Source organism: Duganella sp. Leaf126, from assembly GCF_001423125.1.
Lineage (GTDB): Bacteria > Pseudomonadota > Gammaproteobacteria > Burkholderiales > Burkholderiaceae_D > Rugamonas.
Genome location: NZ_LMNW01000005.1, coordinates 55,968 through 113,638, shown reverse-complemented (window position 1 = coordinate 113,638; position 57,671 = coordinate 55,968). Strand labels below are relative to the sequence as shown.

Genomic DNA, 57,671 nt, shown 5'->3' with positions numbered 1-57,671 from the left:
GGTCCGCAAACGGCCAGCGCCAGTGGCACAGCACCAGCGTGCCATGGTCGTCCAGCGACGCCATGCAGCGCTGGCGCAGTGTGCCCACTTCGTGCTCGGGCAGGTAGTACGCCATCTCGCTGATCACGATCAGGTCGAAGGTATGCTCGGGCCACTCCTGCGGCACCACCTGCTGGCGCACCGTCACGCGGGCGGCGGCAGCCGCCTCCTCCTGGCGCACGCGCTGCTGCGTCAGGCGTACCGCCTCGGGCGAGAGGTCGGTGGCCAGCACGGCGTCGGCCCGCTGCGCCAGCGCTGCCGTCAGCTCGCCGTTGCCGCAGGCCGGTTCGAAGGCGTGGCGGTAGTGCTGCAGCGGCAGGCACGCGAGCAGCAGGCTGCGTTTGCGCTGTTCATACCAGCGCTGGCGCACCTTCCACGGATCGGCATCGTCGGTGTAGAGCTGCTGGAAGTGGCTGTGCCGGTTGCTGATGGTCATAGGAAGCAGATCTCGTAAGGATGCGTGAGGCGCGCCAGCACATGCGGCGGCAGGATGGCCGGCTGGCCGGTGGTCGGATCGGGTTCGAGCTGGGTGGTGTAGCAGGCAATGGCGTCGTGCTTGCGCTGCAAGGTCGCGGCATCGAGCGCCAGGCGCCGCGCGCGGTGCCACGGCACGCGCCGGTCGCCCGGTTCGGCCCAGTGCCAGGTCCATACCGGCAGTTCCACCAGGCGCGCGCCGCACAGCCGTGCGGCCATGGCGGCAGCGTGGCCGCACGCTTCGTGGTCGGGATGGCCATCCTGGCGCCAGGTAGTAAACAGCACGTCATCGGGGCGCAGCAGCTGGCCGAGCAGGGTGTGCAGTACACTCGCCTGACCGGTGACGTCGCCATCGGGCAGGCGGGCGCGGATAATCTGCGGAAGCGGGGACGGCGACTGCCGCGGCAACGGTGGTGCGGCATGCGTCGCAGCGAGCGGGTCTTGCCCGAGCAGTGCCCGCAAGGCGGCTTCGGTCTCGCGGGCGCGCAGGCGGGCCAGCTGCGCCGGCGTGTAGCGCTGCGAGCCCGGGTGGCTGGCGTCGCCGTCGGTGGCGGCAATGATGACGGTGCGCGTGCCTTGCGCCGCCAGCAGCTGCAGCAAGCCGCCGCAGGCCAGTACTTCGTCGTCGGGGTGCGGCGCCACGATGATGGCGCGCTGGCCCGGCGCCACCAGTTCGTGCGCAGCGATGGACGGCATCAGGCGCAAGCCTTCCCACGCCTGCCATGCGGCGTCCGGCGTGCCCTGGCCGGCGATCTGGCGCGGATGCTGTGGTTCATGCAGCAGACCGCCCGGGGCGGGGCCGGCAGCGGCATGCGCCGCAATTAATGCAGTGTTCATAAAGCCCATGGAGCGTCTCCGGTGGCAGCCAGCGTCGATCCCAGCGTGGCCAGGTCGCGTTCCGCGTGGCTCTGGCGCAGGAACACGGGCAGGTCGGCTGCCATGCGCGCGAAGCGGGCGTCCCGGCACAGCGGACCGGCGCCGAGCGCCCGGGTCGCGTGTTCGAGCACGGTGCTCGCTGCCGCCTCCACGGTCAGGCGCACGCGCAGCGCCAGCGCCTGGGCGCCGGTGTCCGGTGCCGCGTCGATCGCTGCCGCACTCCCGATCAGCACCGCCGCAGCGCCGGACAGCGCGAGATCGACGTGGCCGAGGTGCGCGAGGCGATGCGGATCGGCCTGCGCAGAGGCTTCGCCATCTGCAGTACGTGGCGCAAGCTGCGCATGGGTAGATGTCAACAGCCGTTCGCCGATGGCGCGGGCGGCGCCGTACCAGCAGGCTGCCACGCCGGCGCCGCCGTGCCAGAAGCCGGCGCGGGTCAGGTAGGATTCGTGTTCGCCGACCGGTACCGCCTGCGCCTCGCTGAATTCCACGTCCACGCTGGCGCTGCCGGCCATGCCGACGGCGTGCCAGCCCTGGTCTGTCACGTGCACGCCGGGCTGGCGCAGATCGACCGCAGCGAGCATGCGCCGGCCGGCCGCATCGCGGCAGCTGACCAGGGCATGGCTCAACGCCGCCGCGCCCGAGCACCACAGCTTGCGGCCGGACAGCGTGTACCGGCCATCGCCTTGCATGCGCAACGCTACGGCGGGCCCGGGCGGCTCGGCGCACCACACGCCCCAGCTGGCGCCGGCGATCTGCGGTCCGCCGAGTTCCGCCAGAATGGCCAGGGCGTCGGTGTGGCCCTCGTACAGCTTGGCGAACGACAGGTCATGATGGCCTGCGATGGACAGCGCCTGCCAGCGCGTCAGGGTGGCGCCGCTGCCGGGCAGCGGCAGCCTATCGAGTCCGGCAGCGATGGCGCCAGCGAGGGTGGCGGCGGCGTCATCGTGCGCGCCGGACAGGAACTGCGCCAGCAAGGCCGGCACCCTGGTGGGCGCCGGCGCCAGATCGTGGCGTAAGCGGGCAAGTGGAGACATGATGTGAACGGAAAAATATCGTTCTTGCATCATGGGGTTGAAGAGGACGCCTGTATGTTCGCTTGCACACGCAGGCGGCCAGCTGGTCAGCCGCGACCGGGCGCATAAGGGAAATGAATGGCCTTGTAGGCATCGAGTGATTGCGGTGGCGGTGCCACCCCGGGCGGCAGCGGCAGGCCCGAGACGGACTGGAAATACGCGATGCAGGCATTGCGCCACAATTCGGCATTGATCACCTGGCGCCGCAGGCGCTGCGCGACTTCCGCGTGCCGGCGCGCATCGACCGCGCCGCGCAGCGCTTCCCATCGTGCTTGCAAGTCGCGCGCGCCAGCCACGCCGCGATCGTAATGCCACAGCAGCTCGGCCCACAGCGTACGGCCCGACGCCATGGTGTAAGTCCACGGCAGGTGGTGGAACCACAGCAGGTATCTGTCGGGCGTGGTGCGCGGGTCGGCGTACAGGCGGGCCAGCGCCGGTGCATACTGGTCGAGCGCATTGGTGCCGCTGGCGGTGCGATCGAAGCCGATGCCGTCGCGGGCGGCGCGGTGGTAGTACACGGGGTTCCAGTCCGGGCGTTCCAGGTCATTCACCCACGGTGCCGGACCGTGATGGTGGGCAGTGCCCATCAGGTGGTGCAAGCCCAGGGGCGTCATGTAATCGACCACCGTTTCGCGCGACATCATCAGCATCTGCACCACCTGCTGCTGGACGCGGTCATCGTTGCCGAAGGTTTGCGCGGCCCATTCCTTGGCGATGTGCTGGGCCGATGCCTGCGGATTCCAGGCCAGGCGGCCGAACGCATACCAGTTGGCCTGATCGAAATGGTGGCCGGTCCAGTTGCGGTCCACGCCGATGTTGGCCACGCCGGCCATCCCGGTCAGCTGGCGCGGCGCGTCGCCGCCCTCGAGCACCTGCGCCACCGTCGGCCCCTTGCCTTGGCCGCGTTGCATGGTGTCGCTGTCGAGCACTTCGGAGAACAAGGTGCCGAGGTAGGCGATATCGGTGGAAAAGCCCAGGTACTCCTTGGTGATCTGGAATTCCATCATCAGCGGCGTGTGCGGCATCGCGCCGAACAGCGGGTGGAATGGCTCGCGCGGCTGGAAGTCGATGGCGCCGTTTTTTACCTGCACGATCACGTTGGAGGCAAACTTGCCGTCGAGCGGCTTGAACTCTTCGTAGGCCTGGCGGGCGCGGTCGGTTTTCGGATCGGGGTGCGGCGCATACACGAACGCGCGCCACATCACGATGCCATGGTGTGGCGCCAGCGCCGCAGCCAGCATGTTGGCGCCATCGGCATGGCTGCGGTGATAATCCTGGGGACCGGGCTGGCCTTCGGAATTGGCCTTGACCAGGAAGCCGCCGAAGTCGGGGATGGCGCGGTAAATCTCGTCGGCCTTGTTCTTCCACCAGGCCTGCACGGCAGGCGCCAGCGGATCTGCCGTATCGGTTTCCTTCAGCTCCAGCGGCGTGGAAAACCGCGCCGACAGGAATACCCTGATGCCATAGGGACGCAGCACGTCGGCCACAGCGGCCGCCTTGGCGATGTAGGCCGCAGTGAGCACCTCGGGCTTGGCGTTGACGTTATTGAGCACCGTGCCGTTGATGCCCAGCGAGGCATTGGCTCGCGCGTAATCGGTGTAGCGGCTGTCGACGATCTCCGGCAGCGCCCACCAGTCCCAGATCGACGCGCCCGCGTAGCCGCGTTCCACGTGGCGGTCGAGATTGTCCCAGTGGTTGAGCAGGCGCAGTTGCAGCCCGGGAGCGGAGCGCGCTTCCGGCGCCACGCCGGTGGCGGCGGCGCGCAACCAGGCAAAAGCGCCGTACAGCAGGCCGGTGTCGGCGTTGGCGGCGATCAGTGTCACCGCACGACCCTGCAGGCGCGTCGCGCGCAGCAGATAGCCTTCCTGGCCCAGTTGCGCCAGTTCGGCTTTCAAGGCGGCATCGAGTGACGGCATGGAAGCCGGTGTCGCCAGCACCAGTGCACCGTCGGCGAGCGCACTGGCCTGCGGCGGCGCCGTGCCGGTCATGCCGGCCAGGCCGCGCTGCAGCTCGGCGATGGCGGCGCTGGTGGTCGGCGTCGCTGCAGCGGCAAGGACGATGCTGCGTGCCTGGGCTTGCAGCCGTTCCTGCGCAGCGGGGGCCAGCGCCTGATAGCGCAGCCACAGCTTGTAGCCATCTTCGTCGGGGGCCGTATGCTGTGTCCGGGCGGCGGTTGCAGGCGCGCCAGCCGGCGCTGCCGACGCTGCCGGTGCTGCAGCAGCCAGACCGATGGCGCCGGCCAGCAGCAGTGCCGCCAGTGCATTGGCAAATGATGTATGCATGGTGTCTCCGTGATTTTTTTTGTTTACCGGGCGCGCGGGCTTTCCGGCGGACCGAGATAGCTGTCCTTCATGCCGCCCGTATCGACCACGATTTTTTGCAGCACCACGCCCGCGTCGATCGCCCAGAACTTCAGCGTGTGGTGGCCGGGCCTGGCGATGGTGTGACGCGACGACATGACGGTGGCGCCGTCCGAGACGCTCTTTTCCCAGGCCCGCTCGGACTGGTCGGCATGCATATTCACCAGCTGCGGCGCTTCGTCATCGAACGAGACGGCGTAGCGCAGGCCGGCGCCGGGCTGGAACTTCTGGGTAGGCGCCAGCGTGGCGTGGACCACGACCGGGCCGGCCGTCTGCAGGTGCACCGCGTATTCAAGCCGCATCGACGGCGACTGCTCTGGTGTGGCCACCACCGGCAGCGCGGTGACGCCGGACTGCGTGCGGCCGTGGCCCGGTATGGTCAGCCACTGGCGCCCGGCCGGCGCCACCGCGCGGCTGTAGTCGGCCGCTTCGACCGACACCACGCCGCCGGTTTCGACGTAATCGCCGGCGGTAACGCCGGGCAGCAGGCGGCGCAGCGGCGCCTGGATAGCGACCTTGGCGCGGTTGGGACCCTGCACGGTCAGCACTGCGCGATCGGCGCCCCGCGGCACCTGGTCCCAGCGCACCTTGATGTAGACACGGCGGTCGCGTTCCACCCGGCCATCCGGCTGGTCGATCTCTATCCAAGGCGCGCTGGCCGTGATGCGGTAGTCGAACGGCTGCTGGCCGCGATTGAATACTTCCAGGTACGCGGGCGCCCCGGTGTATTCGTCGAGCGGGGGCAGGGCGAGCTTGTCGCTGTCGGGTCCGGGCCATGCCTGCGCACTGCCTTGCACGGCCACGCCCATGTCGGCCGCCACTGGCGCCTGCACCTCGCTCACGGCCGGCATCACGTTGCGCGGCGGCTGGTTCCAGTAGGTATAACCGAGGTGGGTCTGCGACATCATGTGGTTCCACTTGCCGCCGCTGATCTCCTGGTGGTAGCGGCGCATAAGCTCCGCATCCTGCGCGAACAGGCTGCGCGCGCGCAGCGCCAGGTCGTTGGTCGAGGTGCGGCCCTGCACCGCGTGCAGCCGGTTGCGGCCCGCTGTCGCATACAGCTCGGTGACCACGGCGCTGGCCTGCGCCGGGTACTGCACCAGCTGGAAGAAGGCATCGCGCTGCGCGGCCGGCAGCTGCGCCGCGATTTTTTCGGCGCGGTCGGCGATGGCACGGAATTCGGCCACCACGCGCTCGGACTCGTCGTAATTGACCAGGTTGTAGGTGTCCGGCGCCAGCTGTTCCGGTTTGCGGCGGCCGTTGTAACGCGCGTAGCTGGCAACGATGTCGGCGATGGCGTCGGCGTGCTCCGGTCCGAATTCGCGCGTGGCCCACAGTTTCAGATAGTCGGGCAGGCGCGCGGCCGGCCACGCGGCCGGGTTCCAGGCATAGGTGAGGAAGAATTCGATCGGCACTTCCATCGGCTTCAGGTCGCCCACGTTGACGATCCAGATGCGGTCGGCCTGGTACTGCCACGCCAGGTGCATCTGCTCCCAGATCTTCGGCAGCGGCGTGACGTTGAGCCATTTGTACGAGCGCGGGCCGCCCACGTAATCGAAGTGGTAATACACGCCGGCGCCGCCGCTGCGCTTGCGTTCTTCGGCGGTGGGCAGGCGGCGGATATTGCCCCAGTTATCGTCGGCCCACAGCAGCGTCACATCGTCCGGCACGCGCATGCCCTGTTCGTAGTAGTCCTGCACTTCCTTGTACAGCGCCCACATCTGCGGCACGGTGGCGGCGTCGCGCCCCATCTGCTGGCCGATGATGGTGCGCTGGTCGGCCACGATGCGCTCGAGCAGCGCCACGTTCGACGCTTCCGACATCGGCTCGTCGCCGTCGCCGCGCATGCCGATGGTGATCATCTTCTCGTAGTCGCGCGTGTTGCGGATGCCGCCGGTCCAGAAATTGCGCAGCACCCCGGGGTTGCGCTGATAGTCCCACGGGCCCTTGCCCTGGCGTGCCCACTCCTTTTGCGCGCGCATCATCGGCTCGTGGTGCGAGGTGCCCATGACGATGCCGTAATCGTCGGCCAGCTTGCCGTTGAGCGGATCGTCATCGAAAAACGCCGCGTTCCACATGGCGGGCCACAGGTAGTTGGCGCGCAAACGCAGCAGCAGCTCGAACACCTTTTCATAGAAGCGGTGGTTGTAGCCGCCGTAGGTCTGCTGCACCCAGCCGGTCAGCGCCGGCTGCTCGTCGTTGAGGAAGATGCCGCGGTACCTGACCACGGGCGCATCGTGCACCGCTGCCGGTGCCGCTGCATACAGGGCGGCGCGCTTGGGCGGCGGCACATCGGCCCACCAGTACCACGGCGACACGCCGATCTGCTCGGACATTTCATAGATGCCGTAGATGGTGCCGCGCTTGTCGCTGCCGGCAATCACCAGGGCCCGTTCCACGCCCGGCATCGGCTGCAGCACGGTCTGCACCTGCCAGCCTTCCCACTTGCCGCGGATCGCCGCCACATCGAGCTTGCCCGTCGCCACCAGCTTGTCGATCAGCGGACTGTGGCCGACCGTGCCGATAAGGATGACGTCGGCGCCGGCCGGCGCACCTTGTTGCAGCGCCGGCGTGACGCCGGTCACGCGCGCGATATCGGCCTGCAGGTCGTGCGCGGCGCGCAGCACGCCCGCATGGTCGGCCGCATCCACGTACAGCGGCGCGGCCTTGCCGTTGTCCGCCATGGTCACGGCGCCGGCGGGCGGCGCCGCGAACAGCACCAGCGGCTTCTGGCCCAGTGCCTGCGCGGGCGCGGCAATCAGCAGACCGAGGGACAGGCTGCAGAGCGCGATACGGTGCAGGACAGGGGGAAGTGGAAGGTGGCGGGCGAGGGCGCGCAGTGCCCGTGCCCCCGCCGCAGCGGTCAGCATTTGTCTCATTGTTGTGGTTATCCGTTTTTATAGTGTGTAATGCGGGAACTGCATGCAGAAGCTGGTCAGGGGCTGCTGCGGCACGACTGCCGCAGCAGCGCCAGCGGCACCGCGTCGGCCAGTGCGCGGTAGCCGGCCAGCGACGGGTGCAGGTGGTCGCCCGAATCGTATTGCGGCAAGATCCGCTGCGGCTGCGCCGGATCGCGCAGCGCGGCGTCGAAGTCGACCACGGCATCGAAGACGCCTGAGTCGCGGATCCAGGCATTGAGTGCCTGCCGGTCTGCTTCGTTGGCCGGCTCCGGGTGATAATAGTCGCTGCCGACGTACGGCGTGACGGTGGCCCCGATCAGGCACACGCCGCGTTCGCGCGCGCGGGCCGCCAGCTGGCGGTGCGCCAGTTTCAGGTCGGCCAGCAGTTGCTGGCGGTCGGCCGGCAGGTCCGGCGTGTTGCGGTGCTGGCCGCCAAGATCGTTGACGCCGATGAACACCAGCGCATGGGTGACGCCCGCGCGCGAAAAGACGTCGCGGTCGAAGCGCGCCATCAGGTTCGGGCCCAGGCCATCCCTGAGCATGCGGCCGCCGCCGATGCCCGCATTGACCACGCCCATCGGCAGGCCGTCCTGGCGCAGGCGGGCCGCCAGCACATCGGTCCAGCGGTTGTTGCCGTCGGTGGTCACGCCGTAGCCATCGGTGATCGAATCGCCGGCCGCCACCAGCGCACCGGCAGCGCGCGGCGCCATCACGTCCACATCGGCGATCGTGTACCAGCGCGTGATCTTGCCGGCATCGGGCCAGCTGGCGTCCGCCGTGCGGTTGCCGGGGGTGACAAAGCTGGTGGTCCGCGCGCCGCTATGGCTGGTCTGGCGCGCCGGTTCGGCATTGAAGTGCAGCGAGATGGCGAGGTCGGCGCCGGGCGGCGCATCGAGCTTCACCGGGTCGCTATAGTATTCTGCGCCAGCCGGGATGGTGACGGTGCGGCGACCGTCGAAGGTCAGCGCCTGCACGGTCGCAGCGTCGATATCGGCGCGACCGGGAGCGACGGCGCGCGCCACGCTGGCCGCGTCGACCAGCAGCGGGGCGGTGCCGAACGCGTTGCTGAGCCGTATCCGCAGCTGGCTGCCGCCAAGCGAGAGGTGGACGATCTGGCGCAGGCTGGCGTCGCGCCAGCTGGCCGCAGGCAGCTCGTTGGCCGGCTCCGGCACCAGCTGCGCCGTTCCCCAGGACGCCACCCAGTGCTGGCTATCCGGACCGCCACGGTCAGCAGCCGTGGCGCAGCCGCCCAGGGTGCCGACGGCGAGCAGGGTGGCGACAGCGATGGCGCCAACTTCGAGTCGGGCAGCGACAGCGATACCGCCTGCCGTCATGTTTTGAACAGGTCTGACGGGTTGACGTGACCGCATAAATCCTTCACCAAGCGAGGCCACCGCGAGTCGGGCAGCGGCAGCGATACCGCCTGCCGTCATGTTTTGAAAAGGTCTGACAGGTTGACGTGATCGCATAAATCCTTCACACTGAGTAAATGGTAGCGCTAATCATTTTAGGATAAAGGCATGGTACAGGCAACACATTTACCGCAGTCCCCCTTACCTTCCACGCCTTCGTCCCCACCGGTCTCCGCGACGCCCGTCATCACGGCCATGCGCGTGATCCCGGTGGCCGGTCACGACAGCATGCTGCTCAACCTGTGCGGTGCGCACGCGCCGTATTTCACCCGCAACCTGGTCCTGCTGCAGGACAGCGCCGGCCACACCGGCATCGGCGAGGTGCCGGGCGGCGCCGGCATCCTGCGCGCGCTGGAAAACGCCGTGCCGCTGGTGGTGGGAACGGCGATCGGCCGCTACAACCACACGCTCAACGGCATCCGCGCCGCCATCGCCCGGCGCGACGTCAGCGGCCAGCAATACCAGGTCACGTCGGCGGCCGAAGCGGAAGTGCTCAAGCAGCCGCACGAAATCAATCTGCGCCTGGAAAACGTGATCACTGCGGTGGAAGCGGCGCTGCTCGATCTGCTTGGCCAGCACCTCGGCGTGCCCGTGTGCGAACTGCTCGGCGCCGGCCAGCAGCGCGACAGCGTGCCGATGCTGGCCTACCTGTTCTACATCGGCGACCGTGGCCGCACCGATCTGCCATACCTGGCCGCTTCGTCCGGCGGTGGCGACGACTGGTACCGCCTGCGTCACCAGCAAGCCCTCACGCCTGCCGCGATTGCCGACCAGGCCGCGGCCACGGTGGCGCGCTATGGCTTCCGCGACTTCAAGCTCAAGGGCGGGGTGATGCACGGCGCCGAGGAACTCGAAGCGGTGGCCGCGATCAAGGCGCGCTTTCCCGACGCGCGCGCAACGCTCGACCCCAACGGCGCCTGGTCGCTGCGCGAGGCCATCGACCTGTGTCGCGGCCAGGGACATTTGCTGGCCTACGCCGAAGACCCGTGCGGTCCCGAGAACGGTTATTCGGGGCGCGAGACGATGGCGGAATTCCGCCGCGCCACCGGCATCCCCACCGCCACCAACATGATCGCCACCGACTGGCGCCAAATGGCGCATGCGCACCTGCTGGGCGCGGTCGATATTCCGCTGGCCGATCCGCATTTCTGGACCATGCAGGGCTCGGTGCGCCTGGCGCAGCTGTGCGCCGAATGGGGCATGACCTGGGGCTCGCACTCGAACAACCATTTCGATGTCTCGCTGGCCATGTTCACCCATGCCGCAGCGGCGGCGCCGGGCCGTATCACGGCCATCGACACCCACTGGATCTGGCAGGAGGGGCAGGAACGCCTGACCCGCGAGCCGCTGCAGATCGTCGGCGGCGAGGTGATGGTGCCGCAACGTCCGGGCCTGGGCATCGAACCCGACATGGACCGCATCGAAGCGGCCCACGCGCTTTACAATAAGGTCGCCACCACCGCGCGCGACGATGCCATGGCGATGCGCTACCTGGTGCCCGGCTGGACCTATTCCCCGAATAGGCCCAGTCTGGGGCGCTGAACATTTTCGTCGTAACCACCATAAAAATACGGAGACAAATATGAAAACCAACCGCAGGACCTTCCTGTCCTCGATGACCGGCGTGGCCGGGCTGTCCATGGTGTCGGCGCCGATGGCGCTGGCCGCCGCTGCCACCAGCGCACCGTATAAAAATCCGGCCTTGCCCGTGGACCGCCGCGTGAACGACCTGCTGGGCCGCATGACGCTGGAAGAGAAGATCGCCCAAATGCTGTGCGTGTGGCAGAAGAAGACCGCGATCCAGGACGCCAGCGGCGAGTTCAATGCGGAAAAGGCCAAGGCTGCCTACCCGCACGGTATCGGCATGATCGGCCGCCCGTCCGACCGCCAGCTGGGCCAGGCCGCCGGCGCCGGCGATACCGGCGGCGTCAAGAACCGCAACGCGCTGGAAACGGCCACCTACACCAACGCTGCCCAGAAGTGGGCGGTCGAGCAGACCCGCCTCGGCATCCCGCTGTTCATGCACGAGGAGGCACTGCACGGCTACGTGGCGCGCGACGCCACCAGCTTCCCGCAGGCGATCGGCCTGGCGTCGTCGTTCGATCCGCCGCTGGTGCAGCAGGCCTTCAGCGTGGCGGCGCGCGAAATGCGCGCGCGCGGCGCCAACCTGGCGCTGGCGCCGGTGGTGGACGTGGCGCGCGAGCCGCGCTGGGGCCGTATCGAGGAAACCTACGGCGAGGACGCCCACCTGAGCGCGGAAATCGGCAAGGCCGCAGTGATCGGTTTCGCCGGCACCAACCCGGTGCTGGCCAAGGACAAGGTCTTCGTCACGCTCAAGCACATGACCGGCCATGGTCAGCCCGAGAGCGGCACCAACATCGGTCCTGCCGAAGTGAGCGAGCGCACGCTGCGCGAAGACTTCTTCCCGCCGTTCGAGCGCCTGATCCGCGAAACCAACGTGGCGGCGGTAATGCCGTCGTATAACGAGATCGGCGGCATTCCGTCGCACGCCAACCACTGGCTGCTGCACAAGGTGCTGCGCGAGGAATGGGGTTTCGAGGGCGTCACGGTATCGGACTACTTCGGCATCAACGAAATGGCTTCGCGTCACAAGCTGGCGGCCGATCCGAAAGAGGCGGGCTACTATGCGATCAAGGCCGGCGTCGATATCGAAACGCCGGACCCGCTGTCCTACCTGTCGCTGGCCGAACTGGTCAAGGAAAAGCGGGTGTCGGTCAAGGAGATCGACACCGTGGTGCGCCGCATCCTGAAACTCAAGTTTCAGGCCGGCCTGTTCGAACAGCCGTACGTCGATGCCAGCCGCGCCGACAGCCTGACCGCGGCCAGCGACGCCGTGGCGCTGGCGCGCCTGGTCGCCACCCGCACGCCGGTACTGCTGAAGAACGACAAGGGCCTGCTGCCGCTGGACGGTAAAAAGGTGGGCAAGGTACTGCTGCTGGGCGCGCACGCCAAGGACACGCCGATCGGCGGCTATTCCGACATTCCGCGCCACGTGGTATCGGTGTACGAAGGCCTGCAGGCCGAAAGCCGCGCCCAGGGTTTCGAGCTGGCGTACGCCGAGGGCGTGCGGCTGACCGAGAGCCGCATCTGGGGCCAGGACGAGATCAAGTTCGTGGCGCCGGAAGTGAACGCCAGGCTGATCGCCGAGGCGGTGGCTGCGGCAAAGAACGCCGACACCATCATCATGGTCCTCGGCGACAACGAGCAGACCAGCCGCGAAGCGTGGGCCGACAATCACCTGGGGGACCGCGAGTCACTGGACCTGATCGGCCAGCAGAACGACCTGGCGCGCGCCATTTTCGCGCTCGGCAAACCGACCGTGGTATTCCTGCTCAACGGCCGTCCGCTGTCGGTCAACCTGCTGGCCGAAAAAGCGGATGCGCTGGTGGAAGGCTGGTACATGGGCCAGGAAACCGGCAACGCCGTGGCCGACCTCCTGTTCGGCCGCGCCAACCCCGGCGGCAAGCTGCCGGTATCGATCGCGCGCAGCGTGGGTCAGCTGCCGATCTTCTACAACTACAAGCCATCGGCGCGGCGCGGCTACATCGACGGCAGCACCAAGCCGCTGTACCCGTTCGGCTTCGGTCTCAGTTACACCACGTTCGACATTTCCGCGCCACGCCTGACCAAGGCCCGCATCGCGGTGGGCGAGAGCACCAGGGTCGAAGTGGACGTGGCCAACACCGGCAAGCGCGCCGGCGACGAAGTGGTGCAGATCTACATCCGCGACGACGTCAGCTCGGCCACGCGGCCGGTGCTGGAACTGAAAGCGTTCCAGCGCGTGACGCTGCAACCGGGCGAGCGCCGCACGCTGTCGTTCGACATCAAGCCTGCGGACCTGCAGTTCTACAATATGCGCATGGAGCGCGTGGTGGAACCGGGCAGCTTCACCATCCACGCCGGCCCGGACTCGGTGCAGCTCAAATCCGTCAAGCTGATGGTGGGCTAAACAACAGCGTCGCCGCGTCCACCGGACGCGGCGCCTGCGGCGGCAGGTAGCGCGCCGGTGGACGTACGCGCGGGGCGGCGTCGGACTGGCGCCGCACCAGCGAGAAGTTCATCAGCACGTGTTCGGGATGCAGCGGTGCGCCGTCGCGCCGGCTGCGGATCTGCCGCTGCAGCAGGCGCACCGCTTCGCCGGCCATGTCGGTGATCGGCTGGTGCACGGTCGTGAGGGCAGGCCAGATGGTGGTGGCCAGCGCCGTGTCGTCGAAGCCCACCACCGTCAGATCTCCGGGCACGTCCATGCCCAGCCGGTGCGCCACCGCCACGGTGGCTGCCGCCATGTCGTCATTGCTGGCGAAGATGGCGCTGGGCCGCTCGGCCAGCGCCAGCAGGGTTTCCGCCGCTTCCAGACCCGACCGGTAAGTGTACAGACCGGGCACCACCAGTTCCTGGGCGATCTGGGCGCCCGCTTCCTGCAGCGCCGCCTGGTAGCCGGCCAGCCGCCGTGCGCTGGCGATCTGGTTGCCGTCGCCGGCGATGAAGCCGATGCGCTGGTGGCCCAGGCCAATCAGCTGGCGCGTCATCTGGAAGGCGGCCAGGTAATCGTCGATGCTGACCGAGCTGACATCGGCCTCGGGCTGGCCGCAGGCCACCGTCACCACGGGCGCACCGGCGCTGTTCAGGCGCGCCAGGATGGCCGGATCGTCGCCGAGCGGCGGCGGCAGCACGATGCCATCGAGGTTGTTGTCGATCAGCCGCTCGATCTGCTCGAGCTGGTGGGCCTGGTCGTCGCCTTTTTCCACGAACAGCTGCATGTTGTGGATGCTCGACTGGTTGAGCAGGCCGACCAGCAGTGCGCTCAGGTAGCCGGCGCTGGGGTTGCTGTACAAGAAACCGATACGGATCGGCCGCGCGCCGGCCAGCTTGCGCGCCTCCTGGTTCGGCATGTAGTTGAGGGCGGCGGCCGCGTCGGCGACCTTCTTGCGGGTCCTGGCGTGGACCGTATCCTTGCCGTTCATGACGCGCGACACCGTCATCGGCGACACGCCAGCGAGCCGAGCCACATCATGCATGGTCGGCTGGCTGCGCTCATCTGGCGCCATTTTATTCATGGGGAGGACTACCTTCGGTGGAGTGATGTAAAACGCTACCATCATGCGATGGTGTAACAACACTGTAGCATAGTTCATCCTTTTAACGCAGCCGGGGGCTGGCTGCCTGCTGCCGGCTGCCGACCATCGGCAGGGCAGCATGGCGGCGCGGCCGTCAGCGGTAGCGATAGAGCTTCACCCGCTGCATGGTGAAGCCGCCCGTACCCAGCATGACCTGGCGGCCCTGGTGGGTTTCATCGCCGTTCAGCCAGCGGCCCGGTATCCACTGGCCATCGTCGTAGGTGCCTTCCGTAACCCGTTCCAGGCCGACGCTGTCGCCAGCGCCGGTGGCGTCCTTGAACGATACGGTCAGGCCCTTGCCGGCGATGAGGAACTCGTCGTCCGCCAGCTGTATCACCAGGCCACCGCATGCCTCGAGTTCGCGGCTGCTGGACTTGGCCCAGGGATTGCTGAAGCCGACATTGAGCAGATAGCCGCCCAGCGTCGCCTGCTGCGCCGTGGCGTCCACCACGCCGTCGTACGACACCTTGACCTTGAAGCCGCGCATGGCGCCGGCGCCCTGGTATCGGCTGATCACGGGGGCGAGCTGGCGCAGCAGGCGGTAGGCTGCCGGCAGGGTGTCGTCGCCGGTGCCGGTGCTGTCTTCGATGCCGAACGGCGAAAAGCCGAAGGCGTCGTATTGGCCAATGGCGTAGAAGGCCTTGGCGGCGGCATCGTGGCGGCCGGCGTTGTCGGCTTCCGGTACGAACAGGGGGTTGTCGTGGCGCTTGAATTGCGGCGCCCAGTCGCCAAAATTGGGGAAATAGGTGTCGATCGCCAGCACGTCGATCGATGGCGCCGCCGCCTTCCACACGTCGAACAGGTGCGGCAAAGGGCCGGCACTCGGGTATTCGCCCGGCTTCTTGCCCGGACGGTTGAGGGCCGCGTTGACATACAGCGGAATCGGATAGGCCGACTTGCCGGCGGTGGCCATGGTTTCGACGAATGCCGCATAGGCCCAGGCCTGGAACACCTCTTCGGCAGCGGCGGAGGTGCCGAACACCTCGGCCCAGGTGCCGTGCGTGCGCTGGCCATGCGTGGTCCACAGCGCCAGCAGCGCAGGATGCAGCGTCGCGCGGTGCGTTTGAAGATAGGCCAGCAGACGCGCTGGCACCGCGCCAGCCAACGCCGTGTTGGCCAGCGGACCGTAATCGCGCGCATCGGGCAGCATGCCGATCTCGTTTTCCACCTGTACCATGATCACGGTGCGCCGGGTATCGACTTGCGCCAGGTGCGCCAGCAGTGCACGGAAGGCTGCGCTGTCGCGCTGCAAGGTCTGGCCACCAAACGGCGTGAGGATTTCCTGCACTGCGCCGGCGCGGTTGAGGGCGCGCGGAAAGCGGACGGTGTCGCGCCGGACGTACGGTGGCGCATAGGTGGACATCGAATTTTTCCAGGCGCCGAACCACAGCAAAATCAACCGCATATGGTTGGCGCGTGCCTGCGTCAGCATGCCATCGAGCGTGGCGAAGTCGTAGCGGCCTTCTTCCGGCTCTATCTGGTCCCACTGGACCGGGACCAGCACGGTATTGAGTTCGGCTTTTTTCAGTGCAGGCCACAGCCGTTCCAGGTAAGGCAGGTGCGACGCCGAGGAATTATGCAGTTCGCCGCCGAGCACCAGGTATGGCTGGTTGTCGACGATAAGCTGGGTGGCGGTGCCCTGCTGGCGCAGCTGCGGCACGGGGGCGGTGGCAGCCGCATGCGCGACCGCGCCCGCGCAAAGCCAGTACAGGGCAAACAGCAGCGCTGCTGCAGCGCCATTCGAAGCACGTGATGTCATCGCGAGGCTCCATCGAGATTGTCAAAAAAAGAAGCACCGCCGCCACCCGGCGACAGTGCCCATAAACTGCTCCGTGGGAGCAGGGAGCGACACACTCAGAACTTCTTGCGTAAGCCGAACGAATACGTGCGGCCCGGCGCGTACTCGGTAAAGCGGGCGTTCGAGAACTGGAAGTAGGTGCGCTTGGCGTCGCGGTTCAGGTTGACGATGTCGAAGGTGAGCGTGGGCCAGCCCTCGCGGTCCAGCACCTGTTCCAGGTCGATGCTCGACGAGAAGTCGAGCTGCTTGTAGTCGTTGACGTACAGATTGGCCAGCGGGATGCCGCTCTGGTTGCCGGTGGAGACCTGGCTGCCCTTGGAGAACGTGTGCGACAGCCGCGCCGAGTAGCCGTAATTCTCGTAGAACACCGAGAGGTTGTTGGTGCGCTTGGGGACGCCCAGCGCGACGAAGCCCTCGCTGCCTTCGCCGTTGGCGCGCTGGGTGATGAAGGTGACGGTTTCGTTGAAGCCGAGGCCGCGGAAGGGCAGCAGCTTGTCGAGCGGTTGCACCCAGCCGAGCTCCAGGCCGCGGATGCGCAGCATGCCGCTGGCGTTGCGGGTGCGCGTCATGACCACGGTGGCGGCGTTGGGTCCGCCCCGGTCGTTGATCGCGCTTTGCTGGTTGGCCGTCAGGTTGTTATAGGTGATGCCGAAGGCCGCCAGGTCGCTGAACGGCAGCGTGAGGTTTTCGTTGGCGGTAAAGCCGGCCACTTTTTTCTGGAATACCGTGGCGCTCAGATAGCCTTCGCGCCCCGTGTACCAGTCCAGCCCCAGGTCGATATTGTCGGACAAATAGGGCTTCAGCGTCGGGTTGCCGATGGTGCCGATGTCGGCCGACGGCGACGAGAAGTTGATGCCGGGTCGCAGCGCGTTCGGATCGGCGCGCGTCATGCTGCGCGAGACGGCGGCGCGGGCCACCACGTCGCTGCGCAGGTTGAGCGCGGCGGTGGCCGACGGCAGCGTGTTGTTGTAGGTCGTGTCCTGGTACACCCACTGGCTCACGTTCGGATACTTGCTGCCGTTGAGCGGCAGGCTGGCATTGCGCGGATCGCTGAACGAGTTGAACGACCCCACCTGCTGACGGGTGCGCACGTAGCGCACGCCGGCGTTGTAGCGCAGCTCCATGCCCCAGGGTTTGGCTTCGCCATTGAGCTCGGTGTAGATGCCGGTGGTCTTCTCGGCGATGAAGCCGGCGCTGGCGCCGGTGGACGACGACGTGGCAAACGGCGCGTTGTTGTTGTACGTGTCGTAGTTGGAATCCTTGCGGAAGCGGTCCCAGTCGATGATCGGCCGGCCGTACGGTCCGGGCACGATGTAGCTGCCCAGGGCACTTTGCGGGATCAGCGAGCCGCCGTAGGTGAGGGCGTCGGTGCGGCCGGCCGTGTAGCCGGTGCCGAAGCCCGGGTACAGGGCGGCGGCGCTGGCGCCGGGCGTGTTGGCACCGTCGCAGTTGGGTGCGCCGTTCGGGCCGTCCAGCACCACGCTCGGGTTGTTGCCGCACACGGCGGCCTGCCACGCGGCCGAATTTTCCTGGGCGCGGATGCGGCGGTTGATATCGTCGTAGGCCAGGCCGGCCTTGATGTTGAATGCGCGGTCGCCCCAGGTCAGGTCGGTGTGGGCGCCCTTGGTGCGGGTTTCGCGCAGTTCGTTGGCGATATTCACGCGCCCGCCGGCCCACGCGTAGTTGGCCGGGTTGTTCAGATCGAGGCTGGACGTGATGTTGGGAATGCCGCCGCCGGTGTTATCGAAGGTGACGGTGTTGCCGCTGTTGGCCGGCGTGATCGGCATCACGGTCGGGGCCTCGTGACTGAAGCGGCTGCGCGTGTAATTGACCTGGGCGTCGAGTTTGAGCTTGGGGGCGATGGTCCATTCCATGCCAGGATTGATGCCCAGCAGGTCCACCTTGTCGCGGCGCGGGCCGTACTCGATGAAGTTGAGCGAATTGGCGAAGGTGCCGCTGGTGACGGTGCAGCCGGCGCTGCAATCGGTACGGTCCACCGTCATGTTGAGCGGGATCGCGGCGTTGTTGCGCACGGCCCAGTTGTAGGCAACGCGCTGGGCCTTGTCGTCACGCTTGCTGTACATGGTGTCGACGTAGAAGTGCAGGTCGTCGGTAGGGCGATACTCGGTGCTGAAAATGGCCGAGAGCTTGTCCTTGGTGCCGAAGTAATCCATGGTGCGGCCCAGGCGCGGCACAATGGCGTTGTCGATCTGCTCGATGGTCAAGCCCGGATTGTGCGCCAGCAGGAAGGCCTGGTCGATCACGGTGCCCGGCACGAGGCCGTTGCCGGCATTGGCCGGCACCACCGCGGGAATGTTCCAGTTGCCGCCGCCGGTGTTGTTGCGGGTGGCGGACGTGTTCTGCGCGGCGCTCAGGTTCGGATTGGTCCAGCCCACCGTTTCGAAACCGGTGGTACGAATTTCCTGGCGCGACAGCGATATGCCGCCTAGGATGCCGAAGGTCTTGCCCCAGGTCTGGCTGGCCAGCAGCGAACCGCGGCCGCCGGTCTTGTCGGCGATCTGGTTGCGGGTACCGGTCACGCTCATGGCAACGGTGCTGCCTTCCTTGTCGAACGGTCGCGCGCTGCGCAGGTTCACCACGCCGGCAGCGCCGCCTTCGAGCATGCTGGCGGTCGGGCTCTTGCTGACCGTGAGCTTGGTGAACAGGTCGGTCGGCAGCAGGTCGAGATCGACCTCGCGGTTGCTGTTCTGGCCATCGACCGGACCGGACGACGCCACCGCGATCTGCGCGTTGTTCAGCAGGATCTTGGTGAAGCTCGAACCGAGGCCGCGAATCTGGATGTTCATGCCTTCGCCGGTGACGTCGCGCGAGACGCCCACGCCGGGAATGCGGCTGAGCGACTCGGCGATATTCTTGTCCGGGAATTTGCCGAAGTCTTCGGCGTTGATCGAATCCTGGAAGCCGACTGCTTCCTTCTTGTCCTTGGCCGACGAGATCAGGCTGTTGCGGTAGCCGCTCACTTCCACCTTCTGGATGGTCGCTTCGTCGATGGGGGCGGCGGGCGGCGTGGGGGCCGGTGCCTGCTGGGCGTAGGCCTGGGCGACCAGGCCGGCCATGATGGTCAGGCCGCAGGCCAGGCGCGCAGGCGCACGGCGGCCACCGCCGGTTGGGGTAAGGGGGCTGGGCATTGCTGTCTCCTAATGATTTTATGCTTTTGTAATTTGCCGCAGCGATGATTGTGATTATGGTACCGCGACCATTTGAGTCTAGGACGGTTGCAAAGGCGTTGTCAACAGAAAGATCCGGCAAAATGTCATGCGCTACCATTTTTCGCTGGACGTGGCGAATCGACAACGCCGAGCGCGTCTCGGCTACAATGCCGACACCCCCACTCGCGGAGTTCTCCATGTTGCGTACCAGTGTAGCCAGCGTCACCATCCTGCTGGCGTTCTGCACCACCGCCGCCCAGGCCAGCGAAGCTGCCAGCGGAACGTTCACCGCCGCGCAAAGCTGCGAAGCCTATGCCTCGTTTGCCAAGCGCACCAACCCCGGCGGCGCCCGCATCGCAGCGGGCCAGCGCTACACGGTCCGCGAAATCAACCAGGCCGATTACCAGTGGCTGCGGGTGGAAGTGCCGGGCGCGGAACCCGGGCTGCGCTGGGTGCAGCGCGACTGCGGCGCCGCCATTCTGGAACCGATCGAGCAGCGTTCGAAGCGGCCGCCGCGCGGCAGCGATCCGCAGGGCGACGGTGGTTCCTGCAACATCGCCAACCGCCAGGACAGCTATGTGCTGGCCGTCACCTGGCAGCCCGGGTTCTGCGAGCACTTCCCGTACAAGGGCAAGAAGCCCGAATGCGACGCCATGAACGGCGGCAAACTGGAAGCCAGGACCCTGAGCCTGCACGGCCTGTGGCCCAACAAGAAGGAGTGCGGTACCCGCTACGGCAGCTGCGAGGGGCCGCCATTCGCGCTGTCCCAGGACACGATCGCCAAGATCGCGCCGTGGATGCCCAACTTTTATTACGAACGCACCTTCGGCGCCTACGAGTGGAACAAGCATGGCAAATGCCAGTCGCTGGCGCCGGACGACTATTTCATCAAGGCCGTATCCGCCGTGCGGGTGGTCAACGATTCGGAAGTGGGCAAGATCATCCTGTCGAGCACCGGCAAGAGCGTACGCGTGTCCGACTTCTTCGCCCGCGTCAAAGCCCGCGAAGGCGAAAAGGCCGCCAACAGCCTGACGCTGGTATGCAGCCAGCGCAAATACCTGCAAGAGATCCGCGTCTCGCTGCCGCTGGACTTCCCCACCGACCGCGACCTGGCGACCATGGTGGGTAACGCCCAGCCGGCACCGGCGCGGGTGCAGGGGTGCGGCGACGAGATTTATGTGGAGGCGGCGGGCAGGTGATGCGGACCACGGATAGCCATGGCCCATGCATTTCTACAGGAGACGCGGTGATGCTCACTAGCGACGCCTTAGCAGCAAGCCAGTTTTTACGCTAGTGATAAGATGGCGTGCTCCGCGACGCGGATGGGCGTACAGGCCGCTAGCCACGCTGGAACCCTTCATGAAAGTTCGCTCCCGACTCAAGCATAGTGCTGCCGGCCTGCTCTCCAGGTTTGTCGGCCGGAATAACGACTACCAGGGTTTTTGGGCTCTGGGCTTGTTATACAGAGGTGTGCAGGTGCCACCCTGGCACATCGAACTCGATCTGCTTTCCGGAACTGCCTCTCCCATCAATGCGATCGCTGCCTGTATCGCTGCCAGGGAATCGGCATACTTACGCGCTGCACTGTCGAAGCAGATGCTTGACTGGCAGTGCCTGCAGCGCGCTTCCCTTACCTTACAGTTCAACGCCGACGTCTCCGTCCGTTACACCGGTGCCAATCCTGCTGGCGAGCCTTTCTTGTGTACCGTCGAACTCGTGCTGGCTACAGGACAAAGCGCAAGCTCCAGTGTGACCGGCCGCTGCGCCGCCTGGGCGCCCGGGCATTTCACGGGAAGGGTAGGCGCGGTCGTCCCTCAGCTTTGAAGGGATTCGGCTGCCGCCCGCTTGCGCTGCGCCTTGCGCCGGTACATGGCGTCGTCCGCGTCGGCTACCAGGTCGGCGGCGCTGGGCACGGCGCCGGGGTGGCCGCTTGCGGCAGGCATGATGGCGACACCGATGCTGGCGCCGGCCGCCAGTTCGCGGCCCTCGATGCAATGGGGCCGGCCCAGGCTCGCTTCCAGCTTTCCCACCACGATGTCGGTGTTGGCGGCGTCGCTACCGACCAGCACCACGGCAAATTCGTCGCCGCCCAGTCGTGCCGCCAGATCGGACTTGCGCAGCTCCGCGCGCAGCCGCGCTGCGGCGCCGGTCAGCAGCTGGTCGCCGGCGGCGTGGCCATAGGTGTCGTTGATATGCTTGAAGCCATCGAGATCGAGGTATAACAGCGACAGGGGCGCGCCGAAGCGTGCGCACAACTCTACCTGCCGCCCCAGAAACTCTGTAAACATGGTGCGGTTGGCCAGTCCCGTCAGCGGATCGTGCGTGGCCTGGTGGCGCGCCAGCGCGTGCATGCGTGCCGCGTCCACCAGGGCGTTACCCACTTCATCGGCTTCGCGCAGGCCGTAGCTGGCGGGTGCCACCGGTTCGCCGCGACCGAGCGCCATGGCCGGCGTGACCAGTGCGCCGATGGCGCGCGACACCTGGTTGCCGATGCGCCAGGCCACCAGCAGGCCGGCCGCCATCAGCGTGGCAGTGACCAGCACCAGCAGCCACAGCTTGCGATTGAGCTCGGCGTTCAGCACTTCGAGCGGGATGCCGATGCCGACCGTCCAGCCGGACGTGCCGGCGCGGGTCATCACGGCCAGGATAGGCTTGCCGTCCAGGGTGGCGGTTTCGAAACCGCCTTCGAAACCTTCGCGCATGCGCCTGATCACCTCGGGCAGCGCCTTGTGGCCGACGTAGCGCTGCATGTCCTCGCTGCGGGCGACCACGTTGCCGTCGCGGTCGAGGATGCTGGCAATCCAGTGTTCCGGGTAGCTTTGCTGAGAGAGCAGGGCGCCGAAACGCTCCACGGTGACAGCGGCGCTGAGGGCACCGACTTCGCCACCCTGATTCGGCCAGTCGCCGGCGCTGTAACGCACCGGCACACCGACCGATGCCACCTGGCGATGCGAGACCTCGCCGACAAAGATACCGGAAATGGCCGTGGCTTCGTGCTCGCTGATGACGCGCAGCGCCGACCCCACCGAGGCCGGCGGCAGTGCAGCGCCGCGCGGCAGGAAGGTGTTGATCAGCTGCTTGCCGCTGGCGTCTTCGAGCACGATGTTGAGCATGTTCTGGGAGGCGGCCAGCCCGCGCGCCTGCTCGTAAAACCCCCGCAAGTCCTGGCGCATCAGGTCCGGCGATGCGGCCAGCGCGCGCAGCGCCGCTTCGACGGCGGCGAATTCCTTGTCGATGTCGGTGGCGTTGGCGCGCGCCGTTGCCATGGCGCCGGTGATGAACGCAGCCCGTGCCTGCGTGTAGTCGTAGCCGATCAGCAGAATCGCCATCAACGACGCCGGCACGATGCATGCGACTACCAGATACAGCAAGCGGGATCGGATCGAGGGGGCGCGCATGATACCTGTAATGGTCGGGATGGCACATATGTTACATGAATTTGCTGTGTCTTAAAAGCAAGAAAATAAGCGGCGGGACAACAAACGCCACCTGCCAGCGCGGCGCCCGACATTGGCATACCGGTGCTTTGCCCCTATCATGTCGGGTGTCTTACCCCTCGCCACCCGGACGGAGCCACCATGCACCTCGTCAGCTGTACCGAAGAACGCCACGCACAAGCGATACTCGATATCTTCAACGACGCCATCGCCAATTCGACCGCGCTGTACGAATACCATCCGCGCACGCACGAGACCATGACGAACTGGTTTGCAGCCAAGCGCGCCGGCGGCTACCCGGTGCTCGGATACGAGGATGGCGCCGGCACGCTGCTCGGCTTTGCCAGCTATGGCGCGTTTCGCGGCTATCCCGCCAACAAGTACGCGGTGGAGCATTCGGTCTATGTCCGGGCCGACCAGCGCGGCAAGGGACTGGGACGCGCGCTGCTCGAACAAGTTGTCGTTGCAGCGGGCCAGGCCGGGCTGCACACCATCGTCGGCGGCATCGACGCCGACAACCGCGCCAGCATTGCGCTGCACGAGCAGCTGGGTTTCGTCCACGCCGGCACCGTGCGCCACGCCGCCTTTAAGTTCGGCCGCTGGCTGGATCTGGCGTTCTATCAGCTGATACTGCCGACGCCAGCCGCGCCCGTGGATGGCTGAACCCTGCTGGCTGAACGCCTTGCAATTCCATCCTGCGGCCCCTATACTTCGCCGGTAGTCAAGCTTCTGGTATGTGCCAGGCCCCGGTCGATCGCGGTCTGCACATTTAAATGGGAAGCCGGTGCGCCCGCAGGGCCATGCCGGCGCTGCCCCCGCAACGGTAGTCGAGGTCAAGGTAGTGCAAGCAGCCACTGTGCACACGCATGGGAAGGCGCACCGCCAGGAGCAATCCACTCGTCAGCCCGGAAACCAGCCAGCAGCGGTCAACACGTTTGTATTGCGGAGGGCGATACGGGTGAGTGCTGCGCCGTGCTGTCTGTCCTGTTGCAACGCATTCCGGCCGCTTCCCCGCTGTTCCTCCTGCGCGTACCCCGACGTATTCACGCACCCTGGAAGGAAGATCATGCCCGTCACCCCAGTCATCTCCGGTCACACCGAAAGTTCCAGCCGTCTGGCGAGCCTGCGCGAAAAGCTGGTGCCTGCACTGTGCGCAGCCGGCCTTGGCGCCGTGCTGCTGTTCGGCGCCGGCTTCGCGTCGATGGAGGCGCTGCATAACGCGGCCCATGACAGCCGTCATTCGGCAGGCTTCCCGTGCCACTGAACCGCGCCGGCGCAGCCGGCGTTTCCGCAGCAGGCACCGGCGTTTTCAATGGCATCGTCCGCACGGCCGCTGCCGCCGGCATCGTGGCGGGGCTGCTGCTGACCGCGATCCAGCACCTGCAGGTCATACCGATCATTCAGCAGGCGGAAGTCTACGAAAAGGCGCAGGAGGCCAGCCCACCCGCCGTTCACGTGCATCAGGATGCCGCGCCAGCCCAGCACGCACACGAGCACGCGCATGCCCATGATGCGCATGGCGTCGGCGAAGCAGCCCACAGCCATGGCGGCTGGGAACCCGACGACGGTCTCGAACGCACGGCCTACACCGCACTGGCCGATGTGAGCATGGGCGTCGGTTACGCGCTGCTGCTGGTGGCCGCAATCTGCCTGCGCGGCGGCGCTGTCACGTGGCGCCGCGGCCTGCTGTGGGGCGCGGCCGCCTACGCAGTATTCTTCATCGCCCCCTCGCTCGGCCTGCCGCCCGAGTTGCCGGGCACCCTGGCTGCGCCGGTGGCTGCCCGCCAGGCCTGGTGGATCTGCACCGCTTTTTCCACCGCCGTGGCACTGGGCATGCTGGTCTGGAGCCGCAACCTCTGGCTCAAGGTCGGCGCCGTGGCGCTGCTGTTCGTGCCGCACCTGGTCGGCGCACCGCAACCGTCCGTGCATGCGATGGCGGCGCCAGCCGAACTGGCAGGCGCCTTCGTAGTCGCCACCGCGCTGGCCAATGCCGTGTTCTGGCTGGCCCTGGGCGCGCTGGTTGGCTGGTTCTACAAAAAACCTGCCTGAAGACCGCCAGATAAGGTTGTCCGAATCATGAGAACTCACCACCGTCACATCTTCATGTGCGTCGGTCCGCGCTGCGAGCCGAAAGAAGGCCGCGCGCAAGCCGTCTTCGAGCACATGGGCAAGATCATCGACGCGCACCCGGAACTGGCCGTCAAGCGCACGCGCACCCACTGCATGGTCGCGTGCCGCTTCGAAGGGCCGGTGGTGGTGGTCTATCCAGAAGGCGTGTGGTACCAGCGCGTCAACGAAGCCAATGCCGAGCGCATCGTCCACGACCACCTGCTGGGCGGGCGCGAAGTCGCCGACCTGGTATTCCACTGCCTTGGCGTGGGGGATACCTGCGAACCTGGACCGAAATGACCGATATCCCGACCTCTGTAACCACCGCGCAACTGGCGCTGCTGACCCACGCCTCGAACGACCTCACCGTGCTGCACCAGGCGCAGGCCCAGCTGCCGGACGGCTTCGGTCCGGTCGCGGGCGTGAACCTGCAGGCGCTGGACGAGGACTGCACCCTGGCGCAGTTGCTCGATGATGAACTGCGCGCAGCGCGCGTGATCGTGGTACGGGTACTGGGCCGCCTGGGGAGCATCCCCGGCTTCGCGGAGCTGGTCGAGCATGCGCGGCGCCACGGCCGGCACCTGGTCGTCGTCAGCGGCACCGGCGAACCCGATCCCGAACTGGCGGCCGTGTCCACCGTGCGTCCCGACGTGCTGGACATGACGCTCACCTATTTCCAGGCCGGAGGCAGCGCCAACCTGGCGCAGTTGCTGCGCTTCCTGTCCGACCACCTGCTGTGGACCGGCTTCGGTTTCGAGCCGGCGCTGGCATTGCTGGACCACGGCATCTACCATCCGGACCTGGCGCCTGGCGCCGACCTGGCCGCGTGGCTGGCACTGGCCGATCCACAGCGCCCCAGCGTGGGCATCGTGTTCTATCGCGCGCACTGGATGAGCGGTAACACACGTTTCATCGATGCGCTGCTCAACGCACTCGAAGCGCGCGGCATGAACGTGCTGCCCGTGTTTACTGCCTCGCTGCGGGCAGGCGCCGGCGACGGCCAGCTGCCTGCTGCATTGCGCTATTTCGGCACCGTCGAAGACGGCGCCACCCGTGCCCATGTCGATGTCCTGATCAACACCACGTCGTTCGCGATGGGCGAGATCACGCCGGGCGGTCCCACGCCCGCCGGCTGGTCGGTCGGTGTACTCGAACAGCTCGACGTGCCGGTGCTGCAGGCAATCACCAGCGGCATGACGCTGGCCCAGTGGGACCAGTCGGCGCGGGGACTCAATCCGCTCGACGCAGCGATGAACGTGGTGCTGCCGGAATTCGATGGCCGCATCATCACCGTGCCGCTGTCGTTCAAGGCCCGTGCTGCCGGCATGCCCGGCGACGCGGTCGAATACGACCCGCTGCCCGACCGGGTGGCGCGCATCGCCGGCATTGCCTGGCGCGCAGCGCGCCTCAAGCGCGTGCCGAATGCGGACAAGCGCGTGGCGTTCATGTTCACCAATTCGAGCAGCAAGGCTTCGCAGATCGGCAATGCCGTGGGCCTCGATGCGCCGGCGTCGCTGATGCGCATCCTGGAAGCGATGAAGCTGGCAGGCTATACGATCGACGACCTGCCGGAAAGCGGGACGGCGCTGATTCACGACCTGGTGGCACGCTGCTCGTACGACAATATCTACCTGACGGCCGAACAGATGCACGGCGCCGCCGGCCGCGTGCCGGCGGCGCAGTACCGGCAATGGTTCGACCAGCTGCCGCAGTCCATGCAGGACAGGATGACTGCGCAATGGGGCGCCGCTCCCGGCGCAGCCTATGTGCACGAGGACTACGTGGCGCTGGCCGGCATCGAGCTCGGTAACGCCTTTGTCGCGCTGCAGCCGCCGCGCGGCTACGGCATGGATCCGGACGCCATCTACCACCAGCCGGACCTGCCGCCGACGCACCATTACTATGCGCTGTACCGCTGGCTGCGCGATGTCTGGCAGGCCGACGCCATCGTCCACGTCGGCAAGCACGGCACGATGGAATGGTTGCCGGGCAAAGGTGTCGGCTTGTCGGAACAATGCTTTCCGGACGCGCTGCTCGGCGACCTGCCGCTGTTTTATCCGTTCATCATCAACGACCCGGGCGAGGGCTCGCAAGCCAAGCGCCGGGGCCACGCCGTGGTGGTCGATCACCTGACGCCGCCGATGACGACGGCCGACACCTACGGCGCGCTGGCGCAGCTGACGCAGCTGGTGGGGGAATACTACCAGGTCGAAGTGCTCGACCCGGCCAAGCTGCCCTTGCTGCAGCAGCAGATCTGGGAACTGGTCAAACAGACCAACCTCGATGCCGATCTGCAGATGCGGCTGCTGCACCATGATCATGATCATGATCACGGTCACGGTCATGGGCACCACGACCACGAGCACGATCACCACCATGGTCACGGCCATGGCCATCACGATCATCACGGTCATGGGCACGATCACGACCATGGGCACGATCACGATAACGATCACGCGCACGACGGCGCGCTGCCGGCCGCGCTGGCGGCGATGGGCGGCTCCGATGTCGCCCACCTGATCGAGGATCTCGACGGCTACCTGTGCGAACTCGGCTCGGCCCAGATCCGCGATGGCCTGCACATCCTCGGACGCCGACCGGACGATGCGCAGATGCCGGATATGCTGGTGGCGCTCACGCGGCTGCCCAACCTGGGCATCCCCGGCCTGCAGGCGGAAATCGCCGGCCTGTTCGGCCTGACCATGGAAATGCTGCTCGACCAGCAGGGCCGGCGGCTCAATGTCGATCCGGCCCTCGCCCGCCTGTCCGGGCGTGCCGTGGTTTCGCGCGCAAATGCGCTGGAAGCGGTGGACGTGCTGTGCGTACGCCTGTTCGCGGCGCTCGGCGACGCCGGTTACGACGCAGCGCGCATCGATGCCGTGCTGGCATCGGTGTTTGCCGACCTCGATGCATCCGCACCGGCAGCGCCACTGCTGCAGCCGGCCGTGAAATCGGCGGCCAACGTGCTGTCGCAAATGGGCAAGCCGCGTGCGAAGCCGGTCCCGCTGAAACCTGCGAAACAGGCCATTGCGACGGCCAAACCGGCTGGCGCCGCGCGCTTCGACGGCCTGCGCACGGTCCTGGCGTTTGCCTGTACCGACCTGGTACCGAACCTGACCCGCGCCACCGACGAAATCGACAACCTGCTGCGCGGCCTGGCCGGCGGCTACGTGCCGGCCGGACCCAGCGGTTCGCCCACGCGCGGCATGGCCCACATCCTGCCGACCGGACGCAATTTCTATTCGGTCGATCCGCGCAGCGTGCCGTCGCAATCGGCGTGGCGCGTGGGCCAGCAGCTGGCGCGCGAAGTGCTGGAGCGCTATCAGCGCGAGACCGGAGCCTACCCGGAGAGCGTGGCGATCAGCATCTGGGGCACCAGCGCCATGCGCACCCACGGCGACGACGTGGCGCAAATCCTGGCGCTGCTGGGCGTGCGCCCCGTGTGGCGCGCAGAAAGCCGGCAGGTGAGCGGCGTGGAAGTGATCCCGCTGGACGAACTGAAACGGCCACGGATCGACGTCACCACCCGTATCAGCGGCTTCTTCCGCGACGCCTTCCCGCAACTGATCGACCTGGTGGACGACGCTGTACACCAGGTGATCGCGCTCGACGAGCCGCCCACGCACAACTTCGTGCGCAAGCACTACCTCGAGGAGCTGGCCGGTCTGATGGCTGATGGCGTGGCGCAGGGCGAAGCGCATGCGCGTGCTGCCTACCGCATCTTCGGCGCCAAGCCGGGTGCTTACGGCGCCGGCGTGCTGCCGCTGATCCAGCACCGCAACTGGGAAGCCGACGCCGACTTTGCCGAGGCCTATGTCAACTGGGGCGGTTATGCGTATGCGCGCGGCACCCAGGGTTCGGATCAGCGCGACGCCTTCCGCACCCGCCTGAACGGCGTGCAGATCGCGCTGCACAACCAGGACAACCGCGAACACGATATCTTCGACAGCGACGATTACCTGCAGTTCCACGGCGGCATGATCGCCACCATCCGCGCGCTGAGCGGCCAGCAGCCGCGCCATTATTTTGGCGACAGCCACGATCCATCGCGCGCCCAGGTGCGCGATCTGAAGGAGGAGACGCTGCGCGTGTTCCGGTCGCGCGTGGTCAATCCCAAGTGGCTGGCCAGCATCCAGCGCCATGGCTACAAGGGCGGCCTGGAACTGACCGCCACCGTCGATTACCTGTTCGGCTACGACGCCACGGCGCAGGTGATGGACGACTGGATGTACGAAGACGTGGCGCAATGCTATGGCTTCGATCCCGCCATGCAGCAGTTCCTGCAGACGGCCAATCCATGGGCGCAAAATGCGATCGCCGAGCGCCTGCTGGAAGCGGCCGCGCGCGGCATGTGGGCGGCGCCCAGGCCGGAGACGATCGAGCAGCTGCGTGAACTGTATCTGCGCAGCGAGACGCTGCTGGAAGAACGCGGCGAAACCCCGCGCAATGGATAAGACAGGCACACGATGAATTTTCCGTTTACCGCCATCGTCGGCCAGGAGCAGCTGCGGCTTGCCCTGATGTTGTGCGCAGTCGATCCAGGCATCGGTGGCGTGCTGATACGCGGCGACAAGGGCACGGCCAAGAGCACGGCCGCGCGCGCTCTGGCCGAAGTGCTACCGCCGGTCGAACTGGTCGCGGCCTGCGCCTTCAACTGCGCCGTGCAGGCTCCGTGCGCACACTGCGAAACCTGCAATCAGGCCGATCGCGTGGTCCGATTGTCGCCGGTGCCCTTTGTCACGCTGCCGCTTGGCGCGACCGAAGACCGGGTGCTGGGCAGCCTCGATCTGTCGCGTGCGCTGAGCGGCGGCCAGCAGGCATTCCAGCCCGGATTGCTGGCAGCGGCCCATCGCGGGTTGCTGTATATCGATGAAGTCAACCTGCTGGCGGATCACCTGGTCGATGTGCTGCTCGACGTTGCCGCCATGGGCGTGAACCGCGTCCAGCGCGAGGGCCTCGCGGTCAGTCATCCGGCGCGCTTCACGCTGGTCGGGACCATGAACCAGGAGGAGGGCGACCTGCGCCCGCAGCTGCTCGACCGCTTTGGCCTGATGGTGGAAGTGACGGCGCCGCGCGACAAGGCGGTGCGCGCCGAGGTCGTGCGCCGCCGGATCGGCTTCGAGGCCGATCCGGCCTCGTTCAGCCAGGCGTGGCGCGAACCGCAGGAAGACTTGCAGGCCACCCTGGCCAGGGCGCAGCAGCTGCTGCCGCAGGTAACGCTCGACGACGCGCTGCTCGACCTGATCAGCCACCTGTGCTGCGAACTGGAAGTGGCCAGCCTGCGCGCCGACATCGTGATGTACAAGACCGCGCGCGCCATCGCTGCGCTGGACGGGCGGCTCGCGGTCACGCCAAATGACATCCGCGGCGCGGCCGAACTGGTGCTGCCGCATCGGCGCCGCCGCAAACCGTTCGAGCAGCCGGGCCTCGATCAGCAAAAACTCGATGAACTGATGCAGCAGGCGCCGTCCGAACGCGATCGCAGCGCTGAGCAGCAGGCGGGCAGCGGACAGTCTTCCGGCAACGCGCAGCGGCCGGAGGGAGAATTGCCACCTGAAAGCGGTGTGCAGCCAAAACACGCGCAGCAGCCGGATGGCAATCGTGAACCGGGCAGCGACCGGGCTGCGAGCAGCGGACAAGGTCAGGCTGTTGATCACACGGAGAGCGGTGACCGCCAGCGGGACAGCGGCGGGCTGCCTGCCGCCGAAGCGCAGCAGGCAGGCGGACCAAGGCAGACGGGCGATGGTGGGCAGGCCAGGGACCAACACCGGGACCAGAACCGCGAGCCAGACCGCGAGCCAGACCGCGAGCAGTCCGCCGGCGGAGAGCACCCGCAGGTGTTTGCTGCCGCTGCCAGCCTGCCGACTGCGCGCATCTCGGTCGAGGCGCAGTCGTCTTCAAGCGCGGCCGGGCGTCGCAGCGTGGCGCAGCATGCATCGCGCGGTCAGGTACTGCGCGCGGTGCCGAACCAGCAGCCGGACAGCATTGCCATCGGCGCCACCCTGCGCAGCGCGGCGCTGCGCGGCGTCGGGCGCGGGGGCGAAGGTGGCAATGAAGGTGGCAACCACGGTGACAACAAAGGTGACAACAAAGGTAGCAACGAAGGTAGCAATTTCGGCCGCCTGCAAGTCACGCGCGCCGATCTGCACCAGCAGGTGCGGGTCGGCGCCAGCGCCAACCTGATACTATTCGTGGTCGACGCTTCCGGTTCGATGGCGGCGCAACGGCGCATGGAAGCGCTCAAGGGTGCGGTGCTCAGCCTGCTGACGGACGCCTACCAGCAGCGTGACGAGGTGGCAGTGGTGGCGTTTCGCGGCCAGCGCGCCGAACTGCTGCTGGCGCCCACGCGCAGCGTGGACCTGGCCGAGCAGGGCTTGCGCAGCTTGCCGACCGGCGGCCGCACGCCGCTGCCGCACGCCCTGCAACTGGCGCTGGAAACGCTGCAGCGCGCTGGCGCCAACGCCCGCACCGCGCCGCCGCTGCTGGTGCTGCTCACGGACGGCAAGGGCAACGTGCCGATGGCCGAAGGCGGCGACGCGTGGGGCGAAGCGCTGGCAATGGCGGAACTGCTAGCAGAGCGCCGCGTGCCGGCGCTGGTGATCGACACCGAGAGCGGCTACCTGCGCCTGGGCCGCGCTGCGCAGCTGGCGCAGGCGCTGGGCGCCGAGTGCCTGACACTCGAAGAATTATCGGCCGACAGCCTGGCGCTGACGGTGCGGGCAAGGCTGGCATGACGGCATAATGGCAAGATGGCGATCATCCTAAAGTTTTATCAGGAGCAGTAATGATTATTTGTATAGGCGCCGGTCCCGGCGACGTCGGTTACCTGACCCAGCGCGGCGCGGAATTGATACGCGACGCCGACGTGGTGGCCGGCTTCGAGGCCGTGCTCAATGTGGTGCGCAGCCTGATTCCCGACACCGCGCGCGTGATCAGCATGGGTTACCGCGACCAGGTCGAGCAGCTCGACAAGGTCGCGGTGGAACACCACGCCGGCAAGAAATGCGTGGTCGTCTTCATGGGCGACATCCATTTCAGCGGCTTCCAGTACCTGGAGCGCGTGGAGCGCGCCTGCGGCCACCCGGTCGAATCGCTGCCCGGCATTTCATCGGCGCAGATCCTGGCCTCGCGCGCCAAGGTGTGCTTCGACGAGACCACCTTCATCACCTTCCACCGGCGCGGCGACCTGGAGCCGTTCAAGCGCCACCTGGTGCATGTGCTGCAGGACCAGCGCAATGCCATCGTCATCCCGTGTCCCTGGGATGCGGCGCGTTCGTTCATGCCGTGGCATATCGCCAAATACCTGATCGAGCAGGGCATTCCTGCCAGCCAGCCGGTCGAGGTCTGGGAAAACCTGACCCGTAACGAGGCGGAGTGGCATGGCACGCTGGCCGAATGCGCCGAGCGCGAGGTGTCGGACATGAGCATCATGCTGATCCGCACCATGGCGCCGATGGCCAGCCAGATCGAGCCGCCACCGGTGCCGGCATGAGCGGTAGCGAACGATTCGGCATCGTGATCGCCGGCCATGGCAGCCGCGATCCCGACGCCGTGCGCGAGTTCGAGGCGCTGGTGGAACTGGTCAAAGCACGGGCGCCGCAGGACGTGGTCACCCATGGCTACCTGGAATTTGCCACGCCGACCATCGGCGAGGCCGTGCAGGCCAACATCGCCGGCGGCGCCGGTCAGGTGGCAATCGTGCCCGGCGTGCTGCTCGCTGCCCGTCACGCCAAGAACGATATGCCGGCCGAGATGCAGGCCGCGGCACGCGACCATCCCGGGATCGACTTTCATTTCGGCGCGCCGATGAACCTCGACCCCAAGCTGCTGCAACTGGCGCAGGAACGCATCGTGGCGGCCGAAGCGCTGTCGCCGCATACCGTGCGCCGTGCCGACACCTGCCTGGTGGTGGTCGGACGCGGCACGACCGACCCCGACGCCAACGGCGAAGTGGCCAAGCTGGCGCGCATGCTCGAGGAAGGCCTGGGCTTCGGCGCGGCCAGCGTCTGCTACTCGGGTACCGCCAGTCCGCTGGTGGCCGACGGCTTGCGCAGCGTGGCGCGCCTCGGTTACGCGCGCGTGGTGGTGCTGCCGTTCTTTTTGTTCGACGGTGTGCTGGTCAAACGTATCTACGCGGCGGCGGACGATTTGGCCGAACGCGAACCTGGCCTGGAGGTGCTGAAAGCCGGTTACCTGGGCGTGCATCCGCTGATGGCCGACGTGATGATCGAGCGCGCGCGCGAAGCGGTGGCCGGCCGCGCCGCGATGAACTGCTCGCTGTGCAAATACCGCGTGCAGATCGTCGGCTTCGAACAGCAGGTGGGCGAGCCGCAGCAGGCGCACCACCTGGCGGTGCGGGCCTTGTCCGCGCAGCCGGCGCCGGACCCCGCGGCCGGACCGCAGTACAATTTTTATGTGCCGCATCCGATCGAGGCGGAAAGCTTCCGCATCATCGCCGAAGGCCGCGACTGGGCGCCGTTCCCGCCCGAGCAGCTGACCATCCTGCAGCGCCTGGTGCACACGAGCGGCGACTTCGGCGCCGTCGACGACATGTATTTCTCGCCGGGTGCCGTGGACAGCGGCATCCGCGCGCTGCTGCGCTGCAAGCGGGTGCTGACCGATGTCACCATGGTGCAGACGGGCCTCAAGCGCGCGCTGCTCGAGGAACTGGGCATCGACACATGGTGCGGCGTGCATGATCGCGAAACGCATCTGATGTCGGAGCAGTACGGGATTACCCGGTCGGCGGCCGGGATCCGGCGCGGCTGGGAAAAATTCGGCAACGACGTGGTGGTGGCGATCGGCGACGCACCCACCGCGATTGCCGAAGCCACGCGCCTGATCCGCGAGCACGGCTGGCGCCCGCAGCTGGTGATCGGGCTGCCGGTCGGTTTTGTCGGCACGCGCGAGACCAAGGAGGATCTGCGCCGCTGCCTGCAGGTGCCGCGCATCACCAATCGGGGCACGCGCGGCGGCTCGCCGTGGGCGGCCAGCGTGGTCAATGGCTTGATGATCGACGCCTTGAACGGGCTGGCCGCCGAGCTGGCGCAGGCTGCGCCGGCCGCATCGGCTCAAGACGCGGCCGGCCCGGGGAAAGATGTCGCTGGCTGAACGCCAGCCTTTCGACCTCGACGTCCGGGCCCTGAACGGCCTGCGGCGCGGACGCACCACGGGCAGCTGCGCCACGGCTGCCGTCAAGGCGGCGCTGCGCCTGCTGCTGCAGGACGTGCGGCTATCGACCGTCGATATCAGCCTGCCCGACGGCGTGCATTATCTGTCGGTGCCGATTCAGCAGCAGGCGTGGCTGCTGCCGGGCGAGGCGGTGCGCGCCGAGGTGATCAAGGATGGTGGCGACGATCCCGATAACACGCACGGCGCCACTATCTTCGCCGAGGTGCGGCGCAATGACGCCGGCGTGGTGCGTTTTTTTGCCGGTCGTGGCGTGGGCACGGCCACCTTGCCCGGCTTGCGGGTGGCGGTGGGCGAGCCGGCCATCAATCCGGTGCCGCGCCAGATGATGCGGCTGGCGGTGCAGGAAGTGGCGGGGCGCGACGGCCAGGGGTTCGATCTGACCATCGGCTGTGAAAATGGCGAAGTAATCGCCGCCAAGACCTTCAACCCCCGGCTGGGCATCGTCGGCGGCATCTCGATCCTCGGCACGTCGGGCATCGTGGAACCGATGTCGCTGGCGACGTGGATCGCGTCTGTGGAGGTGTATATCCGGGTGGCGCTGGCGCAGGGGCAGCAGTGCGTGGCTTACCTGCCGGGCAAGATCGGGCGCGAGTTCGCGCGCGACGTTCTGCAGCTGCCGGACAAGAACACGGTGCAGATCGCCAATTTTCTCGGCGATGCGCTCGACTTCACCGAACGGGTGCTGGTCGAAGACCGGCGTACGCTGGACGTGCTCTGGCTGGCCGGCCACCCGGGCAAGCTGGCCAAGGTAATCGACGGCTGGTGGGATACGCATTCGAGCAAGAGCAGGATGGCCATGGGCGGCGTCGCGCGCGTGGCTGCCGAGGTGGGATACGCGCCGACGATGGTGCAGCAAATTGAACAGGCCAATACAGTGGAAGCAGCAATGGACATATTAAGGCAGGAACCGGGCGCGCCAGCGTTCTGGCGCGAGATCGAGCACCGCATCGCGGCGCTGGTGCATGGCCGCGTGCCCTCGGTGCACCGCATCGAGGTGCGCCTGTTCGACCTGGCCGGCAATCTGCTGGGAGAACACCGATGAGCGCCGCAGCCCTCGGCACGCTGTATGGCATCGGCGTCGGTCCCGGTCCGGCCGGTTTCGTGCCGGCGGCCGCGCTCGAGGCCTTGCGTCATGCGGACCTGATCTATGCGCCGCGTGCGCGTGGCGCCGCCGATTCGGTCGCACTGCAATGCCTGGCCAGCGCCGGCTTCATTCCCGATCCGGCCCGGCTGCGCGAGATCGAATTCAACATGGATCCGGACCGCTCGGTGCTGAGCGAGCATTACGCCCAGCTGGCCGACACGCTGGCCGTGGAACTGCGCGCCGGCCGCAACGTCGCGTATCTGACCATCGGCGACTCGCTCACCTATTCGACCTACGGCTACGTACTGGCCGGGCTGCGCGAGCGGCTGCCGGATCTGCCGCAGTGCACCTTCCCCGGCATCACCAGCTACGCTGCTGCGGCATCGGCGCTGGCCTGGCCGCTGGGCGAGGGCAAGGAGCGGGTACTGATCCTGCCATGCCCGGAAACGCCGGAAGAACTGCGGCGCGAGATAGAAACCCACGACATCGTGGTGCTGATGAAAGTGGGAACCCGGCTGCCATGGGTGCTGGACCTGCTGCGCGAGATGAAGATCGCCGATCATTGCGCGTTCGCGCGGCGTATCGGCTTGCCCGGCGAACTGCTGGCGTCGGGCGTGGCCGACCTGGTGGCCGATGATGCGATGGGTTACCTGGCCACCATGCTGGTGCGCCGCCACCCGCGAAAGGACAGATAGATGAAAGTGTATTTTGTAGGCGCCGGTCCCGGCGCCGCCGACTTGATTACCGTGCGCGGTGCGCGCCTGCTGGGCAGCGTGCGCATGGTGCTGTACGCCGGTTCGCTGGTGCCGGTGGAACTGCTGACCCACTGCGCGCCGGGCACCGAACTGCTCGATACCGCGCAGATGGACCTGGAGCAGCAGCAGGCCTGCTACGTCCGCGCGCAGGAGCAGGATATCGACGTGGTGCGCCTGCACTCGGGCGACCCGGCCATCTACGGCGCCACCGCCGAACAGATGCGGCGCCTGGAGGCGCTGGGCATCGCCTACGAGATCGTGCCCGGGGTGTCGTCGTTTACGGCAGCCGCAGCAGCCATCGGCGCCGAGCTGACCAAGCCGGAAGTGTCGCAAAGCGTGATCCTGACGCGCGTGTCCGGCCGCGCTTCGGCCGTGCCGGAACTGGAATCGATCGCGCGGCTGGCAGAGCACCGTGCCACCATGTGTATCTTCCTGTCCGGACCGCACCTGAAGAAAATCGTCGGCGACCTGCTGCTGCACTATCCGCCGGACACCCCGGTCAGCCTGGTGCACCGCGCGACCTGGCCCGAGCAGCGCAGCTATACCGGCACGCTGGGCACGATACTGGAAGAGACCAAGCGCGGCGCCTGGAATCTGACCACCATGATGCTGGTTGGCGCGGCGCTCGATAAAGGCGTGGCGGTCGAATCGAGCCTGTATTCGAAGGAGTTCACGCACCTGTTCCGGGTCGTCAAGAAGAACGAGGAAGCGGCGTGACATCGCCAGCGCCCGGGTCGCCGCTCGGCATCTGGCTGGTGCGACCCGAAGCGGAAGCGCTGGCGGGGGTTCTGCACGTGCGCCTCGGCGGCGACATCTACCGGCCGTGGATGCAGCCCGGCATGGCGCAAAAGGCGCAATTTTCCGCCGCCTGGCGCCGCCACGCGCAGTGGATCATGGTGGGCGCCAGCGGCATCGCCGTGCGCTTCCTCGAAGGTCTGCCCGTGGACAAACATACCGATCCGGCCGTGGTGGTAGTGGACGAAGCGGCGCGCCACGCAGTGGCGCTGCTGTCCGGCCATGAGGGTGGCGGCAATATCCTTGCCTACCGCGTGGCCAACGTGGTCGGTGCGGCGCCGGTGGTCACCACCGCCACCGAAGCGCTGAAGCCGCTGACGGTGGGCATCGGCTGCCGCAAGGGTGTGCCGGCGGAGAAGATCGAGGCAGCGGTCGTCAAGGCGCTGCTGGCGGCCGGCGACTATGGCATGCGCGATGTGCGCGAGATGGCGACCGTGGATCTGAAGGCGAACGAGCCGGGCCTGCTGGCGTTCTGCCTGCAGCACGACGTGCCGCTGCGGGTGTTCGCGCGCGCCACGCTGGCCGCGCGGCCTTGGGTGAGCCAGCCATCGGCATGGGTGCAGCAAAATGTGGGACTGGACGGGGTGTGCGAACCCTGCGCCCTGGTGGCAAGCCCGCGCGGTGCGCTGCTGGTGCCGAAAATGCGCCTCGACGGCGTTGCCGTCGCAGTGGTAATCGATAAATGGATGGAAATTGAATGAGTGGTGTACTGAATCTGGTGTCGGTGGGTCCCGGTTACGAGGACCTGATCGTTCCGCGCGCGATTGCCGCCTTGCGCGACAGCGACGTAATCGTCGCCTATGAACTGTATCTGCGTTGGATCGCGCCGCATATCGAAGGCAAGCAGGTTTTCAGCCCGCCGCTGACGCAGGAGCGCGAGCGCGCGCAACTGGCGATCGAGCATGCCCGCAAGGGCGCCAGGGTGTCGCTGATCTCCAGCGGCGACATCGGCATCTACGCGATGGCGGCGCTGGCGTACGAAGAGATGCGCGAGGACGATACCTACGCGGTCAACCTGGTCCCCGGAGTGACCTCGGCCAACGCCTGCGCATCGCTGCTCGGCTCTCCGCTGTCGCACGACTTTGCGACACTGAGCCTGTCCGACCTGCTGTGCCCCTGGGAATGGATCGAGCATCGCGCGCGCCATATCGCCCAGGCCGACCTGGCCTGCGTGATGTACAACGTGCAGAGCGCCAGCCGCCAGGAAGGCGTGTACCGCGTGCTGCAATTGATGCTGGAATCGAAAGCGCCCGGCACGCTGTGCGGCGTGGTGCGCAATGCCTACCGCCCCGGCCAGCAGGTCGATATCTACCGCCTCGACGAACTGCCCGGTCTGAAGTTCGACATGCTGACCACCATCGTGGTCGGCAACCGCTTCACGGCCAGGAAGCGCGGCCAGATCTTCACGCCGCGCGGCTACAACGACTGGGCCCAGCCCGAGCTGCCGGCCGACCTGCCGGCGCTGGACAAGGCTGCGCAGGAAGAGGCGCTGCCCGATAACGCGGTATGGGTCTTTTCCGGCACCAGCGACGGCAACGCGCTGGCGGCGGGCCTGGCCGCAGCCGATATCGGCCCGGTGGTGGTCTCCGCCGCCAGCGACCATGGCGGCGACCTCGCGCGCCAGGATTGCCCCGGTGCGGCCATCTGGTCCGGGCGGCAGGGCGTGGAGGCGCGCCGCCGCGTGCTCATTGCAAAAGGTGCACGGGTGCTGCTCGACGCCACGCATCCGTATGCGCGCGCGATGTCGGAGCAGCTGCTGGGACTGTCCCGGGAGCTGGGCATCCCCTATCTGCGTTATGAACGCCCGAGCGAATACACGGTGCAGGATGGCGAGGCCTGCGACTCGGTCGAGCAGGCGGCTGCGCGCGCCGTGGCGACCGGGCAGCGCATCTTCCTGGCGACCGGCTCGAAAGACCTGGCCACGTTCCTGCAAACGCCGGGTGCTGCCGACAGGCAGTGGTTCGTGCGCCAGACCGCCGAGCCGGAGCTGATCGAGCGCGCCCTGGCGCTGGGCATCCCGCGCGAGCGCATCTGCGCCATGCAGGGTCCGTTCTCGGCCGAATTCAACACTGCGCTGTGGCGCGACTGGGGCATTGACTGCGTGGTGACCAAGGACTCCGGCGGCGCTGGCGGTTACCAGGCCAAGGTACAGGCAGCGCGGGCGCTCGGCATTCCATTGCTGGTGGTGGCGCGTCCGCAGCTGGCCTATCCGGCGCTGGTCGCCAGCGTCGGCGACGTGACGCAGATGCTCGATCGCGCGGCGCCAGGTCGCAACACGCCATGAAGCAGCTGATTCCCGTTACCATCGTCACCGGCTTTCTCGGCGCCGGCAAGACCACGCTGTTGCGCAGCCTGATCGAGCGGCGCCAGACGCGCCGTCTTGCCCTGCTGATCAACGAGTTCGGCGAAATCTCGGTGGACGGCGCCATGGTGCGCACCACGGCGGCGGACACCGTAGGCGGCGGCACCCAGGTGCACGTCCAGGATTTCGCCCATGGCCTGATCGCCTACGGCGACGACGAGCTGTTCGTGTCGGCCATGCTGGCCCTGGCCGCGCGCCGCGCGCAGATCGACCACGTGCTGATCGAGACTTCGGGCCTGGCGCTGCCGACTGCCGTGATGGAGCAGCTGCAGAGTCCCGAGCTGGCCGACCACTTCATCCTCGACGCCACGCTGGCCGTGGTCGATACGCCGCTGCTGCTGTCGGACCGCTTCGAGCACGCAGCAGACCAGGCGCCGGCGGCCATCATGTTCGACCAGCAGCTCGAATTTGCCGACGTGGTGGTGCTCAACAAGATCGACGACCTCGACGAAGATGCGCTGCTGGCTGCCGAAACGCGGGTGCGGCAGCGCGCGCCCAAGGTGCGCTTCCTGGAACTGGCGTACCACGCGCAACTCGATATCCGCCTGGCGCTGGGCTTGCGCCTGCACCAGCCCACGCGCACCGACTTGCAGCACGCGCACGTCCAGCAATATGCGCCGCTGGCGAGCATGCCGGGCCAGGAAGCCGCGCCGCTGGCGGTGCAGACGCGCCTGAACGGCCACGCGCATTCGGGGCTGGGCGCGCACAGCCACGGCCTGGCCACGCACAAGCATTTTCATGAACAGGATCCGGGCTGGCTGTCGTTCGTGCTGCGCAGCGATGCGCCGCAGGACGCCGACCAGCTGGCGCAGGCCGTGTCCGAAGCGGCGCGGACCGAACCGGTGTTGCGCAGCAAGGGCTACGTGCGCAGCGCCGACGGCGTGCTGCTGGTGCAGGGCGTGCGCACCCGCGTGTCGGTCCACCGCGACCAGCAGCAAACGACTGCAGCGCGTTCGCAACTGGTGTTCATCGGGTACCACATCAGCCGCGGCAAGATCGCCGCGCTGCTGTCGGAGCGGACCGGCACCAAGTGGCACTGATTTTGATTCGACGATTGACCATCCTATTTAACCACAAGGGGAAACCATGAAATTCAACCGCAAACTCGTATCCGTACTGGTCCTGGCGCTGGCGGCCAGCGGCAGCGCCATGGCCCACCCGGGCCATGCCGAAGGCGCTGTCGCCGGTTTGCTGCACCCGCTGACCGGTCTCGATCACATCCTGGCGATGGTGGCCGTCGGCCTGTGGGCTGCCCAGCTGGGCGGCCGCGCGCAGTGGCTGCTGCCGGCCAGTTTCGTCGGCTTCCTGGCCGTCGGCGGTGTGTTGGGCGCCAGCGGCGCCGTGCTGCCGATGGCCGAAACAGGCATCGTCACCTCGGTGCTGCTGCTCGGGATGCTGATCGGCTTCGCGGTCAAGCTGCCGGCCGCCCCCGCTGCGTTGGCCGTCGGCGTATTCGCGCTGTGCCATGGCTATGCGCACGGCGTCGAGATGCCGGTGATGGGCAGCGGCCTGCTGTACGGTCTCGGCTTCGTCGCGGCCAGCGCTGCACTGCACGCGGCCGGCCTGGGCCTGGCCCGCACGGTGCAGGCGCGCGGCAGCTGGCTGCGCGCCGCTGGCGCAGCGATTGCGCTGGCCGGCGTCTGGCTCGGCGTGGCTGCCTGAACTGGCGCCTTGATAAGTTCGCTGCCTAACGCCGGGCAGCGAACCATGTTCGAACACCGCCCGTCGCTGGCCGATAATGAAGGCATATCCTTCACGCCAGCGACCCCATGCCCAAATCCACAGTCACCCACCAGCAAGATAATGGCTACGTGCGCGTACGCGGCGCGCGCGAGCACAATCTGAAAAACGTCGATGTCGATATCCCGCGCAACGCGCTGGTGGTGTTTACCGGCGTTTCCGGCTCCGGCAAATCGTCGCTGGCCTTCGGCACGCTGTATGCCGAGGCCCAGCGGCGTTACCTGGAATCGGTATCGCCCTATGCGCGGCGGCTGTTCCACCAGATGGCGGTGCCCGAGGTGGACAGCATCGACGGCTTGCCGCCCGCCGTGGCGCTGCAGCAGCAGCGCGGCGCGCCGAGTACGCGATCGTCGGTCGGCAGCATCACCACGCTTTCCAATTCCATGCGCATGCTGTACTCGCGCGCAGGTGATTATCCGGCCGGGCAGGAGCTGCTCTACGCGGAATCGTTTTCGCCCAATACGCCGCAGGGCGCCTGCCCGCAATGCCACGGCCTGGGCCGCGTCTATGAAGCGACCGAGCAGTCGATGGTGCCGGACGACAGCCTGACCATCCGCGAGCGCGCCATCGCTGCCTGGCCCACGGCCTGGCACGGCCAGAACCTGCGCGACATCCTGGTCACGCTCGGCCATGACGTCGATACGCCATGGCGCGATCTGCCGAAGAAGACGCGCGACTGGATCCTGTTTACCGACGAGCAGCCTACCGTCCCGGTCTATGCCGGCCTGACGCCGGCCGAAACCCGGCGCGCCCTGAAACGCAAGGAAACTCCGAGCTACCAGGGGACGTTTACCGGCGCCCGCAAATACGTGCTGCAGACCTTTGCCGGCACCGAGAGCGCGATCATGAAGAAGCGCGTGGCGCAGTACCTGGTCGGCATGGATTGTCCGACCTGCCACGGCAAGCGCTTGCGCCCGGAATCGCTGTCGGTGACCTTCTGCGGCCATGACATCGCCGAGATCGGACGCCTGCCGCTCAAGCGTCTGGCCGAGTTGCTGCTGCCGTTTGCCGAGGGGCGCGCGGCCAGGCCGAAGGGTACGGCCAAACACCCGGAAAAGGCGGTCGTCACCGAACGCATCGCCCAGGACCTGGTGGCGCGCCTGAACGTGCTGCTCGACCTGGGACTCGGATACCTGAGCATGGAGCGCGCCACGCCGACCCTGTCGCCAGGCGAATTGCAGCGCCTGCGCCTGGCCACGGCCGTGCGCTCGTCGCTGTTCGGGGTGGTGTATGTGCTCGACGAACCGTCGGCCGGCCTGCACCCGGCCGATACCGAGGCGCTGCTGCGTGCGCTCGACCGCCTGAAGGCATCCGGTAATTCGCTGTTCGTGGTCGAACATGCACTGGACGTGATCCGCCATGCCGACTGGATCGTCGATGTCGGACCGCAGGCAGGAGAGCAGGGCGGCAAGGTGCTGTACAGCGGCGCGCCCGAGGGACTGGGCGCGGTGGACGACTCGCGCACGGCAGGCTATCTGTTCGAGCGCGTCGCGCGCGATCCCCGCGCGCTGCGGGTGGCGGCCGGCGCGCTGCAGCTGCGCGGCATCGAGCGCAACAACCTGCGCGGGATCGATGTCGATATTCCGCTCGGCGTCATGACCTGCGTGAGCGGTGTGTCCGGTTCCGGCAAATCGAGCCTGGTCAGCCAGGCGCTGGTGCAACTGGTGCGCGCGCAACTGGGACAGGAGCCGGCGGAAGCCGAGGTGGAAGGCGGCGACCCGGTGCTCGACACCGGCGACACCGCGCCGCTCAAGGGGCGCATTGCCAAGGGGATGGAGCAGGTGCGCCGGCTGGTGCAGGTCGATCAGAAGCCGATCGGCCGCACGCCGCGATCGAACCTGGCCACGTACACCGGCCTGTTCGACCATGTCCGCAAGCTGTTCGCGGCCACCCGCAGCGCGCGCGCCCGCAAATTCGACGCCGGACGGTTCTCGTTCAACGTCGCCAAGGGCCGCTGCCCGAACTGCGCCGGCGAGGGATTCGTGATGGTGGAATTGCTGTTTTTGCCCAGCGTGTATGCGCCATGTTCCGAATGCGAGGGCGCCCGCTACAACCCGGAGACGCTGGCCGTGCGCTACAACGACCGCAATATCGCCGAGGTGCTGAGGCTGACCGTCGACGCGGCTGCCGACTTCTTTGCCGACCAGGCGCCGCTGCGCCATGCGCTCGACGTGCTGCGCGCCGTGGGCCTGGGCTACCTGCGACTGGGCCAGCCGGCCACCGAGCTGTCGGGCGGCGAGGCGCAGCGCATCAAGCTGGCGACCGAGTTGCAGCGCGCCAGCCGGGGCGACACCCTGTACGTGCTCGACGAGCCGACCACCGGCCTGCATCCGTCCGACATCGACCTGCTGCTCACGCAGCTGCATGGCCTGGTCGATGCGGGCAACACGGTGGTGCTGGTCGAGCACAATATGCAGGTGCTCGCTGCCGCCGACTGGGTCATCGATGTCGGTCCCGGTGCGGGCGAGGAGGGGGGAGAGATCGTGTTTGCGGGGCCGCCACGCGAACTCGCCGGCAACAAGGCAAGCCGCACGGCGCCGTATCTGCGCCGCGCAGTCGGGTGACTGCGCGGCTGTCGCCGGACACCTGAATCAGACAGGCGGCTGGTTCTTGACCGAATTGCGGTACTTGAGCCGGGCCGCTTCCTTCTTGACCGCTTCGGCTGCGATGTTGCTGGCCTTGATCAGGCGCCGTTCCGCCTTGCCGCGGTGCTGTGCGATATGCTTGTTACCGATACGCTTGGTCATGATGTCTCCGTGAAGTCGAGTCGAAGACCCAGCATAGTCGCTAGTCGCCGGCGCCCTCTGTTAGCCAGCTAACGGAAGGCTCCGGTTGCGATCACGAGCAGCTGAAGTTGGCCGCGTCGTCCACGCTGCCGCTCCCGCTGTACTTGGCCGTCTTCGGGTACGGGCACAGAGGCCGCGTGCGCGTCGGCGACCAGGCGGCCGGCACGTCGGCGTTGGCGCCGCCGGCATTGCCGGTGCCGCGCGCGCTGGCGGTCACGCTGCCCGGCGCCACACCTTTCTCGACCCAGTTGACCAGCGGCGTGAGCATGTCGAATTGGTCGGTCGACGGGCCGTCGCTGCAATGGTTCATGCCGGGCACCTGGTAGTAGCGGGCAAAGCTGGATGCGTCGCCGGCATTGGCGGTGCGCAGGCCATCGTACCAGGCGGCGGTGTCGTTACTCGAGAAGATAGGATCGCTGGTGCCGTGATAGACCAGCATCTTGGCGCCGCGGTTTTTCAGCGTGGACAAGTCGGTCGGGTTGGGCGGCAGCATGAACGACAGGGCGCTTTCCGTAAACAGGCCGCTGGTGGCGCCGACCTTGGCCAGCATGGTGGCCAGGTCGCCGTCACGCACGAAGGCCTTGCCATCGAAAGTGGCCAGGTCTTCCGGCGGCGCCTCGAACACGAAGCCGACCGCACCCGAGTCGAGCGTGCCGGGGCTGCCAAACTTCCAGAACGACCAGCCGCCAGTCGCCAGGCCGGCATCGTAGGGGAAACTGGCATAGATCCTGGCGCCGCTGGACGTGGTGGCGCCTGCGAACAGCCCGCCGATGGTGGTCTTCTGGGCTGCGCTCAGGCAGCTGCCGTCGCGCGCACCGGTACAGGTGGGAACGTCGCGGTTGATATCGAAGGCGGCCTGGCAGGCCTGCGTGTTCTGCACCATGCCATCGGTGGCGCCGTCGAGCGCATCGCACTTGGCCAGCACCGCGTTCGAAACCAGCGTGCGTTCGGCCACCGTGAAGCCGGTGGACGGATCGCCGGCGGTCGTTGCCAGCGATGCGTAGGCCTTGCCGCCGGCGATATTGGCCACTGCCGCCAGCGGCAGCCGGAAGCCGGGATCGCCGACCAGCACGCCGTCGTACTGGTCCGCATAGCGCGACGCCGCCACCATGGCGTGGCGGCCGCCGTTGGAACAGCCGCCGATGTAGGAGCGGTCCGGTTTCTTGCCGTAGGCGGTTTCGATCAGGCTCTTGGCCATCGGCGTGAGCTTGCCGACGGCCTGGTAGCCGTAGTCGAGCCGCGCCTGCGGATCGAAGCCGAACAGCGGGGTCGGGGCGCCGTGGCCGGCGTCGGAACTGATCACCGCAAAGCCCTGGTTCAGCGCATTGTCGAGCGGACCGCCGCCGCCCACCGGGCCGGTGGCCGTCACCACGGTGCCATCGAGGCCGCCGTTGGCCTGATAGAAGAAGCGGCCGTTCCAGCTATTGGGCAGCCGCATCTCGAAGCCGATCGCGTAGCGCTGACCGTCCACGGTGCTCACGCGGTCGTACATGCGGCCGGTGACCTGGCAGTGTGCAGGCACCGGCTTGCCGCCGACGGTCAAGGTGCCGGCAGCGATGGCGTTGGCGGCCGTGATGGTGGTATTGGCCAGCTGCAGCCTGGTCGCCAGGTCGGTGCAGGAAGCGAGCGTGGCGCCGGTGGCCGCGGCGAGCTGGGGCAGGGCAGGAATGGTCGGCGTGCCTGCGCCGAGATTGCTGCCGCCGCCGCCGGAGCAGGCGGCCAGCAGCAGGCTGCCCGCTAGCGCGGACAGGGTAAGCGGGGTGGAACGGTTTTGCATGATGTCTCCTCGATTTTTTAACATGCTCAGGACGAACGGATCCGCGCAGCTTCTGGGGTGGCTGCGTCGGATCCTGGCGCGATGATGGACTACGGACTTGCTGTGGGACTTACTGCGGTGGTACGTCTTTCAGGGTGCCGATCGGCTGGTTCACCAGCTTGCCGTTCACCTTGCGCACCTCGCGGATGTACATGTTCTGGACGATGTCGCGGGTGGTGGGGTCGATCACGATCGGGCCGCGCGGGCTGTCGAGCTTCATGCCGCTCATGACTTTCACCGCGGCGTCGCCGCTGATCGTGCCCTTGAGCTTGCGCGCGGTTTCATAGATCATGGCCATGGTGTCGTACGCCGCCACCGTGACGAAGGTTGGTGGCGGACGGTTCGGCAGGGCGGCAGCGTAGGCGGTCAGGAAGGCCTTGTTGGCCGCGTTGTCGAGCGCGGTCGAGTAGTTGAGCACCGTGATGGCGCCGAGGGCGCGGTCGCCCAATGCTTCCAGGGTCGGCGAGTCGCTGGTCATGTCGCCCACGCCCAGGAACTTGATGCCGGCCTTGTCCAGCCCTTTGTCGCTATAGGCCTTCAGCAGCGCGGTGCCGTCTTCGGCGCCGGGCGCGAAGAAGAACAGCGCGTCCGGTTTCTCGTCCTTGATGCGCTGGATGAACGGCGAGTAATCCGGGTTGGCCAGCGGCGAGCGCGCCGACCCCACCACCTTGCCGCCGGCTGCCGTAAAGCCCTTGACGAACTTCGCCTCGGCATCGTGACCGGTGCTGTAATCGCTGACCAGCGTGTACACCTTGCCGACCTTGTTCTGGCCCGACCAGGTGCCGAACGGCTCGGTCATCTGGTGCATGGTCATGCTGGTGCGCAGCATGTACGGCGACTTGGCCGTGATGCCGGTGGTGACCGCGTTCATGACGATCATCGGGATCTTCGCCTTGGTGGCGATCGGTGCCACGGCCAGCGCGCTCGGCGTGAGCGAGAAGCCGATCAGGAATTGCACCTTGTCGCGCGCGATCAGTTCCTGCGCCGCGCGCTTGGACAGGTCGGCATTGCTGCCGCCGTCGTCGCGGTAGATGATTTCCACCTTCTTGCCGGCCACACTGCTGCCGTACTGCTGCATATAGGTCTTGATGCCGTCTTCGAACGGCTTGCCGGTATTGGCAAACGGCCCGGTCAGCGCGGCGATCACGCCGACCTTGATGGTGTCCTGTGCACAGGCTGCATTCATGGCCAGCATCGCCACGCCGACTGCCACGCCCGTGCGGGCCAGTTTGATGAGTTTCATGGTGTCTCCGTTATTGTAGTGAATCGTGAACATGACTGAAAACTGCAGCTTGCCGCCGCGCCGCCAGATTACGTTGCGATGATGACTTGTGGGTCGCTCCCTTCATACAGCGCATCGACGGTGGCGGCGCGGCGCGCCAGCACGGCTGCCTGGTTGATCGAACCCTTGTCGGTCAGCTCGCGGTGGTCGATCGATGGCGGCTCCGCCTGCAGCAGCAGGCGGTCGATGCGCATCGACGAACCGCTGGCGTCCTGGTTCAGCTGGCGCAGCAGATCCTGGAACCTGGCCCGTACCGGCGCGCTGGCCAGTATCTCGGCTGCGCTGGCGTCCTCGCCCAGCCCTGACAGCTTGTGACAGTGCTCCAGGCGCGGAAACACCAGCAGACCGATGGCGTTGCGGTCGATGCCCGTGACCACCGCGTCGAGCACATACGGCGTGGCGGTGCTGATCACGCGCGCGCGCAGCGGCCCCACGCTCACGAACGTGCCGGTGTCGAGCTTGAAGTCCTCGGCGATGCGGCCGTCGAACATGAAGCCCAGTTCCGGCTGCGCGGGATCGGCAAAGCGCAGCGCGTCGCCGGTGCGGTAGTAGCCGTCTTCGTCGAAGGCTTCGGCGGTGAGGTCCGGCGCGCGCCAGTAACCGGGCATCACGTGCGGGCCCTTGAAGCGCGCTTCGAGCTTGCCGCCGGCCGGCACCAGCTTGACCTGGCAGCCGGGGACCGGCACGCCGACATAGCCGGCCTTGATGATGCTGCCGGTGCCGAACGTGCACGAGGGCGAGGTCTCGGTCATGCCCAGGCCCGTGATGATGCGGATCGATTCGCCGGTGGCGCGGATGCCGGCCTGGTCGAGCCGGTCCCACGCCGCCTGCGACAGGCCGGCGCCCGCGCACAGGAACAGCTTGACGCGCGAGAAGAAGTTGGCCGCCAGCCGGGCGTCGTGCTCCATGGCGTCGGTCAGCATCTCGAACCCTTTCGGGATGTTGAAGTACATGGTAGGCGCGATCTCGGCCAGGTTGCGCAGCGTGGCGGAGAAGTCGCGCGGCGTGGGCTTGCCGTCGTCGATGTACAGCGTGCCGCCGTTGTAGAGCGCCATGCCGACATTGTGGCTGCCGCCGAACGTGTGGTTCCAGGGCAGCCAGTCGACCAGCACCGGCGGTTCCTCGCCCATGAACGGAAAGCTCTGCAGCAGCATTTGCTGGTTGCTGCACAACATGCCGTGGGTGGTGATGACGGCCTTGGGCTTCTTGGTGGAGCCGGACGTAAACAGGAACTTGGCGATGGTCTGCGCCCCGACCGTTGCATGGGCTGCTTCCACCGACGATGGCGTGGTCGCCAGCAGCGCCTCGAAGCGCAGTGCGCTGCGCCCAGCCACGTCGCCATGCGCCAGCACCAGCTGCGCATCGGCCGGCAACGCCGGCAGCACGGCCGCGATGGCGCGGCCGAACGCGGCGCCGTCGCTGGCGAACACCGCGCCCGGAGTCAGGCGTTCGAGCATGTCTGCCAGTTTCGTGAAATCGGTGGCCACCAGCGAGTACGACGGCGATACCGGGGCAAACGGCACACCGGCGTACATCGCGCCGAGCGCCAGCTGGTAGTGTTCGAGGTCGTTACCGGACAGGATGACCAGCGGCCGGTCGGCCGACAGGCCCAGGTCCAGCAGCGCCTGGCCGAGTGCACGGGCGCGCGCGAGCATTTGCGCGTAGCTGATGCGTATCCATGCGCCGTCGGCGCCCCGGCGCGCCACCAGCGTGCGGTCCGGGTGCTGGGCGGCGCCCGATTCCAGGCGGTCGGTGACGCGGGACGGACAGGGCGCGAGCGGCGTGACGGCGTCCACGTGCCACACCCCGGCTTGCTGCCAGGCTGCGATCTCCGGATTGCCCAGTGCGACGTGGCGCCGTTTTACTGCGCCTCCCGCCTGTCCCGCATCTGCCGCCTGCTCCGCATTCAAAGACTGGTTCATGCGGAGCTCCTTTCAGATCGGGTAGTGGCGCGGCGTGGTCTGCACCGTGATCCAGCGCAGTTCCGTGAACTCCGCGATGGCCGCCTTGCCGCCGAAGCGGCCGTAACCGCTGCCCTTGACACCGCCGAACGGCATCTGCGCCTCGTCGTGCACGGTCGGGCCGTTGATGTGGCAGATGCCCGATTCGATCTGGCGCGCCACGGCCATGGCGCGGCCGATGTCGCGGCTGAAGACGGCCGACGACAGGCCATATTCGCTGTCGTTGGCCAGGCGGATCGCTTCCTCGTCGGAGTCGAAGCGCAGGATCGAGACGATGGGGCCGAACGATTCTTCCTGGTACACGCGCATCTCCGGCGTGACGCCGTCGACGATGGCCGGCTGCAGCAGGTTGCCGGCAGCGCCGCTGGCCGACTGGGTGACGGTGGCGCCGCGCTGGCGGGCATCGTCGAGCATGGCGGCCACGCGGGTCGCTGCAGCGGCGTCGATCATGCCGGTCAGCGGTGCATCGGCGTGGGCGGCCTTGAGGGTGGCGGTCTTGGCGGCCAGCTTGTCGAGGAAGGCGGCCGCCACCTTGTTGTCCACCAGGATGCGGTCGGCCGACATGCAGATCTGGCCCTGGTTGAAGAAGGCGCTGAAGGCTGCCGCCTCCACCGCTGCATCGAGATCGGCGTCGTCGAGCACCAGCAGCGGGTTTTTGCCGCCCAGTTCCAGCAGCACCGGTTTCAGGTGACGGGCGCAGTGCTGGGCGATGATGCGGCCGACGTTGGTGGAGCCGGTAAAATTCACGCGGCGCACGGCCGGCGCGGCGATCAGGCGCTCGACCACGGCCGGCGCATCGGCTGGCGCATTGGTGATGACATTGACCACGCCCGCCGGGAAGCCGGCCTGTTCGAAGGCGGTGCCGATCAGCCGGTGCAGGGCCGGGCACAGTTCGGAGGCTTTCAGGATCACCGTATTGCCGCAGGCGAGCGGCATGGCGATGGCGCGGGTGCCGAGGATGACCGGCGCGTTCCACGGCGCGATGCCGACCACCACGCCGGCCGCCTGGCGCACGCCCATCGCCAGCGAGCCCGGTACGTCGGAAGGGATCACTTCGCCGCTGATCTGGGTGGTCATCGACGCTGCCTCGCGCAGCATGTTGGCGGCCAGCGTCACGTTGAACTGGTACCACATCGGCGCGCCGCCTGCTTCGGCCACGCCGCGCGCCACGAACTCGGCGCGCAGCGCCTCCATCGCGTCGGCAGCTTTGAGCAGCAGGGCGCGGCGGGCGCCGGGATTGAGGGCGGACCAGGCAGGAAACGCCTCGCTGGCCGCCTTGACGGCGCGGTCCACGTCCGCCAGCTGGGCGGCGGCGGCGCGGGTGACGACGTCGCCGCTGGCGGGGCTGCGGCGCTCGAACGTGGTGCGGTCCTGGGCGGCGTGGGTGCTGCCGCCGATGAGCAGATCGGTGTCAAACATGGTGGGTGTCTCCATTTTTATTTTTGTAGAGTTTAGCCGCGCTTGAAGGTTTGCAGACCAGGCTTGATGGTCTTATCGTCCAGGAACTGCTTGAGGCCCTGGGCCCGGCCTTTTTCCGGGTCGCGGTAGTTCGACTGGTCGACCTTGGCGTACAGGTAGTCCTCGTTCTGGTCCCAATTGAGTTCGCGGCAGCGCTTGAAGCCGTTCTTGGCGATGCGCAGCACGGTCGGCGCTTTTTCCAGCAGCTTGCCGGCCAGTGCGACCACCTCGTCGCGCAGCTGGGCGCGCGGCACGCTCTTGTTGACCAGGCCCATGGCGGCAGCTTCCTGGCCGGTGAAGGTGTCGCCGGTCATGATGTAGTGGAGCGCCTGGCGGTGACCCATGGTGTCGGCGACGGCCTTGCTGACCAGGTTACCGGGCGGGATGCCCCAGTTGATTTCGGACAGGCCGAACACCGCTTCGTCGGCAGCGATGGCCAGGTCGCAGGCCACCAGCGGCGAGAACGCGCCGCCGAAGCACCAGCCGTTGACCATGGCGATGGTCGGTTTCGAGTACATGCGCAGCAGCTTCCACTGCCATTGCGAGCAGTCGCGGCGCAGGCGCTCCTGGAAGATCTCGGGCTTGCCGTCGTTCTCGCGGAAGTATTCCTTGAGGTCCATGCCGGCGGTCCAGGCCTCGCCGGCGCCGGTCAGCACGATCACCTGCGCTTCCTCGTCCAGCTCCAGGGTTTCGAGCACGTCGATCATTTCGCGATTGAGCGTCGGGCTCATGGCGTTGCGCTTGTCGGGGCGGTTGAGGGTAATCCAGCCGATGCCGGCCTCCACGTCCACCTTGACGGTTTCCCAGCGCGCTGCGTATTTCGACATATCGATCTCCAATGTAGGTTTATAGTGCAGTATCAGGCTGCCTGATATGGAACTTATACTATACTCACGTCTTCCGAATTACAAGAAAATTTTATAGTCATGGTTGAACACGCTCCGAACCCCTCCGACGATTCCCGGCCGCTGGGCCTTGCCTACCTGGTGGGCCGGCTCGATCACGTGCTGGGCAAGCGCCTGCGCGACTGCTGCGCGCCGGCCGGGGTGACGGTGCCGCAGTACACGGCACTGTCGGTGTTCCGCGCCCAGGGCGCGTTGTCGAACGCGCAGCTGGCCACGCGCACGATGGTGTCGCCGCAGTCGGCCAACGAGATGGTCAAGCAGATGGAGGCGAAGGGGTGGATCGAGCGCTCGCCCGATCCTTCGCACGGGCGCATCATCCAGATCCAGCTGACGGCAGCCGGTCACGCCATCCTGGGCCAGTGCGACGGCATGGTGCGCGCGGTGGAGCAGCGCATGTTTCCCGATCTGACGCCGGAGCAGCGCACGCAGCTCTACATAACCCTGCGCAGTGCGGTGCGCGCGCTCAGCCTGGAAGGCATCTGACGCCTGTTTGCGCCTATTTGCCCCAGACGGCGTTCATCAGCGGCTTGACGCTCAGGCCGTGCACCACGATCGACAGCATGATGACGAACAGCGTGATGTTGGTCAACTGGGCGGCAAGGTCGGGCGCCAGGCCGGCCTCGATGGCGAATACCAGGTAATAGATCGAGCCGATGCCGCGGATGCCGAACCACGCCGTCATCGCCTTGAGGCGCAGCGGCGTGCCGCTGCCGGCCAGGCCGAGAAAAACGGCGACGGGACGCGCGATGAAGAACAAAAAGGCGGCCATGAACACGGCCTGCCAGCTGAATTCTCCGAGCGAAATCATCCCGCCCAGTAGCACCACCAGCGTCAGTTCGGACAGCCGCTCGAGATGTTCCTTGAACACCAGGGAACCGGTGCTGACCGTGGGCGGCGCCTCGTTGGTATCGCTGTCCAGCGCCGCCTGCGACTTGCCGGTGTCCGGCTCCAGCAGGCCATGGCCATCCTTGGGCGCGCCGGCCATGATCAATTCGGTCTGGCGCAGCGCCACGGCAGCAAAGAACACGGCCAGAAAACCCCACGCGTGCGCCAGCGTGGCCACGCCGTACACCACCGCAATCAGGCCCAGTCCCACCAGGTCGTCCATGATCTCGTGGCGCGGCTTGATCATGCGCAGGCGCCAGGACAGACGCGCCGTGAGCGCCCCGAACAGCACGCCGATCGCCACGGCGGCCGTGGCTGCCCACAGCACGTCGACCAGCAGCCAGCGCCACGGCTGGCCCGCCGTCTCGTCCAGCCCGAGTACGCCCAGGCCCAGGAACACGAACGGCGCGGCGCTGCCATCGTTCATGCCCGCTTCGCAGGTGAGGGTGAAGCGCAGGTGATCGGTGTCGCCGGCGTGGCGGACCTGGACGTCGGTGGCCAGCACCGGATCGGTCGGCGCCAGGATACCCCCGAGCAGGATCGCCGCACCGGCCGGCAGGCCCAGCACGAAGAAGCCGAACGCCGCCACCAGGATCACGGTGAATATCATGGCGACCCACGCCAGCCGCAGCGGCGCCTCCCAGCTGGCGCGCCTGAACGGCACCGGCATCTTGATCCCGGCCGAGAACAGCGAGACCAGGATGGCCACTTCGGTCAGCACCTCGAGCAGGCCCGACTCGTCGGACGGCTCGAAATGCAGCAGGTTGAGTACCGTGGGGCCAAGTACCAGTCCCACGCCCAGGTAGACGATGGCCGAGGTGAACGGCGAGCGCGAGATACTGGTGGCGGCCAGGCCTCGCGCCAGCATCAGCAGGCCGATCAGGATGAACCAGTGGGTCGATTGCATGGCGCTGCTGTGCCGTTCTCGATGGTGCGCACGGTGGTAGTGCGGTGGGTGGATCGGGTGATGTCGGGTGATATCGGTGATATCGCGTTGATGTTCTACATGCTAGTGCGCTTCGTGGCGGCTGTCTGTTGGGCAGGGCACCGAGCCCTGCGCGATCAAGCTTTGTTTTTACGTGGCATGGCTGGCGCAGCGTTGCAGTCGCTGGCAGGGCTGGCACGGCGCTGGCATTGTACGTTTCTTGCCAAGTCTTCTCGTCCGGGCAGACCGTTATCGAGCGGGCGATTCGCACAGCGCTGCCACCCTGGTGCGGTTGATGGCGCCGGTGGTGCCAAGCGTACTGCCTGACGGTGCCGGCGCGGCTCGGTGCGGATGTCGTGCCGCGCGATCGCGCAGGGTGCTGTCCGGCGAGCGCTATACACTGCGCTGCCACCTTGCTGGGCTTGAAGGCACCGGTGGTGCTGGGCGTATTGCGTGGCGGTGCTGGCGCGGCACGACGTACGTGCCGCGCGCTCGCGTCCGGTGCCGTCAGGCGAGCGCTTTGACAAGTGCGGCCACCTTGGCGGCGCAGGTGGTGCTGGTGGCACCGATGGCACCGCGTGTTGGCGACAAGGCAGGCGCCGAGCACGAAGCGTGAACCTCGCTGAGCGGCAGCTTGGCGCGCAGCCGGCCGATGTTGGCGGCGTCGATGCCGGCGCCGGGCATGATGGCGATGCGGCCGGCGGCCGCATCGAAGCAGCGCAGCAGGCCGTCGATGCCCTGGCTGACTTCCGGTGCACCACCGGAAGTCAGGATGCGCGTGAAACCAAGGTCGATGGCGGTACGCGTGGCCTGCGCCAGGTCGGGGCTGATATCGATGGCGCGGTGCAGCGTGCAGGCCAGCCGGTGGTCGTGGGCGCGGGCCAGCAGGCGCGCCAGCGTGGGCTGGTCGAGCCGGCCGTCGCGCAGCGTGGCGCCCAGCGAGACGCCCTGCAGCCCGGCGTGCGCGACGGCGTCGATGGCGTTGAGCATGCGCTGCACCTCGACCGCGTCGAAACAGAAGTCGCCGGCGCGCGGCCGGATGCGGGCCACCACCGGCAGCGGACAGGCAGCGGCCAGACGCAGCAGGTCCGCGCCCGGCGTCAGGCCGCCCAGATCGAGCGCGGCGCACAGCTCGATGCGGTCGGCGCCGCCGGCAAGCGCGGCAGCGATACCGTGCAGGCTGTCCACGCAGACTTCAAGCAGGATGGCGGCCATCGATGCTGAGCGCTGGATGCAACTCAGCGCGCGGGCGACAGGCTGATCGCCCTGGACGCCAGGTGCGCCGCGATGTCGGCGTCATGGGTGACGAGCAGCACTGCGCAGCCGGACGCCCGCGCATGCTGGACCAGCAGCGCCAGGGTTTCCTGCTGCGTGACGGGATCGAGGCGCGAGGTCGGCTCGTCGGCAAAAATCAGGGCGGGGCGCAGCAGCAGGACGCGCGCCAGCGCGAAGCGCTGCAGTTCGCCGCCCGATACCTGGGCCGGCAGGCGGTCGAGCAGGGCCGGGCGCAGGCGCAGTCGCGCGAGCAGGATATCGAGGTCGGACCACGCCAGCCGGTGCAGCCCGACCACGTCCTGCAGCGACTGGCGCAGCGTGACCGACGGCGCAAATGCCGCTGCCGGATCCTGGTACAGCTTCTGGAACGCGGTGCGCGCCAGCCCCGGTGCGCGGGTCACGGACCCGGCATCGGGCTGCAGCAGGCCCAGCACGATGTTGCCGAAGGTGGTCTTGCCGGAGCCGCTGGGACCGGTCACGGCGATGCATTCGCCGCGCCGTATCTGCGCCGTCACGCCAGCGAACAGCTGCTGCACGCCGTAACGCTTGGCCACGCCGTCGATGCGCACCAGCACATCGGCATGGTCCGCCCGGGCGCCGCCGGCTGCGGTGACCGGCTGCGCCGAAATTGCCGGCCCGGTCAGATTCGCCAGTTCGGCCGCACCCTTTATATCGGCCGCTGGGGTGAGATTTGCCTGCTCGGCGACATCCGAAGTATTGGCCGACTGCTTCCGAATCGCCAGTCCGGCCGCATCCCGCACATTGGCCGATTGCGTCAGATTGGCCAGTTCGGCTGCATGCTGCGACGTAGCGGCCGACTGCTTCAGATTCGCTGGTTCGGCCGGCTGCGCCACAGTCGTCGGATTGCCCTGAACCGGCGGACGGGCCGGCTGCGTCAGAGTCGCCGGATCGCCCCGATTTGTCGCCTCGGCTGGAACCAGGGGTGGCCAGGCGGCCGGTTCTGCGGCCAGCAGTCGCCGCGTGTAATCGTGGGTGGGTGAGGCCAGCACGGTGGCTGCATCGCCGTGCTCGACGATGGCGCCGGCCAGCATCACGGCCACCTGGCCGCGCAACTGGCGCGCCAGCCAGACGTCGTGGGTGATGGTGAGCAGGGTCAGGCCGTCGGCAATGGCTGCGCGCAGCACGGCCAGCACGTCGGCGCGGCGGTCGGCGTCGAGGCCCTTGGTCGGTTCGTCGATGATCATCACCGGTGCGCCGGCGGCGTGGGTGGCAAGGAAGGCCACGCGCTGCGCCATGCCGCCCGAGATCTGGAACGGGTATTTGTGGCCGGCGTCGCCCATCGACAGCTGTTCGAGCCCTGCCTGCGCGGTGGGCGCAGCCGCTTCCGGCGCCATGCCGGCCACCAGTTCGTGCACCTCGGCGATCTGCTGCGCCACGCGCATGGTCGGATCGAGCGCCAGCCACGGTTCCTGCGGCAGCAGCGCCAGGCGACGCCCCCACAGCGCGCGCCGCGCTGCCCGGTCGGCCGCATCGGAGCGGTGTAGTCCCACCTCCACCATGCCGCTGCAGCGCAGGTTGGACGGCAGATTGCCCATGATCGCCTGCGCCAGCAGCGATTTGCCGGAGCCGCTCTCGCCCAGCAGCGTGAGCGCGCCGCCGGCCGGGATATGCAGATCGGTGGCGTGCACCAGCGTGTGACCGGCGGCGCCGACCGACAGGCCGTGTACCGTCAGGTGGGCCGGCCCGGCCGCCGCAAGGTCAGCGCCGGCAACCGGCGCCGCCGGTCCGGCATCGGGGGCGCGGATGGTTTGCTGCGGCCTGGCCGCATGGACGGAACGTTGTTTCATCGGTCTTTTCCAGTACCCAGCAAGATCATCGCCAGGAGCGTGGCGAACAATACGGCAATCGGCGCGGCCACCAGCCACGGCGCTTCGCTGTAGTACGGGAGCAGTTCGATCATCATCACGCCCAGTTCCGCCGTCGGCGGTTGCAGCCCGACGCCGATGAAGCCCAGCGCCGCCATCGCCAGCACCGCGCCGGCATAGCCGAAGCGCATCAGCGTCAGCAAGCGTGGCAGCAGTTCCGGCAGCAGATGACGGCGCACGATGTAGAGCGCATCGAAGCCGAGCAGGCGCGATGCTTCCACCTGCGGGCCGGCCAGCATGACGGTGGCCGCCGCCCGCGCCACGCGAAAGTACTCGACCCACAGCGCCAGCGAAATGCCGACGTACAAGGGCCAGAACTGGCCCGGCGCAAACGCGGCCAGCAGCAGCACCAGTAACAGCCCGGGCAGGGCCAGGATGGCGTCGGCAAACGCGGTCAGCAGCCGCTCGACCCAGCCGCCGCGCCACGCTGCGAGCAGGCCGAGCGCGGTGCCCGGAAGCGCGGCGCTTGCCACGCTGAGCAGCGCCATCGACAGCGACAGCCGCGACGCCTCGGCCAGCCGTGCCAGCATGCTGCGGCCCAGGTGGTCGAGACCGAGCGGGTGGGCCAGGCTCGGGGCTTCGAGAAAGCGCGCCAGCGTCTGCCGCGCCGGATCGATGCCGATCAGCCAGGGGCCGAGCAGGGCGAAGGCTGCTATCGCCAGCAACATGGCGGCGCCGGCGACGCGCGCGGCAGGCCAGCGGCGCACAGGCGTTGCTGCCAGCAGGGCGTCGTGCATGTCGGGCAGGTCGGACTGCGCCGGCTGCGGCGTGGTAGGGAAAGGGGCGGTCATGGTTTGCTCATCGGCGCTATCGTCGTTGTCACTGCGGCCGCCGGCGCGGATCGATGGCGGCGCAGGCCAGGTCCACCAATGCATTGAACAGCACGAACATCAGGCCCAGCACCAGCGCCGTGCCCTGGATCATCGGCACGTCGCGGCCGAAGATCGCGTGCACCAGTGCGTGGCCGATGCCGGGCCAGGCAAAGATGGTTTCCACCAGCACCACGCCTTCGACCAGGTAGACCAGCTGCACGGCCAGGTAGGCGACCACCGGCACGCCGACGTTGCGCACGCCGTGGCTGGCCAGCGCCTGCGACGGCGACAGGCCCTTGGTCAGCGCGAACGCATAATAGGCGCTGCCGCGCACGGCCACCATGGCGTCGCGCGCAACCCGCGACGACACGGCTGCCAGGCCCAGCGCGAGCGTCAGCGCGGGCAGCGCCACGCTGCCCCGGTCCACGTGGCCGGCCGCGGGCAGTGCGTTCAGCTCCACCGAAAACACCAGCACCAGCAGCAGTCCCAGCACGAACGGCGGCATGGCGCGCAGCATGACCGACACGGCCAGCGTGGTGCGGTCGAACCAGCCGCCGGGCCTGAGCCCGGCCAGCACGCCCGGAACGGGACCGAGCACGACCGACAGCAGCACCGCCCAGAACGACAGGCGCAGGGTCTGGCCCAGTTGCAGCCCGATCTCGGTGATCACCGGCTGCGCCGTCACCAGCGAGACGCCGAGATCGAGCCGCAGCAGCCGTCCCCACCAGTCGGCCAGCGCCGCCAGCGCGGGGCGGTTCAGGCCCAGTTCCGCGCGCACCGCATCGGCAGCGGCGGCATCGACCATGTCGTAGCCGTAGCGGCCGGCAGCGATGCGGAACGCAGTGTCGCCCGGCAGCCAGCGCGTCATGAAGAAGCACAGCGTGCCCACCAGCAGGGCCACCAGCAGCGCCTGCAGCAGGCGCCGCCCCAGCAGCGGCGACCAGCGCCGCGCGGTTGCAAACA

The 57,671-nt window shown here is 67.5% G+C and carries 42 protein-coding genes and 1 riboswitch (2 of these 43 cut by a window edge); of the genes, 21 read left to right on the top strand and 21 right to left on the bottom strand.

From position 1 onward, the window contains the following. The 6 genes from ASF61_RS06665 to ASF61_RS06640 form a co-directional block, all read right to left on the bottom strand. On the bottom strand, positions 1-475 hold the 5' portion of the coding sequence (locus tag ASF61_RS06665) for a cyclopropane-fatty-acyl-phospholipid synthase family protein (RefSeq protein WP_082491256.1). The gene continues 149 nt to the left of window position 1, outside the view; the window shows 475 of its 624 coding nt (coding positions 1-475); the start codon lies at positions 473-475; its stop codon lies off the left edge, out of view. Continuing rightward, positions 472-1,350, bottom strand: a complete 879-nt coding sequence (locus tag ASF61_RS06660) for a PIG-L deacetylase family protein (protein WP_082491255.1) — start codon at positions 1,348-1,350, stop codon at positions 472-474. Before ASF61_RS06660 ends, ASF61_RS06665 begins: the two co-directional genes overlap by 4 nt. Beyond that, positions 1,347-2,426 carry an acyl-CoA dehydrogenase family protein gene (locus ASF61_RS06655; protein WP_200919815.1) on the bottom strand — a complete coding sequence of 360 codons (1,080 nt, stop codon included), beginning with the start codon at positions 2,424-2,426 and terminating at the stop codon, positions 1,347-1,349. Before ASF61_RS06655 ends, ASF61_RS06660 begins: the two co-directional genes overlap by 4 nt. 86 nt (positions 2,427-2,512) lie before the next feature. Next, entirely contained in the window at positions 2,513-4,747 is a 2,235-nt protein-coding gene (locus ASF61_RS06650; protein WP_056152861.1) for an alpha-glucuronidase family glycosyl hydrolase, read from the bottom strand. A gap of 23 nt (positions 4,748-4,770) precedes the next feature. Next, positions 4,771-7,695 (bottom strand): glycosyl hydrolase 115 family protein, encoded by a 2,925-nt coding sequence (locus tag ASF61_RS06645; protein ID WP_082491254.1) that lies wholly within the window; start codon positions 7,693-7,695, stop codon positions 4,771-4,773. A 65-nt stretch (positions 7,696-7,760) separates the two neighbouring features. Further along, positions 7,761-9,059 carry an SGNH/GDSL hydrolase family protein gene (locus tag ASF61_RS06640; RefSeq protein ID WP_056152858.1) on the bottom strand — a complete coding sequence of 433 codons (1,299 nt, stop codon included), beginning with the start codon at positions 9,057-9,059 and terminating at the stop codon, positions 7,761-7,763. A gap of 273 nt (positions 9,060-9,332) precedes the next feature. On the opposite strand from ASF61_RS06640, the gene ASF61_RS06635 reads away from it, so the two are divergent. Both ASF61_RS06635 and ASF61_RS06630 read left to right on the top strand, forming a co-directional pair. Next, complete coding sequence (locus ASF61_RS06635) at positions 9,333-10,679, top strand: enolase C-terminal domain-like protein (RefSeq protein ID WP_056152855.1); 1,347 nt, start codon at positions 9,333-9,335, stop codon at positions 10,677-10,679. 40 nt (positions 10,680-10,719) lie between these two features. Beyond that, positions 10,720-13,107, top strand: coding sequence for a glycoside hydrolase family 3 N-terminal domain-containing protein (locus ASF61_RS06630; protein ID WP_056152853.1), 2,388 nt, complete (start codon positions 10,720-10,722; stop codon positions 13,105-13,107). On the opposite strand, the gene ASF61_RS06625 is transcribed toward ASF61_RS06630, so the two are convergent. From ASF61_RS06625 to ASF61_RS06615, 3 genes are all read right to left on the bottom strand, one after another. Further along, positions 13,088-14,176, bottom strand: coding sequence for a LacI family DNA-binding transcriptional regulator (locus ASF61_RS06625; RefSeq protein WP_229205739.1), 1,089 nt, complete (start codon positions 14,174-14,176; stop codon positions 13,088-13,090). The genes ASF61_RS06630 and ASF61_RS06625 overlap by 20 nt on opposite strands. Positions 14,177-14,369: 193 nt before the next feature. Beyond that, a complete protein-coding gene (locus ASF61_RS06620; protein ID WP_056152847.1) occupies positions 14,370-16,034 on the bottom strand; it encodes a DUF5597 domain-containing protein in 1,665 nt (554 codons plus the stop codon). 95 nt (positions 16,035-16,129) lie between these two features. Beyond that, positions 16,130-19,222: a TonB-dependent receptor gene (locus ASF61_RS06615; RefSeq protein ID WP_082491253.1), complete on the bottom strand. Its 3,093-nt coding sequence runs from the start codon at positions 19,220-19,222 to the stop codon at positions 16,130-16,132. A 218-nt stretch (positions 19,223-19,440) separates the two neighbouring features. Between ASF61_RS06615 and ASF61_RS06610 the strand changes: the two genes are divergently transcribed. Beyond that, complete coding sequence (locus tag ASF61_RS06610; protein WP_056152843.1) at positions 19,441-20,442, top strand: ribonuclease I; 1,002 nt, start codon at positions 19,441-19,443, stop codon at positions 20,440-20,442. Positions 20,443-20,602: 160 nt separating this feature from the next. Then, positions 20,603-21,067 carry a hypothetical protein gene (locus tag ASF61_RS06605; RefSeq protein ID WP_056152841.1) on the top strand — a complete coding sequence of 155 codons (465 nt, stop codon included), beginning with the start codon at positions 20,603-20,605 and terminating at the stop codon, positions 21,065-21,067. Here ASF61_RS06605 and ASF61_RS06600 read toward each other — a convergent pair. Next, positions 21,058-22,572, bottom strand: coding sequence for a sensor domain-containing diguanylate cyclase (locus ASF61_RS06600; protein WP_162241973.1), 1,515 nt, complete (start codon positions 22,570-22,572; stop codon positions 21,058-21,060). The two genes, ASF61_RS06605 and ASF61_RS06600, sit on opposite strands and share 10 nt — an antisense overlap. A gap of 249 nt (positions 22,573-22,821) precedes the next feature. Between ASF61_RS06600 and ASF61_RS06595 the strand changes: the two genes are divergently transcribed. The 16 genes from ASF61_RS06595 (at position 22,822) to ASF61_RS06520 (ending at position 43,281) form a co-directional block, all read left to right on the top strand. Then, positions 22,822-23,343, top strand: a complete 522-nt coding sequence (locus ASF61_RS06595; RefSeq protein WP_056152836.1) for a GNAT family N-acetyltransferase — start codon at positions 22,822-22,824, stop codon at positions 23,341-23,343. 67 nt (positions 23,344-23,410) lie between these two features. Continuing rightward, positions 23,411-23,616, top strand: a riboswitch (cobalamin riboswitch). A 130-nt stretch (positions 23,617-23,746) separates the two neighbouring features. Next, positions 23,747-23,944 carry a CbtB domain-containing protein gene (locus ASF61_RS06590; RefSeq protein ID WP_056152833.1) on the top strand — a complete coding sequence of 66 codons (198 nt, stop codon included), beginning with the start codon at positions 23,747-23,749 and terminating at the stop codon, positions 23,942-23,944. Further along, on the top strand, positions 23,941-24,729 hold the full coding sequence (locus ASF61_RS06585; RefSeq protein ID WP_373994534.1) for a CbtA family protein: 789 nt from the start codon (positions 23,941-23,943) through the stop codon (positions 24,727-24,729). The genes ASF61_RS06590 and ASF61_RS06585 overlap by 4 nt, the downstream gene beginning before the upstream one ends. A 27-nt stretch (positions 24,730-24,756) precedes the next feature. Then, on the top strand, positions 24,757-25,089 hold the full coding sequence (locus ASF61_RS06580; protein ID WP_056152830.1) for a ferredoxin: 333 nt from the start codon (positions 24,757-24,759) through the stop codon (positions 25,087-25,089). Next, positions 25,086-29,243, top strand: a complete 4,158-nt coding sequence (locus ASF61_RS06575) for a cobaltochelatase subunit CobN (protein ID WP_056152827.1) — start codon at positions 25,086-25,088, stop codon at positions 29,241-29,243. Before ASF61_RS06580 ends, ASF61_RS06575 begins: the two co-directional genes overlap by 4 nt. 12 nt (positions 29,244-29,255) lie before the next feature. Next, on the top strand, positions 29,256-31,523 hold the full coding sequence (locus tag ASF61_RS06570) for a magnesium chelatase subunit D family protein (RefSeq protein WP_056152824.1): 2,268 nt from the start codon (positions 29,256-29,258) through the stop codon (positions 31,521-31,523). A gap of 50 nt (positions 31,524-31,573) precedes the next feature. Beyond that, positions 31,574-32,281: a cobalt-precorrin-7 (C(5))-methyltransferase gene (locus ASF61_RS06565; RefSeq protein ID WP_056152821.1), complete on the top strand. Its 708-nt coding sequence runs from the start codon at positions 31,574-31,576 to the stop codon at positions 32,279-32,281. Further along, positions 32,278-33,900 (top strand): precorrin-8X methylmutase, encoded by a 1,623-nt coding sequence (locus tag ASF61_RS06560; RefSeq protein ID WP_056152818.1) that lies wholly within the window; start codon positions 32,278-32,280, stop codon positions 33,898-33,900. The genes ASF61_RS06565 and ASF61_RS06560 overlap by 4 nt, the downstream gene beginning before the upstream one ends. Further along, positions 33,887-35,023: a cobalt-precorrin-5B (C(1))-methyltransferase CbiD gene (cbiD, locus tag ASF61_RS06555; RefSeq protein WP_056152815.1), complete on the top strand. Its 1,137-nt coding sequence runs from the start codon at positions 33,887-33,889 to the stop codon at positions 35,021-35,023. The genes ASF61_RS06560 and cbiD overlap by 14 nt, the downstream gene beginning before the upstream one ends. Further along, complete coding sequence (cobI, locus tag ASF61_RS06550; protein WP_056152810.1) at positions 35,020-35,760, top strand: precorrin-2 C(20)-methyltransferase; 741 nt, start codon at positions 35,020-35,022, stop codon at positions 35,758-35,760. Before cbiD ends, cobI begins: the two co-directional genes overlap by 4 nt. Continuing rightward, positions 35,761-36,537, top strand: a complete 777-nt coding sequence (cobM, locus tag ASF61_RS06545) for a precorrin-4 C(11)-methyltransferase (protein WP_056152808.1) — start codon at positions 35,761-35,763, stop codon at positions 36,535-36,537. It begins immediately after the preceding gene. Next, the gene (locus ASF61_RS06540; RefSeq protein WP_056152805.1) at positions 36,534-37,316 is read left to right on the top strand and encodes a cobalamin biosynthesis protein; all 783 of its coding nucleotides are present in this window, start codon (positions 36,534-36,536) and stop codon (positions 37,314-37,316) included. The genes cobM and ASF61_RS06540 overlap by 4 nt, the downstream gene beginning before the upstream one ends. Then, positions 37,313-38,899, top strand: a complete 1,587-nt coding sequence (cobJ, locus tag ASF61_RS06535; RefSeq protein ID WP_056152802.1) for a precorrin-3B C(17)-methyltransferase — start codon at positions 37,313-37,315, stop codon at positions 38,897-38,899. Before ASF61_RS06540 ends, cobJ begins: the two co-directional genes overlap by 4 nt. Continuing rightward, complete coding sequence (locus ASF61_RS06530) at positions 38,896-40,017, top strand: GTP-binding protein (RefSeq protein ID WP_056152799.1); 1,122 nt, start codon at positions 38,896-38,898, stop codon at positions 40,015-40,017. Before cobJ ends, ASF61_RS06530 begins: the two co-directional genes overlap by 4 nt. A gap of 46 nt (positions 40,018-40,063) precedes the next feature. Then, positions 40,064-40,639, top strand: coding sequence for a HupE/UreJ family protein (locus ASF61_RS06525; RefSeq protein WP_056152795.1), 576 nt, complete (start codon positions 40,064-40,066; stop codon positions 40,637-40,639). Positions 40,640-40,746: 107 nt separating this feature from the next. Beyond that, complete coding sequence (locus ASF61_RS06520) at positions 40,747-43,281, top strand: excinuclease ABC subunit UvrA (RefSeq protein WP_056152792.1); 2,535 nt, start codon at positions 40,747-40,749, stop codon at positions 43,279-43,281. A gap of 27 nt (positions 43,282-43,308) precedes the next feature. Here the strand turns inward: ASF61_RS06520 and ASF61_RS23715 are convergent, their stop codons facing one another. The 6 genes from ASF61_RS23715 to ASF61_RS06495 all read right to left on the bottom strand — a co-directional run bounded on the left by ASF61_RS23715 (position 43,309) and on the right by ASF61_RS06495 (position 50,847). Beyond that, positions 43,309-43,464: a hypothetical protein gene (locus ASF61_RS23715; RefSeq protein ID WP_200919813.1), complete on the bottom strand. Its 156-nt coding sequence runs from the start codon at positions 43,462-43,464 to the stop codon at positions 43,309-43,311. Between the two features lie 91 nt (positions 43,465-43,555). Beyond that, on the bottom strand, positions 43,556-45,280 hold the full coding sequence (locus ASF61_RS06515; protein WP_056152789.1) for a tannase/feruloyl esterase family alpha/beta hydrolase: 1,725 nt from the start codon (positions 45,278-45,280) through the stop codon (positions 43,556-43,558). Positions 45,281-45,389: 109 nt separating this feature from the next. Then, a complete protein-coding gene (locus ASF61_RS06510) occupies positions 45,390-46,562 on the bottom strand; it encodes an ABC transporter substrate-binding protein (protein ID WP_056152785.1) in 1,173 nt (390 codons plus the stop codon). A 68-nt stretch (positions 46,563-46,630) separates the two neighbouring features. Beyond that, positions 46,631-48,523, bottom strand: coding sequence for a feruloyl-CoA synthase (locus ASF61_RS06505; RefSeq protein WP_056152780.1), 1,893 nt, complete (start codon positions 48,521-48,523; stop codon positions 46,631-46,633). A 12-nt stretch (positions 48,524-48,535) separates the two neighbouring features. After that, positions 48,536-49,981 carry an aldehyde dehydrogenase gene (locus tag ASF61_RS06500; RefSeq protein WP_056152777.1) on the bottom strand — a complete coding sequence of 482 codons (1,446 nt, stop codon included), beginning with the start codon at positions 49,979-49,981 and terminating at the stop codon, positions 48,536-48,538. A 32-nt stretch (positions 49,982-50,013) separates the two neighbouring features. Further along, entirely contained in the window at positions 50,014-50,847 is an 834-nt protein-coding gene (locus ASF61_RS06495) for a p-hydroxycinnamoyl CoA hydratase/lyase (protein ID WP_056152774.1), read from the bottom strand. 99 nt (positions 50,848-50,946) lie between these two features. Here ASF61_RS06495 and ASF61_RS06490 point away from each other — a divergent pair, with 99 nt between their 5' ends. Then, positions 50,947-51,408 (top strand): MarR family winged helix-turn-helix transcriptional regulator, encoded by a 462-nt coding sequence (locus ASF61_RS06490; RefSeq protein ID WP_056152771.1) that lies wholly within the window; start codon positions 50,947-50,949, stop codon positions 51,406-51,408. Between the two features lie 13 nt (positions 51,409-51,421). Here ASF61_RS06490 and ASF61_RS06485 read toward each other — a convergent pair whose 3' ends face one another. The 5 genes from ASF61_RS06485 to ASF61_RS06465 form a co-directional block, all read right to left on the bottom strand. Beyond that, a complete protein-coding gene (locus ASF61_RS06485; protein ID WP_056152768.1) occupies positions 51,422-52,717 on the bottom strand; it encodes a sodium:proton antiporter in 1,296 nt (431 codons plus the stop codon). 525 nt (positions 52,718-53,242) lie between these two features. Then, positions 53,243-53,950 (bottom strand): copper homeostasis protein CutC, encoded by a 708-nt coding sequence (locus ASF61_RS06480; RefSeq protein WP_056152765.1) that lies wholly within the window; start codon positions 53,948-53,950, stop codon positions 53,243-53,245. A 23-nt stretch (positions 53,951-53,973) separates the two neighbouring features. Next, a complete protein-coding gene (locus tag ASF61_RS23935) occupies positions 53,974-55,818 on the bottom strand; it encodes an ATP-binding cassette domain-containing protein (protein ID WP_229205738.1) in 1,845 nt (614 codons plus the stop codon). Continuing rightward, positions 55,815-56,633, bottom strand: coding sequence for an ABC transporter permease (locus tag ASF61_RS06470; protein ID WP_056152918.1), 819 nt, complete (start codon positions 56,631-56,633; stop codon positions 55,815-55,817). Before ASF61_RS06470 ends, ASF61_RS23935 begins: the two co-directional genes overlap by 4 nt. 82 nt (positions 56,634-56,715) lie before the next feature. Further along, positions 56,716-57,671, bottom strand: the 3' portion of a protein-coding gene (locus ASF61_RS06465) for an ABC transporter permease (RefSeq protein WP_056152761.1). It continues 19 nt past the right edge of the window; only the last 956 of its 975 coding nucleotides appear in the window; its start codon lies beyond the right edge, outside the window; the stop codon is at positions 56,716-56,718.

What these genes read in the sequence shown, in the direction of transcription:
- ASF61_RS06660 (WP_082491255.1), bottom strand. Translation starts at nt 1,350, where the DNA reads ATGAACACTGCATTAATTGCGGCGCATGCCGCTGCCGGCCCCGCCCCG.
- ASF61_RS06655 (WP_200919815.1), bottom strand. Translation starts at nt 2,426, where the DNA reads ATGTCTCCACTTGCCCGCTTACGCCACGATCTGGCGCCGGCGCCCACC.
- ASF61_RS06650 (WP_056152861.1), bottom strand. Translation starts at nt 4,747, where the DNA reads ATGCATACATCATTTGCCAATGCACTGGCGGCACTGCTGCTGGCCGGC.
- ASF61_RS06645 (WP_082491254.1), bottom strand. Translation starts at nt 7,695, where the DNA reads ATGCTGACCGCTGCGGCGGGGGCACGGGCACTGCGCGCCCTCGCCCGC.
- ASF61_RS06640 (WP_056152858.1), bottom strand. Translation starts at nt 9,059, where the DNA reads ATGACGGCAGGCGGTATCGCTGTCGCTGCCCGACTCGAAGTTGGCGCC.
- ASF61_RS06635 (WP_056152855.1), top strand. Translation starts at nt 9,333, where the DNA reads ATGCGCGTGATCCCGGTGGCCGGTCACGACAGCATGCTGCTCAACCTG.
- ASF61_RS06630 (WP_056152853.1), top strand. Translation starts at nt 10,720, where the DNA reads ATGAAAACCAACCGCAGGACCTTCCTGTCCTCGATGACCGGCGTGGCC.
- ASF61_RS06625 (WP_229205739.1), bottom strand. Translation starts at nt 14,176, where the DNA reads ATGCATGATGTGGCTCGGCTCGCTGGCGTGTCGCCGATGACGGTGTCG.
- ASF61_RS06620 (WP_056152847.1), bottom strand. Translation starts at nt 16,034, where the DNA reads ATGACATCACGTGCTTCGAATGGCGCTGCAGCAGCGCTGCTGTTTGCC.
- ASF61_RS06615 (WP_082491253.1), bottom strand. Translation starts at nt 19,222, where the DNA reads ATGCCCAGCCCCCTTACCCCAACCGGCGGTGGCCGCCGTGCGCCTGCG.
- ASF61_RS06610 (WP_056152843.1), top strand. Translation starts at nt 19,441, where the DNA reads ATGTTGCGTACCAGTGTAGCCAGCGTCACCATCCTGCTGGCGTTCTGC.
- ASF61_RS06605 (WP_056152841.1), top strand. Translation starts at nt 20,603, where the DNA reads ATGAAAGTTCGCTCCCGACTCAAGCATAGTGCTGCCGGCCTGCTCTCC.
- ASF61_RS06600 (WP_162241973.1), bottom strand. Translation starts at nt 22,572, where the DNA reads ATGGCGATTCTGCTGATCGGCTACGACTACACGCAGGCACGGGCTGCG.
- ASF61_RS06595 (WP_056152836.1), top strand. Translation starts at nt 22,822, where the DNA reads ATGCACCTCGTCAGCTGTACCGAAGAACGCCACGCACAAGCGATACTC.
- ASF61_RS06590 (WP_056152833.1), top strand. Translation starts at nt 23,747, where the DNA reads ATGCCCGTCACCCCAGTCATCTCCGGTCACACCGAAAGTTCCAGCCGT.
- ASF61_RS06580 (WP_056152830.1), top strand. Translation starts at nt 24,757, where the DNA reads ATGAGAACTCACCACCGTCACATCTTCATGTGCGTCGGTCCGCGCTGC.
- ASF61_RS06575 (WP_056152827.1), top strand. Translation starts at nt 25,086, where the DNA reads ATGACCGATATCCCGACCTCTGTAACCACCGCGCAACTGGCGCTGCTG.
- ASF61_RS06570 (WP_056152824.1), top strand. Translation starts at nt 29,256, where the DNA reads ATGAATTTTCCGTTTACCGCCATCGTCGGCCAGGAGCAGCTGCGGCTT.
- ASF61_RS06565 (WP_056152821.1), top strand. Translation starts at nt 31,574, where the DNA reads ATGATTATTTGTATAGGCGCCGGTCCCGGCGACGTCGGTTACCTGACC.
- ASF61_RS06560 (WP_056152818.1), top strand. Translation starts at nt 32,278, where the DNA reads ATGAGCGGTAGCGAACGATTCGGCATCGTGATCGCCGGCCATGGCAGC.
- cbiD (WP_056152815.1), top strand. Translation starts at nt 33,887, where the DNA reads ATGTCGCTGGCTGAACGCCAGCCTTTCGACCTCGACGTCCGGGCCCTG.
- cobI (WP_056152810.1), top strand. Translation starts at nt 35,020, where the DNA reads ATGAGCGCCGCAGCCCTCGGCACGCTGTATGGCATCGGCGTCGGTCCC.
- cobM (WP_056152808.1), top strand. Translation starts at nt 35,761, where the DNA reads ATGAAAGTGTATTTTGTAGGCGCCGGTCCCGGCGCCGCCGACTTGATT.
- cobJ (WP_056152802.1), top strand. Translation starts at nt 37,313, where the DNA reads ATGAGTGGTGTACTGAATCTGGTGTCGGTGGGTCCCGGTTACGAGGAC.
- ASF61_RS06530 (WP_056152799.1), top strand. Translation starts at nt 38,896, where the DNA reads ATGAAGCAGCTGATTCCCGTTACCATCGTCACCGGCTTTCTCGGCGCC.
- ASF61_RS06525 (WP_056152795.1), top strand. Translation starts at nt 40,064, where the DNA reads ATGAAATTCAACCGCAAACTCGTATCCGTACTGGTCCTGGCGCTGGCG.
- ASF61_RS06520 (WP_056152792.1), top strand. Translation starts at nt 40,747, where the DNA reads ATGCCCAAATCCACAGTCACCCACCAGCAAGATAATGGCTACGTGCGC.
- ASF61_RS23715 (WP_200919813.1), bottom strand. Translation starts at nt 43,464, where the DNA reads ATGACCAAGCGTATCGGTAACAAGCATATCGCACAGCACCGCGGCAAG.
- ASF61_RS06515 (WP_056152789.1), bottom strand. Translation starts at nt 45,280, where the DNA reads ATGCAAAACCGTTCCACCCCGCTTACCCTGTCCGCGCTAGCGGGCAGC.
- ASF61_RS06510 (WP_056152785.1), bottom strand. Translation starts at nt 46,562, where the DNA reads ATGAAACTCATCAAACTGGCCCGCACGGGCGTGGCAGTCGGCGTGGCG.
- ASF61_RS06505 (WP_056152780.1), bottom strand. Translation starts at nt 48,523, where the DNA reads ATGAACCAGTCTTTGAATGCGGAGCAGGCGGCAGATGCGGGACAGGCG.
- ASF61_RS06500 (WP_056152777.1), bottom strand. Translation starts at nt 49,981, where the DNA reads ATGTTTGACACCGATCTGCTCATCGGCGGCAGCACCCACGCCGCCCAG.
- ASF61_RS06495 (WP_056152774.1), bottom strand. Translation starts at nt 50,847, where the DNA reads ATGTCGAAATACGCAGCGCGCTGGGAAACCGTCAAGGTGGACGTGGAG.
- ASF61_RS06490 (WP_056152771.1), top strand. Translation starts at nt 50,947, where the DNA reads ATGGTTGAACACGCTCCGAACCCCTCCGACGATTCCCGGCCGCTGGGC.
- ASF61_RS06485 (WP_056152768.1), bottom strand. Translation starts at nt 52,717, where the DNA reads ATGCAATCGACCCACTGGTTCATCCTGATCGGCCTGCTGATGCTGGCG.
- ASF61_RS06480 (WP_056152765.1), bottom strand. Translation starts at nt 53,950, where the DNA reads ATGGCCGCCATCCTGCTTGAAGTCTGCGTGGACAGCCTGCACGGTATC.
- ASF61_RS23935 (WP_229205738.1), bottom strand. Translation starts at nt 55,818, where the DNA reads ATGAAACAACGTTCCGTCCATGCGGCCAGGCCGCAGCAAACCATCCGC.
- ASF61_RS06470 (WP_056152918.1), bottom strand. Translation starts at nt 56,633, where the DNA reads ATGCACGACGCCCTGCTGGCAGCAACGCCTGTGCGCCGCTGGCCTGCC.